General features: G+C 69.3%; 61 protein-coding genes, 1 tRNA gene and 2 pseudogenes (2 of these 64 running past the window's edge). 30 read left to right on the forward strand and 34 right to left on the reverse strand.

What is annotated here, in order from left to right; all coding sequences use genetic code 11:
• On the forward strand, positions 1-851 hold the 3' portion of the coding sequence (locus ABZ340_RS15025) for a Yip1 family protein (protein WP_358782204.1). Its footprint begins 214 nt before the window's first position; only the last 851 of its 1065 coding nucleotides appear in the window; the start codon falls outside the window, past its left edge; it ends in the stop codon at positions 849-851.
• Between the two features lie 101 nt (positions 852-952).
• Here ABZ340_RS15025 and ABZ340_RS15030 read toward each other — a convergent pair whose 3' ends face one another.
• Positions 953-1450 (reverse strand): phosphoribosyltransferase, encoded by a 498-nt coding sequence (locus tag ABZ340_RS15030; RefSeq protein ID WP_358782205.1) that lies wholly within the window; start codon positions 1448-1450, stop codon positions 953-955.
• A 58-nt stretch (positions 1451-1508) separates the two neighbouring features.
• Entirely contained in the window at positions 1509-2084 is a 576-nt protein-coding gene (dcd, locus tag ABZ340_RS15035; protein WP_358782206.1) for a dCTP deaminase, read from the reverse strand.
• A 577-nt stretch (positions 2085-2661) separates the two neighbouring features.
• Here dcd and ABZ340_RS15040 point away from each other — a divergent pair.
• A tRNA-Gly gene (locus tag ABZ340_RS15040) sits at positions 2662-2735 on the forward strand.
• Between the two features lie 49 nt (positions 2736-2784).
• Here the strand turns inward: ABZ340_RS15040 and ABZ340_RS15045 are convergent.
• The 13 genes from ABZ340_RS15045 to ABZ340_RS15105 form a co-directional block, all read right to left on the reverse strand.
• Complete coding sequence (locus ABZ340_RS15045; RefSeq protein WP_358782207.1) at positions 2785-3954, reverse strand: tyrosine-type recombinase/integrase; 1170 nt, start codon at positions 3952-3954, stop codon at positions 2785-2787.
• Entirely contained in the window at positions 3954-4166 is a 213-nt protein-coding gene (locus tag ABZ340_RS15050) for a helix-turn-helix domain-containing protein (RefSeq protein ID WP_358782208.1), read from the reverse strand. The genes ABZ340_RS15045 and ABZ340_RS15050 overlap by 1 nt, the downstream gene beginning before the upstream one ends.
• Positions 4163-5512: a replication initiator gene (locus ABZ340_RS15055; RefSeq protein ID WP_358782209.1), complete on the reverse strand. Its 1350-nt coding sequence runs from the start codon at positions 5510-5512 to the stop codon at positions 4163-4165. The genes ABZ340_RS15050 and ABZ340_RS15055 overlap by 4 nt, the downstream gene beginning before the upstream one ends.
• Positions 5513-5595: 83 nt before the next feature.
• The gene (locus ABZ340_RS15060) at positions 5596-5853 is read right to left on the reverse strand and encodes a SpdD protein (protein WP_358782210.1); all 258 of its coding nucleotides are present in this window, start codon (positions 5851-5853) and stop codon (positions 5596-5598) included.
• Positions 5854-5879: 26 nt separating this feature from the next.
• Positions 5880-6074 carry a hypothetical protein gene (locus ABZ340_RS15065; RefSeq protein WP_358782211.1) on the reverse strand — a complete coding sequence of 65 codons (195 nt, stop codon included), beginning with the start codon at positions 6072-6074 and terminating at the stop codon, positions 5880-5882.
• Between the two features lie 9 nt (positions 6075-6083).
• Complete coding sequence (locus ABZ340_RS15070) at positions 6084-6275, reverse strand: mobile element transfer protein (RefSeq protein WP_029381037.1); 192 nt, start codon at positions 6273-6275, stop codon at positions 6084-6086.
• Positions 6275-6466, reverse strand: coding sequence for a hypothetical protein (locus ABZ340_RS15075; protein WP_358782212.1), 192 nt, complete (start codon positions 6464-6466; stop codon positions 6275-6277). The genes ABZ340_RS15070 and ABZ340_RS15075 overlap by 1 nt, the downstream gene beginning before the upstream one ends.
• Positions 6467-6485: 19 nt before the next feature.
• Complete coding sequence (locus ABZ340_RS15080; protein ID WP_358782213.1) at positions 6486-7145, reverse strand: DUF2637 domain-containing protein; 660 nt, start codon at positions 7143-7145, stop codon at positions 6486-6488.
• Between the two features lie 79 nt (positions 7146-7224).
• The gene (locus tag ABZ340_RS15085; RefSeq protein WP_358782214.1) at positions 7225-8598 is read right to left on the reverse strand and encodes an FtsK/SpoIIIE domain-containing protein; all 1374 of its coding nucleotides are present in this window, start codon (positions 8596-8598) and stop codon (positions 7225-7227) included.
• Positions 8599-8603: 5 nt separating this feature from the next.
• On the reverse strand, positions 8604-8954 hold the full coding sequence (locus ABZ340_RS15090) for a hypothetical protein (protein ID WP_358782215.1): 351 nt from the start codon (positions 8952-8954) through the stop codon (positions 8604-8606).
• Between the two features lie 133 nt (positions 8955-9087).
• Positions 9088-9816: a GntR family transcriptional regulator gene (locus ABZ340_RS15095; RefSeq protein WP_358782216.1), complete on the reverse strand. Its 729-nt coding sequence runs from the start codon at positions 9814-9816 to the stop codon at positions 9088-9090.
• A gap of 92 nt (positions 9817-9908) precedes the next feature.
• Positions 9909-10346 carry an ATP-binding protein gene (locus ABZ340_RS15100; protein ID WP_029381032.1) on the reverse strand — a complete coding sequence of 146 codons (438 nt, stop codon included), beginning with the start codon at positions 10344-10346 and terminating at the stop codon, positions 9909-9911.
• Positions 10347-10622: 276 nt separating this feature from the next.
• Positions 10623-11363, reverse strand: coding sequence for a GntR family transcriptional regulator (locus tag ABZ340_RS15105; RefSeq protein WP_358782217.1), 741 nt, complete (start codon positions 11361-11363; stop codon positions 10623-10625).
• 99 nt (positions 11364-11462) lie between these two features.
• On the opposite strand from ABZ340_RS15105, the gene ABZ340_RS15110 reads away from it, so the two are divergent.
• From ABZ340_RS15110 to ABZ340_RS15185, 16 genes and pseudogenes are all read left to right on the forward strand, one after another.
• Entirely contained in the window at positions 11463-12560 is a 1098-nt protein-coding gene (locus ABZ340_RS15110; protein WP_358782218.1) for a DUF1152 domain-containing protein, read from the forward strand.
• A 430-nt stretch (positions 12561-12990) separates the two neighbouring features.
• Positions 12991-13740 carry a hypothetical protein gene (locus tag ABZ340_RS15115; protein ID WP_358782219.1) on the forward strand — a complete coding sequence of 250 codons (750 nt, stop codon included), beginning with the start codon at positions 12991-12993 and terminating at the stop codon, positions 13738-13740.
• Positions 13741-13776: 36 nt separating this feature from the next.
• Entirely contained in the window at positions 13777-14871 is a 1095-nt protein-coding gene (locus ABZ340_RS15120; protein ID WP_164390692.1) for an XRE family transcriptional regulator, read from the forward strand.
• A gap of 324 nt (positions 14872-15195) precedes the next feature.
• Positions 15196-15357 (forward strand): hypothetical protein, encoded by a 162-nt coding sequence (locus ABZ340_RS15125; protein WP_164390694.1) that lies wholly within the window; start codon positions 15196-15198, stop codon positions 15355-15357.
• Between the two features lie 1098 nt (positions 15358-16455).
• Entirely contained in the window at positions 16456-17124 is a 669-nt protein-coding gene (locus ABZ340_RS15130; protein WP_358782220.1) for an HAD-IA family hydrolase, read from the forward strand.
• Between the two features lie 154 nt (positions 17125-17278).
• Positions 17279-17350 (forward strand): annotated as a pseudogene (locus ABZ340_RS15135) (helix-turn-helix transcriptional regulator); the annotation flags it as partial.
• Between the two features lie 730 nt (positions 17351-18080).
• Positions 18081-18425: a hypothetical protein gene (locus tag ABZ340_RS15140; protein ID WP_358782277.1), complete on the forward strand. Its 345-nt coding sequence runs from the start codon at positions 18081-18083 to the stop codon at positions 18423-18425.
• Positions 18426-18612: 187 nt separating this feature from the next.
• Positions 18613-19056 (forward strand): hypothetical protein, encoded by a 444-nt coding sequence (locus tag ABZ340_RS15145; protein ID WP_358782221.1) that lies wholly within the window; start codon positions 18613-18615, stop codon positions 19054-19056.
• Complete coding sequence (locus ABZ340_RS15150; RefSeq protein ID WP_358782222.1) at positions 19053-19259, forward strand: hypothetical protein; 207 nt, start codon at positions 19053-19055, stop codon at positions 19257-19259. The genes ABZ340_RS15145 and ABZ340_RS15150 overlap by 4 nt, the downstream gene beginning before the upstream one ends.
• A complete protein-coding gene (locus ABZ340_RS15155) occupies positions 19259-19459 on the forward strand; it encodes a hypothetical protein (protein WP_358782223.1) in 201 nt (66 codons plus the stop codon). Before ABZ340_RS15150 ends, ABZ340_RS15155 begins: the two co-directional genes overlap by 1 nt.
• Positions 19460-19565: 106 nt before the next feature.
• On the forward strand, positions 19566-20453 hold the full coding sequence (locus tag ABZ340_RS15160) for a glycosyltransferase (RefSeq protein ID WP_358782224.1): 888 nt from the start codon (positions 19566-19568) through the stop codon (positions 20451-20453).
• Complete coding sequence (locus ABZ340_RS15165; protein ID WP_358782225.1) at positions 20450-21331, forward strand: aminoglycoside phosphotransferase family protein; 882 nt, start codon at positions 20450-20452, stop codon at positions 21329-21331. The genes ABZ340_RS15160 and ABZ340_RS15165 overlap by 4 nt, the downstream gene beginning before the upstream one ends.
• Positions 21328-22059: a glycosyltransferase gene (locus ABZ340_RS15170; RefSeq protein ID WP_358782226.1), complete on the forward strand. Its 732-nt coding sequence runs from the start codon at positions 21328-21330 to the stop codon at positions 22057-22059. Before ABZ340_RS15165 ends, ABZ340_RS15170 begins: the two co-directional genes overlap by 4 nt.
• The gene (locus ABZ340_RS15175) at positions 22056-22952 is read left to right on the forward strand and encodes a PIG-L family deacetylase (RefSeq protein WP_358782227.1); all 897 of its coding nucleotides are present in this window, start codon (positions 22056-22058) and stop codon (positions 22950-22952) included. The genes ABZ340_RS15170 and ABZ340_RS15175 overlap by 4 nt, the downstream gene beginning before the upstream one ends.
• Complete coding sequence (locus ABZ340_RS15180; RefSeq protein WP_358782228.1) at positions 22949-23563, forward strand: hypothetical protein; 615 nt, start codon at positions 22949-22951, stop codon at positions 23561-23563. The genes ABZ340_RS15175 and ABZ340_RS15180 overlap by 4 nt, the downstream gene beginning before the upstream one ends.
• Before the next feature lie 7 nt (positions 23564-23570).
• Complete coding sequence (locus ABZ340_RS15185; RefSeq protein WP_358782229.1) at positions 23571-24632, forward strand: glycosyltransferase; 1062 nt, start codon at positions 23571-23573, stop codon at positions 24630-24632.
• On the opposite strand, the gene ABZ340_RS15190 is transcribed toward ABZ340_RS15185, so the two are convergent.
• Positions 24602-25645, reverse strand: coding sequence for a phosphotransferase (locus tag ABZ340_RS15190; RefSeq protein ID WP_358782230.1), 1044 nt, complete (start codon positions 25643-25645; stop codon positions 24602-24604). The genes ABZ340_RS15185 and ABZ340_RS15190 overlap by 31 nt on opposite strands.
• A gap of 396 nt (positions 25646-26041) precedes the next feature.
• On the opposite strand from ABZ340_RS15190, the gene ABZ340_RS15195 reads away from it, so the two are divergent.
• Positions 26042-28021, forward strand: coding sequence for a hypothetical protein (locus tag ABZ340_RS15195; protein WP_358782231.1), 1980 nt, complete (start codon positions 26042-26044; stop codon positions 28019-28021).
• The gene (locus ABZ340_RS15200; protein WP_358782232.1) at positions 28018-28416 is read left to right on the forward strand and encodes a hypothetical protein; all 399 of its coding nucleotides are present in this window, start codon (positions 28018-28020) and stop codon (positions 28414-28416) included. The genes ABZ340_RS15195 and ABZ340_RS15200 overlap by 4 nt, the downstream gene beginning before the upstream one ends.
• 155 nt (positions 28417-28571) lie before the next feature.
• Here the strand turns inward: ABZ340_RS15200 and ABZ340_RS15205 are convergent, their stop codons facing one another.
• The 4 genes from ABZ340_RS15205 to ABZ340_RS15220 form a co-directional block, all read right to left on the reverse strand.
• Positions 28572-28961, reverse strand: coding sequence for a hypothetical protein (locus ABZ340_RS15205; RefSeq protein WP_358782233.1), 390 nt, complete (start codon positions 28959-28961; stop codon positions 28572-28574).
• A gap of 224 nt (positions 28962-29185) precedes the next feature.
• On the reverse strand, positions 29186-29656 hold the full coding sequence (locus ABZ340_RS15210) for a hypothetical protein (RefSeq protein ID WP_358782234.1): 471 nt from the start codon (positions 29654-29656) through the stop codon (positions 29186-29188).
• Complete coding sequence (locus ABZ340_RS15215; protein WP_358782235.1) at positions 29653-29979, reverse strand: hypothetical protein; 327 nt, start codon at positions 29977-29979, stop codon at positions 29653-29655. Before ABZ340_RS15215 ends, ABZ340_RS15210 begins: the two co-directional genes overlap by 4 nt.
• Positions 29976-30329, reverse strand: coding sequence for a hypothetical protein (locus tag ABZ340_RS15220; protein WP_358782236.1), 354 nt, complete (start codon positions 30327-30329; stop codon positions 29976-29978). Before ABZ340_RS15220 ends, ABZ340_RS15215 begins: the two co-directional genes overlap by 4 nt.
• 316 nt (positions 30330-30645) lie before the next feature.
• Between ABZ340_RS15220 and ABZ340_RS15225 the strand changes: the two genes are divergently transcribed.
• The gene (locus ABZ340_RS15225) at positions 30646-30909 is read left to right on the forward strand and encodes a hypothetical protein (RefSeq protein WP_358782237.1); all 264 of its coding nucleotides are present in this window, start codon (positions 30646-30648) and stop codon (positions 30907-30909) included.
• Between the two features lie 596 nt (positions 30910-31505).
• On the opposite strand, the gene ABZ340_RS15230 is transcribed toward ABZ340_RS15225, so the two are convergent.
• The 7 genes from ABZ340_RS15230 to ABZ340_RS15260 all read right to left on the reverse strand — a co-directional run bounded on the left by ABZ340_RS15230 (position 31506) and on the right by ABZ340_RS15260 (position 39423).
• Positions 31506-32201, reverse strand: coding sequence for an ImmA/IrrE family metallo-endopeptidase (locus ABZ340_RS15230; protein ID WP_358782238.1), 696 nt, complete (start codon positions 32199-32201; stop codon positions 31506-31508).
• A 109-nt stretch (positions 32202-32310) separates the two neighbouring features.
• Positions 32311-33675, reverse strand: a complete 1365-nt coding sequence (locus ABZ340_RS15235) for a hypothetical protein (protein WP_358782239.1) — start codon at positions 33673-33675, stop codon at positions 32311-32313.
• Positions 33672-34679, reverse strand: coding sequence for a glutathione synthase (locus tag ABZ340_RS15240; protein WP_358782240.1), 1008 nt, complete (start codon positions 34677-34679; stop codon positions 33672-33674). Before ABZ340_RS15240 ends, ABZ340_RS15235 begins: the two co-directional genes overlap by 4 nt.
• 39 nt (positions 34680-34718) lie before the next feature.
• A complete protein-coding gene (locus ABZ340_RS15245; RefSeq protein WP_358782241.1) occupies positions 34719-35918 on the reverse strand; it encodes an ATP-grasp domain-containing protein in 1200 nt (399 codons plus the stop codon).
• Positions 35911-37107, reverse strand: coding sequence for an MFS transporter (locus tag ABZ340_RS15250; RefSeq protein ID WP_358782242.1), 1197 nt, complete (start codon positions 37105-37107; stop codon positions 35911-35913). Before ABZ340_RS15250 ends, ABZ340_RS15245 begins: the two co-directional genes overlap by 8 nt.
• The gene (locus tag ABZ340_RS15255; RefSeq protein WP_358782243.1) at positions 37104-38339 is read right to left on the reverse strand and encodes a hypothetical protein; all 1236 of its coding nucleotides are present in this window, start codon (positions 38337-38339) and stop codon (positions 37104-37106) included. The genes ABZ340_RS15250 and ABZ340_RS15255 overlap by 4 nt, the downstream gene beginning before the upstream one ends.
• Before the next feature lie 43 nt (positions 38340-38382).
• Positions 38383-39423, reverse strand: a complete 1041-nt coding sequence (locus ABZ340_RS15260) for a pyridoxal-phosphate dependent enzyme (RefSeq protein WP_358782244.1) — start codon at positions 39421-39423, stop codon at positions 38383-38385.
• A gap of 173 nt (positions 39424-39596) precedes the next feature.
• On the opposite strand from ABZ340_RS15260, the gene ABZ340_RS15265 reads away from it, so the two are divergent.
• Genes ABZ340_RS15265 through ABZ340_RS15285 form a run of 5 tightly spaced genes read left to right on the forward strand, consistent with a single transcriptional unit; the run spans position 39597 to position 43928 of the window.
• Positions 39597-41357, forward strand: a complete 1761-nt coding sequence (locus ABZ340_RS15265) for a non-ribosomal peptide synthetase (RefSeq protein ID WP_358782245.1) — start codon at positions 39597-39599, stop codon at positions 41355-41357.
• Positions 41354-42112, forward strand: coding sequence for an alpha/beta fold hydrolase (locus ABZ340_RS15270; protein ID WP_358782246.1), 759 nt, complete (start codon positions 41354-41356; stop codon positions 42110-42112). Before ABZ340_RS15265 ends, ABZ340_RS15270 begins: the two co-directional genes overlap by 4 nt.
• On the forward strand, positions 42109-43350 hold the full coding sequence (locus ABZ340_RS15275) for a cytochrome P450 (RefSeq protein ID WP_358782247.1): 1242 nt from the start codon (positions 42109-42111) through the stop codon (positions 43348-43350). The genes ABZ340_RS15270 and ABZ340_RS15275 overlap by 4 nt, the downstream gene beginning before the upstream one ends.
• Before the next feature lie 55 nt (positions 43351-43405).
• Complete coding sequence (locus ABZ340_RS15280) at positions 43406-43708, forward strand: hypothetical protein (protein ID WP_358782248.1); 303 nt, start codon at positions 43406-43408, stop codon at positions 43706-43708.
• Positions 43650-43928 carry an NAD(P)-dependent oxidoreductase gene (locus ABZ340_RS15285; protein WP_358782249.1) on the forward strand — a complete coding sequence of 93 codons (279 nt, stop codon included), beginning with the start codon at positions 43650-43652 and terminating at the stop codon, positions 43926-43928. Before ABZ340_RS15280 ends, ABZ340_RS15285 begins: the two co-directional genes overlap by 59 nt.
• 293 nt (positions 43929-44221) lie before the next feature.
• Here the strand turns inward: ABZ340_RS15285 and ABZ340_RS15290 are convergent, their stop codons facing one another.
• From ABZ340_RS15290 to ABZ340_RS15300, 3 genes are all read right to left on the reverse strand, one after another.
• Complete coding sequence (locus ABZ340_RS15290; RefSeq protein WP_358782250.1) at positions 44222-47251, reverse strand: BTAD domain-containing putative transcriptional regulator; 3030 nt, start codon at positions 47249-47251, stop codon at positions 44222-44224.
• A 567-nt stretch (positions 47252-47818) separates the two neighbouring features.
• On the reverse strand, positions 47819-48928 hold the full coding sequence (locus ABZ340_RS15295) for an SPFH domain-containing protein (protein WP_358782251.1): 1110 nt from the start codon (positions 48926-48928) through the stop codon (positions 47819-47821).
• Positions 48929-48957: 29 nt separating this feature from the next.
• Positions 48958-49395, reverse strand: coding sequence for an NfeD family protein (locus tag ABZ340_RS15300; RefSeq protein ID WP_358782252.1), 438 nt, complete (start codon positions 49393-49395; stop codon positions 48958-48960).
• A gap of 351 nt (positions 49396-49746) precedes the next feature.
• Here ABZ340_RS15300 and ABZ340_RS15305 point away from each other — a divergent pair, with 351 nt between their 5' ends.
• Entirely contained in the window at positions 49747-51465 is a 1719-nt protein-coding gene (locus tag ABZ340_RS15305) for a SpoIIE family protein phosphatase (protein ID WP_358782253.1), read from the forward strand.
• A 33-nt stretch (positions 51466-51498) separates the two neighbouring features.
• Here the strand turns inward: ABZ340_RS15305 and ABZ340_RS15310 are convergent, their stop codons facing one another.
• From ABZ340_RS15310 to ABZ340_RS15320, 3 genes are all read right to left on the reverse strand, one after another.
• On the reverse strand, positions 51499-51885 hold the full coding sequence (locus ABZ340_RS15310; RefSeq protein WP_358782254.1) for a hypothetical protein: 387 nt from the start codon (positions 51883-51885) through the stop codon (positions 51499-51501).
• Between the two features lie 1060 nt (positions 51886-52945).
• Positions 52946-53161, reverse strand: coding sequence for a hypothetical protein (locus tag ABZ340_RS15315; protein ID WP_358782255.1), 216 nt, complete (start codon positions 53159-53161; stop codon positions 52946-52948).
• Positions 53158-53409: a hypothetical protein gene (locus ABZ340_RS15320; protein WP_358782256.1), complete on the reverse strand. Its 252-nt coding sequence runs from the start codon at positions 53407-53409 to the stop codon at positions 53158-53160. Before ABZ340_RS15320 ends, ABZ340_RS15315 begins: the two co-directional genes overlap by 4 nt.
• Positions 53410-53641: 232 nt before the next feature.
• On the opposite strand from ABZ340_RS15320, the gene ABZ340_RS15325 reads away from it, so the two are divergent.
• The 3 genes and pseudogenes from ABZ340_RS15325 to ABZ340_RS15335 all read left to right on the forward strand — a co-directional run.
• On the forward strand, positions 53642-54400 hold the full coding sequence (locus ABZ340_RS15325; protein ID WP_358782257.1) for a GntR family transcriptional regulator: 759 nt from the start codon (positions 53642-53644) through the stop codon (positions 54398-54400).
• Between the two features lie 9 nt (positions 54401-54409).
• Entirely contained in the window at positions 54410-54892 is a 483-nt protein-coding gene (locus ABZ340_RS15330) for an ATP-binding protein (protein WP_358782258.1), read from the forward strand.
• Positions 54835-55131 (forward strand): annotated as a pseudogene (locus ABZ340_RS15335) (hypothetical protein); the annotation flags it as partial. The gene ABZ340_RS15330 and the pseudogene ABZ340_RS15335, both read left to right, overlap by 58 nt.
• A gap of 194 nt (positions 55132-55325) precedes the next feature.
• Here the strand turns inward: ABZ340_RS15335 and ABZ340_RS15340 are convergent.
• Positions 55326-55852, reverse strand: the 3' portion of a protein-coding gene (locus ABZ340_RS15340) for a LysR family transcriptional regulator (protein WP_358782276.1). It continues 433 nt past the right edge of the window; the window shows 527 of its 960 coding nt (coding positions 434-960); the start codon falls outside the window, past its right edge; it ends in the stop codon at positions 55326-55328.

Consider the following 55852-nt stretch of genomic DNA (forward strand, 5'->3'; position numbering starts at 1 on the left):
AGCAGCAACCGCCGTCCTACGGCGGCCCCGGGGCCCCGGGCGCTCCCGGCAGCCCCTGGCCGCAGGCGAACGGCGGCGGCTACGGCGCCGGCCGCCAGGAGGAGCCGGAGTACTTCGGCGACGGCGACGCCTACCCGCCGGGCCCGGCCAGCCCCCACAGCCCGCACGGCGCCGCCCCGGCCGCCGCGCAGGCCCCGTACGCCGCCAACAACCCGGGCCACACCCAGGCGTTCTCGATCGGCGAGGACCCCTACACCCAGGGCGAGACCTACCGCGCGGGCTCCGCGGCCCCGCCGCCCGGCCCGACCGGCCCGCGCCTGCACTGGAAGGAGCTGCTGAAGGGCATCGTCACCGCCCCCGACCAGACCTTCCTGCGCATGCGGGACTACACGATGTGGGGCCCCGCCCTCGTCGTCACCTTCCTCTACGGCCTGCTGGCGGTCTTCGGCTTCGACGGCGCCCGCGAGGACGCGATCAACGCGACCCTGTCGAACGCCATCCCGATCGTCCTGACGACGTCCGTCGCGATGGTCCTGAGCGCCCTCGTCCTGGGCGTGGTCACGCACACCCTGGCCCGCCAGCTCGGCGGCGACGGCGCCTGGCAGCCCACGGTGGGCCTGTCCATGCTGATCATGTCCCTCACGGACGCGCCCCGCCTGATCGTGGCGATGTTCCTCGGCGGCGACGCGCCCTTCGTCCAGATCCTCGGCTGGGCCACCTGGGTCGCGGGCGGCGTCCTGCTGACCCTCATGGTCCGCCGCTCCCACGACCTGCCCTGGCCCAAGGCGCTCGGCGCCTGCGCGATCCAGCTCATCGCCCTGCTGTCGATCGTGAAACTGGGTACGTTCTAGCCCGACGGCCATGTGAAAAGGCCCACCCGGCGCACGACGCGCCGGGTGGGCCTTTCCTCTGCCTCGCTGCCTGGCTGCTCCACGTCCTCGGACGTCAGGCGTCAGGCGTCGAGCACCTGCCCGGAACGCTTGACGACGGGCGGCTGGACGGACCACGGGAAGTTGATCCAGTCGTCGGTGCGCTTCCAGACGTACTCGCACTTCACCAGCGAGTGGGACTTCTCATAGATCACCGCGCTGCGCACCTCGGCCACGGTGTCGAGGCAGAACTCGCGCACCAGCTTCAGCGTCTTGCCGGTGTCGGCGACGTCGTCGGCGATCAGGACCTTCTTGTCGGAGAAGTCGATGGCGTTGGGCACCGGCGCCAGCATGACCGGCATCTCCAGCGTCGTACCGACACCCGTGTAGAACTCCACGTTCACCAGGTGGATGTTCTTGCAGTCCAGGGCGTAGGCGAGCCCGCCGGCGACGAAGACGCCGCCCCGGGCGATGGAGAGCACGATGTCGGGCTCGTACCCGTCGTCGGCGACGGCCTGCGCGAGCTCCCGGACGGCGACGCCGAACTGCTCGTAACTCAGATTCTCCCGTACGTCACTCATTACCTGCGTCCTGCCTGCGTCGTCGCTGCGTCCAGGCTGCTCGTACGGCTCACGCCGCTCACACCTGGGTCCGGTGGAAGTTGATGAAGGACCGGGAGGCGGTCGGCCCCCGCTGCCCCTGATAACGCGACCCGTACCGCTCGCTTCCGTACGGGTGCGCGGCCGGCGAACTGAGCCGGAACATGCACAGCTGGCCGATCTTCATGCCCGGCCACAGCTTGATCGGCAGGGTGGCGAGATTGGACAGCTCCAGGGTCACGTGCCCGGAGAACCCGGGGTCGATGAACCCGGCGGTGGAGTGGGTGACGAGCCCGAGCCGCCCGAGGGAGCTCTTCCCCTCCAGCCGCGAGGCGAGATCGTCGGGCAGCGTGATGACCTCGTACGTACTGGCCAGCACGAACTCACCGGGGTGCAGGATGAACGGTTCATCCCCCTCCGGCTCGACGAGCCGCGTGAGGTCCGCCTGCTCGACGGACGGGTCGATGTGCGGGTACCGGTGGTTCTCGAACACCCGGAAGTAACGGTCCAGGCGCACGTCGATGCTGGACGGCTGCACCATGGAGTCGTCATAGGGATCGATCCGTACCCGCCCGGCATCGATCTCGGCCCGGATGTCCTTGTCTGAGAGAAGCACGCCCCGAGGATACGCAAGGCGCGCGGAGCAGCCACAATCGTGACCTCTCCACGCGCCCGGACGATCCCGCGATCGCGCTCCCGCTAGTGCTTCTGCATCTCCGAACTCACGGGCACGGCACTGCGCAGCCGCGCACAGCGCGGACACCGGACGAGCCGCCCGGGTCCGAGCCGCTCGGCCTGCTGCATCGGAAACGAAGCGGTGCTGAACACGTGCCCATCGGCACAGCGGACGACGGTGCGCTCCATCAAGTCCTGAAGTCCCTTCCCCAAGAGCCGCGTCTGGCTTGCTGCCCTGACGACAAAAGCCACACTACGGGATCAAAGGAACGACTCTCCAGGCGGCACTCCGCCCCTCACCGGACCCTCACCGGACCCCTTTCCGGGCGCCTCCCGAGACCCCCGCCGGGCCCTCTCCGGCTTCCCCGGATCCCTCCACCGTACGCCCCAACTCCGTGCTCCCGCAGCCGGATCCCCCTGCCCGAAAACGCACTCAGGCCCCACGGTGCAACCACCGGGAGCCTGGGATGTTGTACAGTAGGCGAGCGTCCGGACACCGGTTCCGACCGGCGTCTTACGCGGGTGTAGTTTAATGGTAGAACATCAGCTTCCCAAGCTGAGAGCGCGAGTTCGATTCTCGTCACCCGCTCCATGAAGAAGGCCCAGGTCAGAGACCTGGGCCTTCTTGTTGTGCTCGGTGATCACCCGCCGCGTGCCAGATCCGTGCCAGGACGTCTCTCGGCGGCCTTCCGTGCAGCTGCGGCCCGAGCCTTCCGGACGGTCGCGTCGAGGCCGGCGGCGACCTCTTCCTGACGCTCCTCGTCGGAGTGCTGGTAGATGAGCGCCGCCTTCTCCGAGGACTGCCCGGCGCGGACCATCGTGTCCTTGAGGGTGGCGCCGGACCGGGTGGAGAGCGTGTGCCCGGTGTGCCGGAGGTCGTAGAAGCGGAAGCCTTCCGGCATGCCGACGATCTCACGTGCCTTACGCCACTTCCGCCCGAAGGTGCTGCGGCGGAAGGGGGCGCCCTTCTCACCGACGAAGAGGAGCCCGTCCGGTCCCGGCTCGGCGTAGCTCTCCAGGTGCCAGCGGAGCTCTCGGCGGAGGAATGCGGGAAGGATCACAGTCCGGGTTCCGGCCTCGCTCTTGGTGCTGCCCTGGACCCGTCGCCCGTCCATCCGTTCCGGCTCGGCGCGGCGAACGTGGATGCGCAAGGTGTCGACATCCACGTCCCGGCGGCGGAGGCCGGCCAGCTCCTCCGGCCGCATCGGGCCATAAGCACCGAGATACACCATCAGCCTCCACCTCATCCCCACGGCGTCGGCGAGCGCGTCGACCTGGGCGACGGTGGCGATGCGCCGTTCGGCCGCCTTCTCCTTGCCGGCACCTTTGATCCGGCACGGGTTGCGACTGATCAGCTCATCGTCCACGGCCGTCTCCATGATGGCCTTGAGGAGGCGGTACGCCTTGGCCGTCATCGTCTTGGCACCCGTGGTCCGCAGCCGCTCGGCCCGCCATTCGCGTACGCGAGGTGCGGTGATCTCGTCCAGGTCCAGGCTCGTGAAGGCGGTCAGGTGCTTGTCGAGCAGGTAGCGATAGAGGTCCCGCGTCAGCGGCGCCAACTCCCGCTCCTCCACCCACTTGTCGGCATAGGCCCGGAAACTTACGGCCCCGGCCTCGGGGTCCCTCCACTCCCCCCGGCGGATCTCTGTCTGCTTCTCGGCGAGCCAGTCGTCCGCTTCGGCGGTCGTCTCGAAGGTGAAGGGAGCCGGGCGCATCACACCGTCGGGCCCCGGATAACGCGCTTGGTAGCGTCCGGAAGGAAGACGGCGGATCGCACCGAAGCGGCGACGCCTGCCCTTGCTGTTGGCCATCAGGCCGCCCTCCTGTAGCGGGTGCGGGGACGCCTCAGCGGCTCCACCATGCGGGACGCGATGAACTCCTCCAGCGCGCTCGCGGGGATACGGACGTGGCGGCCGACCTTCACGTAGCGGATGCGCCGCTCCTCGACGAGCCGCCGGGGGAAGCGCACGGAGGTGCCGAGCAGTTCGGCGACCTGGTCGACGGACAGGTAGCGGTCGGTCATGTGGTGGGCTCTCCTTCCGTTCCGGGGGCGGGTTCGAGGGACGCGGCAAGCCAGGCTTCGGCACGGGAGAGGCCGGTACCGGCGAAGACCCAGTGGGCGAGGACGAGCGTGGTCTCGTCGTCCTGCGGGACGGGCGGGGCCGCTTGGGCCCGGCGCCACTCGGCGCGAGCGTCGCGGAGGGCGCCGAGGGTGGTGGAGTAGTGGCGGGACTTGGTGGAGAAGTGGCCGCGGAAGCCGAGCATGTGGGCCCAGGCCCGCAGGCGCAGGTCCGCCAGCTCGGGACGGGCACCCAGGGTCCAGGCGGTGCGGATCATGCGCCGGGCGTGGTCGGTGATCCGGGCCTGGGCCAGCTCGGCGAGGAAGCGGATCGGCCGGTCCAGGGTGCCGGTCGCCGTCTCGGCGCCCTTGGTGGCGTACTTGGCGATGTAGGCGGCCACGGCCCGTTCGGTCAGCTCCCGGCCGCCGTCGAAGTCGGCGGAGCGGATCGGGCGGACGTCGAGCTGGCGGCCGAAGGTGAAGGTGTGCGGCCGGCCGTCGATCTCCGGGCCGTCGACGCGGGCGGCGGTGGCCGCGGCGCGTATGGCGTCGGTCAGCAGCTCGGCCGACGCCCAGGCCGGGGGCGGGGTGTCGCCGCCGCCGGGGCCGTCGAGGCGGATGACGGCGTGGAAGTGGACGGCGCCGCGCTTCTGGTACTCGGCGACCTTGGCGAAGGAGATGCGGGCGTGGTCGCGGAAGGTGCGTTGGGTGAGTCCGGCCCGCTTGGCGACCTCCCGGCGCAGGTAGATCGAGAAGCGCCGCCACAGGGCGCCGGCGTGCGCGTTCCACAGCACGGCCGCTTCGTAGTCGTAGGTGTCGGGGTCGAGGGGCGTGCCCAGGGCGGCGTCGCCCTCGTCGTGCCGGGTGCCGCAGCGGCAGGCACGGCCGCCGGTGGGGCGGTTGTGGACCGGGCCGAAGCCGGGGGCGGTGAAGGTGGCGAAGACGCGCGAATGGGTGGCGACCCGCTCCGGGGTGCCCTTGCCGCCGCGGAGTCCGGCGGTGATCAGGTGGTAGGTGTCGCGCCGGTAGGTCTCGGCGCAGGCCGGGCAGCGGGTGGCGCGGCGGTTGTTGCAGCGGACGAGGAGCTGACCGGCGGGGAGAGCGGCGGAGTCGACATGGTGCAGGACGCGGCCGATCTCGCCGGTGGCCCGGTTCACCGCGTATTCGGTGCGGTGGCCGTCGAGGCGTACGGGGCGGGTGCAGCCGCCCAGGGTGGAGAGCTGACGGGCCAACTCGGGCAGTGTGCCGAGGGAGGCCAGCGTGGAGAGTTCCGCCAGCGGGGGCGGAGTCTGCCGGGTGATGATGGGCATTCCTTTCGGCTGTTTCGGCGGTCGGGAGGGATGGCCCCGGGGCGGCGGGATGCTTGGCGGCTTGTTGCCGCCCCGGTGGCCGGTCAGCGCTGGTGCGCGCCGTTGAGGAGGGAGCGCAGGACCACGGCGGCGACGGCCACGGAGACGGCCGAGACGGCGACGGCCGCCAGGAGCGCGGTCAGCACGGCGCCGACGACGACCACGGCGGCGACCGCGCCGGCACCGGCCCCCACGAGCGGGGCGACCGGGCGGCCGGCGGAGGGGACCGGGGCGTGGTCCTGCGGGATGTGGGTGGTGATGCTCGGGACGTGCGGGGTGTCGGGCAGTTTGGGACGGAACATCGCGGGGCTCCTTGTGCCGGTCGGGGTCAGTCGTGGGTGCCGTTGACGACGTCGACTCCGGAGCGGGTGCCGGATTCGATGGCGGGGGCGAGGAAGGTGTGCGAGAGCCAGAAGCCGAACAGGGCGATCACGACGGCGACCCAGAGGCGGACGCCGAGGAACTTGATCGCGGCCCAGGCGATGACGCCCAGGACGAGGACGAGCGGCAGTGAGACGGTCACGGGATCTCCTCAGCGGACGGCGCAGCGGTGGGTGCGGGCGGCCAGCTCGGCGGCGGCGCGGCTGTCGTAGTCGGCGGAGAAGCCGCAGCGCGGGGCCGTGCAGACGGCGGTGTGCTTCTCGCGGCCCCGGCCGTCGTAGGAGGTGCCGACCTGGACGGGGCCGATGCGGACGACGCGGCGGAAGCGGCGGTTGGCGGGCATCAGGGGGTCTCCTTCTCGGATTCGCCGGTGAAGTCGGTGACGTGGTCGGCGAGCCAGCGGCGGATCTCGTCGCCCTCGACGGGGTCGGCGGCGAGGATCACCGGTTCGGCGATCAGCACGGCTTCGGTGAAGCGGTTCTGTCGGGACAGCTCGGCGGCACGCTTCAGCGCGCGGAGCGTGGACGGGCGCAAGGGAGAAAGTCCTCCGGGGTCAGGTGAGGTGGGCGGTGATGGCTTCGGCGAGCGGCATCGGGACGCCGAGCCGGGCGCGAAGCGTCGGGGTGTCGATGGGGGTTCCGGTCCGGGCGCGGTGGTCGTCGGCGACCTTCCGGGCGAGAGCGACGAGGGCGGGCGGTACCGGGGAAGGGAAGGCTGGCGCCGACTCCGTTTCGGTGGCCGGTAGTTCGGCTTCTGTGGCGGTGGGCGGTTCGGCTTCCGGGGCGGTGGGTTCCGGTGTCGTGCCCGTCGAGGGTGGTTCGGGTGCCGTCTCCGGAGCCTCGGTCGGCTTCGGTGCTCCGTGGGCCAGCAGGGTGCCGCCCAGGAAGGCGACCGCGGGCCAGCCGGCGACGAGGATGCGCAGCCAGGCCGGTACGTCGTCGAGGTCGAGGAGTCCGGCGGTGGCGACGTTGGCGCCGAGGGACGCGGCCAGCGCGACGAGGAACCAGCACCACCCGGCCGCTTTCGCCGCACCCGAGCGCAGCCGCCGCCAGGCCGCCACCAGCAGCAGGTCGACGGAGACCGGATAGGCCCACGCCTTCCAGCCGTCCTGTCCGGCGGCCAGCGCCAGGTCGTGCAGATGGGCGAAGGACAGCGCGGCGGCGATCAGCGCCTGGACGAGTACGGCGTCCACGCGGAGGGGCAGGGCACGCACGGCAATTCCTTCCGGTTCCGGGCATGGGTGGGTAGGGACGTGGCGCGGGACGGCCGCGCCGGCCGTGGAGGCGGGTGGGTTACTCGGTGACCGGCCGAGGAGCGGCCATGGGGCCGGACTCCTTCACCGGTACGGGCGGGACGTACGGCCGGAACGGTGAGAGCGCCGGGACGTCCGGGGCGAGGTGTGCCGTCTCGCGGCAGGTGGCCGCGGCGTCGGCGAGGGACAGGTACGGGGTGCGGATGCGGGACCAGCCGCCGGACGTGTCGCCGACGACGGCGAGGCCGGGCAGCTCGGGAGCGATGGCGCAGGCAGCCGTGACCGCCTCGGGGGCGATGTCGCCGAGCGCCATCTTGGCAGAGGCTTCGTCGTTGACGCGGTGGCAGACGCGGCCGGTCAACTGGGCCCGCAGCATGGTCGCCCCCTTGCCCAGTTCGGCGCCGAAGCGCTGCCCGCACACCTCCAGATAGATGCCGGCCGCGCGGCCGAGCTGGGCGAGGCGGATGAGCTGGGTGACCATCTCGTCCCGCCGTTCCTCCTCCTTCCTCGTCGCGACGAGGAAGAGTTCGGCCACCTCGTCGACGAACAACACGACGGGAGCCGGGCGTTCACCCTCCGGTAGTCCCCAGACGTCGGAGGTGATCAGCTCATCCGGGGTGCCGGGTGCGATGCCCTGCCGGGCCTTGATCAGGTCGTATCGGTCCTCCATTTCCTTGACGAGCACGGGCAGCAGCTCGGCTGCCTGGTCCGGGTCGGTCGCCAGCGCGGAGAGCCGAGGGGCGAACGGCGCCAGCTCCACCCCGCGCTTGCAGTCGATGCCGACCAGGACCACCGGTTGGGCGGCCAGCCCGGCGAGCAGGTTCCGCAGGTACATGGACTTGCCGGACAGCGTGGCGCCGAGCACGAGTTCGTGCGGTACGGCCCGGTAGTCCCGTACGAAGGCGGTCGCGTCCTCCCGCAGGGCCACCGGCACGCGCAGCGGACCGGCGCCGGTCCGGCGGGGCATCCGCACCTTCCGCAGGACGTCGAAGCCGACGAGCCGCAGCTCCACGACACCGGGCCTGACGTCCCGCACGTACACGGCGTGGACACCCCAGGCGTGCCGCAGCCGTTCGGCCGAGGCCGCCACGTCCGCCGGTTCCTGCCCCGGAGCCAGCCGCAACCGGAGCCGCAGACCGGTCGAGGTGGGCCGGATCATGCCCCGCCGAGGGGGCACCGGCCGGACCTCCCGGCGAGTGGCCGCCCTGACGGCCAGGGCCCGCCACCGGGACGGCTCGACCGTCAGGCCGCAGGCGTCCATGGTCGAGGAGTACGAGGCCAACAGCCGGACCACCGAGACGGGCAGCCCGACCGTGGACCAGTACGCCGCCGGGTGGGCGTGCCGGGCGTAGGCCGCGCCGCCTATCGCGGCGAGCGAACCACCCAGCTCGGCCCACGTCATCAGGTCGGTCACGTCGATCAGCCCGCCTGGTCCACCGGGAAGGCGCCGGGCGTGACGGCGGTGGCCCGGTAGGCGATGCCGTGCCGCTGCTGGCCGTTGAAGATGCTCTGCCAGGGCCGGGCGACGAGGCCGGGCAGGGAGACCGGGGCGCCGACGGTCAGGCCCTCCGTCACACCGCTTTCGGGAACGGTGACCTGGATCAGCGACGACTCGCCCTCGTCGATGTAGACGACGCCGACGGTCATCAGCGCCTCACCGCTCACGGGGTCCTTGGCGATCTCACCGGTCTGCCGGTCGCGCACCTTCGGCGCCGGCGCTTCGGTGAGCAGGATCGTGGCGGTCGAGGCGTCAACGCGGATCACACGCACAGATTTCTCCTTCGAGTCGATCAACTCGCCACCTGACAAGTTGACTTAGCAAGTTCGAAGCTAGGGATGCCAAGTTGACTTGTCAAGCGAGAACCGGAGGGGGATTGGGAGATGAACTGGCCGCGGAACGACCTCAGTTCAGCCGGTAGGTGTCTTCCAGTTCCTGCCGGTCGGCCGGGAGCAGGACGTCGGAGACTTGCAGCGCTTGTCCGGAGGCGTCGCACGCGACGACCAGGACGCTGAGGACGGGAACGCCGTCCGGGAGGTCGAGGAGTTCGGCTTCGGCGCGTTCGGGCAGCCGGGCCGAGACCCGTTCCGTCACATGGTCGAAGCGGACCTTCTTCCGCGCCTCCAGGTGGGCGCGGGTGCTGCCGCTCAGCGCTTCGGCGCTCTCCAGCTCGGTGCCCTCGACCAGGCCGGCGGGGAAGTACGACGAGACCAGTTCGGCCGGTTCGCCGTCCTCCTCGACCAGGAAGCGGCGCATCAGGAGTTCGGCCCGCTTGGGCACCCCGAGCACGGAGGCGACGCGCGCCGGGGCGGGGACGCGGCCGACCTCGACCAACCGCCCCGGAGTCTGCGACTCGTCGCGCGTGAGCGCCTGCCGTCCCCGGCGGTCCTGGTTCTCGACGACCGCCGGACGCCCCCGCACGATCGTGCCGTACCCCTGCCGGGACTCCAGCCAGCCGTCGCGCTTCAGCAGCTCCAGCGCCCGGACGACGGTCGGCCGGGACATCCCGAAGGCCTGCACCAGCTGGTTCTCGCTGGGCACGCGGGTGCCGGGCGCGTACGTGCCGTCCTCGATGCGACGCTGGATGGTCTGAGCGAGGCGAACGTACTTCGGTGCCTCCACTTCATACGCCATGAATGCCGCCGCCCGTCGAGATTGGCCAAGTCAACTGGTCAACCAGACTAACGACGATTCCGCCCCCGCAGTACCGACGGGGCGTATTCCGCTCATGCCGGCCAGGCATCGGCCATCTCGAAGGAGACCACCGTTCCGCCGAAGCGGCTGGGCCCGGCGTACCACGACGCGGCGATGGAGTCGACCAGGAGCAGCCCACGCCCGTGCGCGTCGTCGGCACCGGGGCGCCGCAACCGCACGTCCGCCGGGAAGCCAGGATTGTGCACCTCGACCCGGAGCGAGGACCCTTCCCGGAACCACTCCACCCGCACGAGCCACGTGTCATCCGACCGGCCGTGGAGGATGGCGTTGGTCACCAGCTCCGAGATCATCAGCGCGCAGTCGTCGACCGAGCAGGCCGGCGCGTACGGAGTGATGAACCTACGGAACCAGCGCCGGGCCCGGGGTACGGACTCCGCGACGGGGTGCAAGGTCATCGCGCCGAGCCGCGGCGAGTCCTCGCAGGGATAGCGGTCGATCATGTAGGCCATCCGTACTCACTCCCTGCCGCTGCCGTCGCAGTCGAGGCAGCGTCGCTTCGATGTGGCACGGGTGCGGTCAGCGGCGGTGGCAAGCGCCAGAGTCGTACGTGAACCGACACGCTTCCAGCCGCGGCCCCGGCAACTCCGACAAGGTAAGCGCGTGCCCTGATGCGGCCGCTGACTCGTCACACCATGCCTCCTTCCGACAAAGTGGCCTTAGCCACTTTGTGGATAGTGGCATTGGCCACTTGGAGATGCAAGCGGTTCGCCACAACCGCCCGGCCGTCAGGTGAGTGGATAGCCCTGCTCGAACGCCCAGCGGTGCGGCGGATAGGTGGCCTCGGCGAACTCCAGCGGCCGGTCCTGGAGGTCGTAGACGACGTGGTGCACGATCAAGACGGCCGAGCCGGGGGCGAGCTGGAGGGCGGCCGCCTCCTCGTCCGTCGCCGTCCGGGCGCACATCCGGTCCTCGGCGTAGCTCCCCTGACGCCCCGTCATCTTCTCGACGTACAGCAGGGTCCCTTCCTGGATCCGCTCGGGTTCCATCAGCTTCGGCGCCCACTGCCCGACGTCCGGCGCGAACCACGAGGTGGACAGGGTGATGGGCCCGTCCTGGTTGTTGGTGACCCGCCGCCGGTGAACGGCCCGGCGGTCCTTCACCAGGCCCAGCGCCTCAACCACGTAGTCCGGAGCCTCCAGCCAGCCGGCCGAGGTGATGACCGCGTACTCGCCGGGTGTGTAGATCTTGCCGGTCTGCCGGGCGCGGCCGTACAACTCGCGCGCACGCCGGTTCACTTCCAGGCTCCGGACGTACGTGCCCGACCCTTGCCGCTTCTCGACGAGCCCCTGGTGGCTCAGCGCCTCCAGCGACCGGGCCGCCGTCGGCCGGGACACTCCCCAGTCCGCCGCCAACTGCCGCTCCGAGGGGACTTCGTCCCCCGGCTTGAGGTCCCCTCGAAGGATCTGATCGCGGATGTAGTGCGCGATCTGGAGATACTTCGGCTGGGCCTCCTCGATCTTGGGCATGCCGCCCTCCTCGTCTGGTGCCGCGCGGGCGGCAAGTGGCTATGGCCGTTAGCCACTATAGGGTGAGTGGTCAAGTCCCGACCCCGTACGCTTGGCCCCATGACGCGGTTGATCGTCGCAGCGGGAGGGGGTGGCGACGCAGTCGCCGCCGCAATGCTTGACGCCGCCCTGTACGGCGACGACAACGGCCGGGCGGTGATCCTCACGTACGCGTGGGACCGCTTGCTGATCGACCCGGTACCGGGCCCCCGAGGACCCGAGAACTTCACCGGCCTCGAACCGCTCACCCCGGCCGTCTGGAAAGTGCCGGCGCAGGCACGCCCCATCGCCCCGGCAGGCTCCACCCTCCCCCGGCTCGCGGCGGAACTCCCGCACACGTTCGCGCTGATCGACCCGGGACACGGCGTCGAAGGCGTCACACGCCAACTCGAAGAGCTGATCAGCCACTTGGAGCCCGAGTCGATCGACCTCCTGGACGTGGGTGGCGACCTGCTGGCACGAGGCGACGAGCCGACACTGAGAAGCCCGCTCGCGGACGCCCTCACCCTGGCAGCGTGCGGCCAGGTGAACGCACCCATCCGGCTGCTGATCGCGGGACCGGGCCTGGACGGTGAACTGCCGGCCGACGACCTGCGCGGCGTACTCGGCCCACTCGCCCACACCCTCACGGCCAGGGACGTGGAACCGGTCGGCTCGGTCCTGGAGTGGCACCCCTCCGAGGCCACCGGAATGCTCGCGGCGATGGCGCGCGGAGTACGCGGCACCTGCGAGGTCCGGGACGCGGGACTCCCCATCCCCCTCACCGACGAGGGCCCGACGATCCATGAAGTCGACCTGGACGAAGCCCTGAGCCGCAACCAGCTGGCCCGCGCGATCATGACGACGGCCACCCTGGACGAAGTCGAGGCCCTCAGCCGCGAAGTGTGCGGCTTCTCGGAGATCGACTACGAGCGCAACAAGGCGCTGTGGCTCAAGGAGCAGCCGGCGGTGAAACTGGACGCCGAAGCTGTGCTGCCCCGACTCGACCAGTTCGAGGCCGACGCCCGAAGCCGCGGCATCACGCATACGACGTTCCGCCGGCTCACAGAGGCACTGAGCCTAAGCGGCACTCAGCGCGAGGCCCTACGCCAACTGCTCATCAACAGCCGACCGGAGCAGTACACCGCTCCACTGTGGCGCATCCCAGCCGAAGCCTGAGTAACAACTTTCTTCACGGGTTCAAGGCGGCTCGCTCCGCTCCCCGCGCGCGGCCCGGCCCCCGGCCGGGCCTGCGCTCCAGCCTCCGTCCCGCTCCAGCCCGGCCGGCGCCCGTGCCGCGCGCACAGCGAGCCGAAGATCACGCTTCGTGTGCCACCGGAGAGGCCCCCACGGTCAGAACGATGCCTCCGGCGGGGGATCGGCCAGCACCGGGATGGAGGGGGCGCCGTCGCCGACTGCGGGTCCGTTGTGGCGTGCGTGAGGAGCTCCCATCCCGTACGCCGTCGACCCAGGCAGAGCCGAGCAGACGCGGCCCCTGGCGTCCAGGTCGTTCGTACAGTGGCGCGCTCCACCTGGACGCCAGGAACCACGCCCGCTCCACGGTGTGTGGGTCGACGGCGTACGGGATGGGAGCTGGGGAGGTTGATGGGTGGAGGTCTTCGGCAGTGACAGAATCGAACTGACATGCGATGATGACCTAGGTTTCAAAAATGGCACCTCGGATGAGGTATGGTTTTTGAAACCACGGTTGTCTGGAGGGGCTGTGCAGAACCTGGATCCTGAGTGGTACGAAGAGCGGCTGACGCAGCTCGACTTCTCGGTTGATCTCTTCTACGGCGCGCTTGACCTGGCCGCCGCAGATGTCCGTACTTGCACTGATTTTGATGCGCCGGCCATGCGTGGCTTCATGTTCTGGAGCCGCACCAACCGGTACATCGCTGAAGGTCTCGACCCGGAAGGCTGGCAGCGCACCTCCAGGGATAGCATCCTCCGGATGATCCACCCCAGCATGAGTCACGCTGTGACGGCTATCAGCGCCAAGGGGGGCGTGGGGGACCTCAACGCCAAGGTTCGGTCTAAGAACCCGAAGGGTGCAGCAATGGCCCGCATGGTTGAGAAGAACGGGCAGTTCGCTCTGCTCAGCCACGACGAGGTTCTCTACGGTCGCGAACTCGACCAGATCCCGACCTGGTGCCTGCTGTACGAGTGGGACAAGGGAGTGATCTCTGCCGAGCTGTCCCTGCCGATCAAGATGAACGGGAAGTTCGTCGATGAGTGGCAGGAGCGCATCCCGCTGCGGTTGCCCGATCTGGGTGACCCGGGCGCGGACATCGCGCTTCTGGACGACCCGGGCGATGGCAGCGGCCCGGAAGTTGTCGTGGAGCTGCTGGGGGGCTAAACGGTATGTAGAGTGCGGACGTGGGAGCTGAGGAAAGTGTTCACCCCAGAACGACTGGTCGTTGCCCGCAAACGACGGCGAATGACTCTAGCAGAGTTGGCTCAACGGTCTGGAGTATCGGCGCAGAGCATCACTGCGTTTGAGAATCACCGTAAGGTGCCCTCACCGGAGACGATTTCCTCTCTTGCGTCCGCACTCCATTATCCCGTCAGCTTCTTTGGGGCACCCGCGCCGGCGCAGTTGCAGCTGGACGCCGTTAGCTTCCGTGCCCCATCAAAAATGACTGCCGCAGAACGTGATAGCGCCCTGAGTTCGGGAACAGTAGCCGTTGCTCTGAATGAGTGGATGGAAGGCTTGTTCAAGCTTCCATCCGTTAACGTGCCAACATACCCGCACTTGACGCCCGAGGCTGCGGCAGAGCAGGTCCGTGCCGCGTGGGGACTCGGAGAAGCACCGGTACCAAACGCCCTACATTTGATTGAATCAAATGGGGTCCGCGTATTCTCGCTGCCATCCGACTGCCTCGACATCGACGCCTTTTCTACCATCAAATGCGGCACGCCGTACGTATTCTTGAACACACGGAAGACAGGCGAGCGGGGGCGATTCGATGTCGCCCACGAGCTCGGCCACCTTGTGTTGCACTGTGAGCACCGCATCCCCCACGGCCGCGACTCGGAGGGCGAAGCGAATGACTTCGCGTCGGCCTTCCTTATGCCCCGTGCAGGCGTCGTTGCTCAACGGCTACACAATGCGTCTATCGACCGGATACTGAGCGCGAAGCGCAAGTGGGGAGTGTCGGCCATGGCACTCACCTACAGGTTGCGCAAATTGGGCCTACTTTCTGAATGGCGCTACAATCAAACCGTAAAGGAACTGGCGCGTCGAGGCTATCGCCGTGCAGAACCTGATTCCTCACTGGTTCGCGAGAGCAGCCAACTATTGGTGAAGGTATTTGGCGCCCTCCGGAAGCCGCTAAATATGACGTTCTCGGAGCTCGCAGAGGAGCTCAATATCTATCCTGACGAGCTAAACGAGTACGTCTTCGGGTTGGCACCTATCGGAATCCAGAGCGGTGGAGAACCATCAGCACCGGCACGACCGAAGCTGAAACTCGTTAGCGGGGGGTAGCGAATAGGGATGGGCGACACAACCGCAAACCATCCAGTAGCTATCACTGTCTGTTGAATTATGAGATCGAGGGGGACACACGTGTTCGGTAGTCAACGGAGCTTGAATAGCTTCAAGGTCGGAGACGAAGTGACAGTCTCACTGCCGAGCGACAGGCCCATATACCACCAGGGCTCACACGGGACCGTTGTCTCGATAGGCACCAAGCGGGTGCACGTAAGGATGGACGTAGCCGCGTTCGAGGGGCACGACGGGGAGGTTGCGAACTTCCTCCCTGGTGACCTAGAGCCGGGACACGTCGGGACGCCCCGTAGCTCGGACCGTATGAAAGAAGCCGTCAACGCCATGCAACTTGGCGTCGCATCGGACGTCGTGTCGGTGGCGTTGGAGGCCGGCGTCATCACGGCTGACCAAGGAGACCAGATCAAGGCCGCGTGGGCTAACCACTTGCGGAGCAACAACGACGGCCGGATGCGCCGTTCATGAGCCTCTAGCGGGGCTCCTGGAGCTACGAATTAATCAAACTGGCCCGTGCCCTACCCGTGCCCGATCGTGCGGTGAACCGCAGGGATTCACGGGCAAGGCCGATAGCCCGATGTGAGAACGGCCCCTGACCAGGTGCCAAGGTCAGGGGCTGTTCTCTCTGTTGAGCCAGCGGAGGCGGTGGGGGTCGAACCCACGACGACGTTGCCACCGCAACGGCTTTCGAGACTGTCCTGATCGGATGTCCCCGCGGCTAGCCGTCCGCGTACGGGGCGATATGGTGGGAGAAGCGGAGGGGCGCCGCTTGAGCGACACCCCTCCCTGTTTGGACTTCAAGAGGTCACTTCTTGCCGGAACGCCTCTTCGGAGTCTCTACCACCGTGGTACGCGGGTGAGCTTTCGCATAGCTCTTGGTCACGTACCGGCCGGTTACGGCGCTCCGGGCCTTACTCCCGGAGCTGCCACCGCTTCCCTTCTTGGCCATCATTCACCTCCTTCACATCAGGCCCATGACGGTCAACTCCGATTGTATGAGGGCCCACTGACAACAGCGGGTCGGAAACGGGAAGCACAGACAGCTAAGTTGACTCGTAGGGTCCAGGCGACCAAGCCGAGCAACAGGAGATCACCCGCCCCGGCGTGCCAGAACCGTGCCAGGTCAGGCGGGAAACCACGGGGAACAGCGGTGACCCGGCCGCCAGTGAGCCAGGATCGGTAGCCGCTTCGCCGCAGGTCAGCCCAGTAATCGGCCGTAAGAGACCCAAGCTTCCCAAGCTGAGAGCGCGAGTTCGATTCTCGTCACCCGCTCCATGAGAAACCCCAGGTCAGCGGCCTGGGGTTTGTTTGTTGTCTAGTCCAGTAAAACGCCAGAGCTGAGTCAGCGTGCTTCGGTCGTGGCCGCACGGGGCCCTGCTGCACGGCCAGCCGATAGGACCACGCAGCGGGGCGACCACGCCGGACTCCGGCAGTGCTGAGTGTGCCCTTCTGCACGCCACCCGAAGCGGGGCCCGCGCGCCGTACAAGCCCTGCGACTTGTGCAGCATCCGTGCGCTCGTCGCGCGGTAGCGTCTTCATGAGGCCGAGCGAGAGGGAGCACGCAGCATGCCGCAACCCCTGGAGACCGTGGACCGCCAAGCCAAGCAAGGGCTCATCCTGGACTTCGCCGGGGTGCTGACCGCCGACCCGCTCGCCGTGCACCGCGCCTGGTGCGAGTCGGAAGGGCTTCCCCCGGAAGCATGGCGCGCCACCCTCAACGACAACCCTGAAGGCCGGCGGCTTTACGCGGCACTGGAGATCGGTGAGATCGGCCAGGAGGAGTGGAACAGGCGCACCGCAGCTCTTCTCGGTACGCATGTCGCACCGGACAACCTGATGGGTCGCGCCTGGGCCGCGGTGCCCCCGGCTCGGCGCATGGCCGCGCTCGCACGCGCTGCCAAGAGCGCGGGGTACCGTCTCGCTCTCCTGTCGAACAGCTTCGGCACGGACCCCTTCAACCCCTATGAGCGCACCGGGATTTGGGATCTGTTCGACGTGTGCGTCATCTCCGAGCAGGTCCGCATGGCGAAACCCGACCCTGCCATCTATGAGCTGACGTTGGAGCGTCTCGGGCTTCCTGCGCAGGCATGCGTGTTCGTCGACGACCACCCTCGCAACCTGCCACCTGCCGAGGCCCTGGGTATCACTACCGTTCTGGCGACGGATGAGGCCGCCACGGTGGCCGAGCTTGAGGCATTGCTCGGGGTGAGCGCCGCGCTTTCCGTCCAGCGGTGACTTCCAGCCAACTCACTGTGCCGGTGGTGCCCATGGGTGTTGCCGCTCGTAAAGCAGTGGGTACGGTCCGTGCCTGGCCGGTCGGGGAGGAGTTGCTGCCATGCAGTGGTCCGAGTACAGCACCGCTGAACGGCTCAAGACGCTGCGCGGTGCCATGACGCAGGAGCAGTTGGCCGAAGCGGCCGGCGTCTCTGTGGGCGTTGTGCGGAAGCTGGAACGGGGCGGTACCGCTTCCCTTCCTTCGCTTCTGTCCATCGCCTCTGCGCTTGGGACCGACATCGCCGTGCTCCTCGGCCAGCAGGCGCCTCGTCGCTCCATGGACCGTGACGAACGTGCGGCACTGCGCGCGCTGTCCGCTGCCACGCACGATGCCGCGATCGGCATCCCCGCCGACACTGAGCCGGGCACTGTCGAAGAGCTCCGCGATGTCGTTCGGCGTGCTGACGCGGCCTACTGGGCGGGCCACTACACCGAACTCGGCGCGCTGCTCGGCGCCTTGCTTCCCGAAGCTCGCGCCCGGTACGACGCGGCGGAAGCCTGCGAGCGGGAGGCCGCGGCCGGCGTCCTGGCCGATGTCTTCCAGACTGCCGGGATGGCCGCGAACGTGTGGGGTGCGCGAGACCTGGCCTATGCGGCGCTCACCTACGGCCGGCAGATCGCCGTGCAGGCCGGTGACGATCTACGGGATGCCCACCTGGCCGCCACCACGGCGTGGGTGAATCTCCGGGACGGGCGGACCGCGCAGGGCTTCGCGCTCGCTGCGGCCCAGGCCGACCGGATCGAGCCGAAGATGTCCGAGCACGATCCGGACCGGCTGTCGGTGTACGGGCAGCTCGTCACGAACGCAGCCGTGGCCGCGTCCCGGGGTGGCGCCGCACCGGACACCGCGCGGGAGTACCTCTCGCAGGCGCATGCCGTCGGCGCCCGCCTCGGGGCAGAGCACGCTCGTGGTCGGCATGCCCAACCCTTCGGGCCGCTACGCCGCCACGCAGGCGATGAGCATCGCTGTTGCCCTCGGCGACACCGGCGGTGCGCTCCGGCTCATGGACACCATCCGGCTGGACGACACGGTGCCCCTGGCCACTCGGGCCCGCTACGGCCTCGACGTGGCGTTGACGCACGTGGAGTGCCGTCGGTGGGACCAGGCTGCCGACACCCTGGAAAAGGTCTGCGGCATGGCGCCGGGGTGGGTACGGCACCAAATGCTGCCCGGAGTGATCATCTCTCGTCTCGCGGGCGTGTCCGTCGCGCGGCTCCGTGCGCTCGCCCACGCGGCCGGGGTGCCCCTCGCCGTCCGCTGACGGACACCGCCACGCGCCATAGCAGCTCCCGCAGCCGCCACCAGCCTGACTGCCATGCCCCGTTGCAGTCCTGCGGGAGGACGAACGTGTAGCAGCACGGGACGTGGCAGTCCGTCGCGTCATGACTTCGTGGCGCCGCCACGAGCCGTATCTGTCCCGAGTGCATCGCCGACAGCACGCTGACCGCATGCCGAAATTTCCACCCGGCGGCATCGGACACGTGCCGGTTGCCGTCTACTGCTGTGCGGCCGAGGCGGCCGCTGTCCGCGAAGCCGAGCGCCGCGCACGCCACTACGCCGACGCCCGGCACTGGCACGTGGCCGGCACCTGGTCCGACGACGATCCGGGGGTGCCCCTGGATGCCCGCCCGGCTTGGGCGGCTGTCACGAGCGCGCTGTCCTCGGGGCTGGTCCGTGGGATCGTCGTCGCGAGGATCTCTCACCTGGCTGAAGACGCCGGTCAGTTCGCCGCGCTTGGTGTCCTCATCCGTGACCGGGGCGGCTTCCTCGCCGAGGCGACGTCGCCGCCGGCCCGCCAGACCCCGGGGCAGTACGAACGCCGCCGCATCTTGCTCGAAGCCTCCTCGGGCTGGTGGCGGTGGGGCGACCTCGTGCCGGGAGCCGCCTCGTGACCCGGGCACGGGCGGAGGTTGGCGACCTGGTCGAGGACGCCGACGGACATCGCACCATCGTCACCGACATCAAGCAGGGCACCACCTGGGTCCTGCGCCCGGCATCGGGCGGCACCACGCCCCGGTGGGAGACGGACGACCCCGACGCGCTGCACGTACTCGAGACACGTGCAGACCGCCTGAACCGTGAGAAGAGCGCCTGATGCACAGCCGCCACAAACTCCGCGGTGGCACTGATGCGGTCGAGCGCTTCTGCGTCGGGGTGTGGTTCACCGGCCACCTCGCTGCCGTATTCACGCTCGGTGCCCTGATCACCGACGACGATCAGGACCTCATCGCCAGCCACCGGTCGTCTGACAGCCAGCCGGATGCCGGTCCGGAGGCTGCCGACCACACGGTCTAGCCCTCCGTTGTCGGCTCTACTCAGCCCGCACGGTGCGCTGACCTCGATGACTGACAGCTCCTCGCCAGATCACTTCCCTCCATCACGCCCAGAAGGCGGACTCGCCGTGTACGCATTCGGCATCTGCATCGACCGGCACTACCTGACCTCCGGCCTCACCACGATCGCCTCGCTGGCGGACAGTCTCAGCCCTCGTACCCGCAAGGCCGCGGCGCTGCGGTTCCTCAGCTTCGACCTCGGAGCGCCTCAGGCACTGCTCTTGGCCGACCTCGCCAAGCGGGTCGGCTTCGGCTCGTTCGCGCTGGCCCGTCGTGCCCCGCTCCGCTCCGCACGGATGGCGGACACCTCGTACATCACCGTCACCACCTATCTGCGATTCGAGTTCACTCCTGCGTTCGTCCGCCGCCCGTACCTGATCTACGTGGACGCCGACGTCCTGGTCCGCGGCGACCTGACCACCCCACTCGACGCTCTCCGCCCCGGTGAGGTCGGCGCCGTACGCGACGAGTTCAACCCGGCGGTCGGCAGCTGTCCCGCCCTGCCGGGCGCCGCGGAACGCTGGCCGCATCTGAGGGATCGGCCCTACTACAACGCCGGTCTCCTGTGGGCTCACACCGCTGATCTGCCGCGTATCCGCCACGGCGTCGAGCAGGCGCTGAGCAGGCACCGCCGGCACATCCTCCACAACGACCAGGACGCCCTGAACCTGTGGCTCCTCCACACCGGCCGCGTGCGGGCGGTCGACGCCGCATACAACCGGTTCGAGGTGGGCCGGTACCTCGAACGCGGTGACTGGGTACGCCGCGTCGTCACCCGGCCCCTGCGGCCGGACCCGGCCGCGCGTTTGATCCACTTCGTGGGTCCCGAGAAACCCTGGCAGACGGACTGTCCGGGCACGGAAGACGTACGGGAGTACCGCACTGCCCTGAAGCGGATCCTGCGGCACGTCCGCGCGCTGGGCGCCGCCCATCCCGAGCCGGCGGGGCTTCCATGACCAAGCCGCCGGCCATGGTCTCCCGAGCATGCAGCACCCTGCTCGGAACGCCGGCCCAAACCGCGGAGCGCTTGTCGGCGGGCTCCCGGACGGCCGTGTTCCGGGTCGGCCTCCGCGACGGCCGCGGCGTGATCGTGAAGCTGTACGACCGTACCGCCCGCCGCAACGCGCTGACCGAGGCCGCCGCCATCCGCGCGGCCCGCGTCGCTGTGCCTGTTCCGCACGTGCTGGCCTGCGGCACCATCTCTGACCAGGGGGCCACCGCTCTCATCACGTCTGACCTCGGCACGCTCACGCTGGGTGCTGCCATTCGCTCCGGCGACATCCCGCATGCTCAAGCCCTCAAGGATCTCGGCGGCCTTCTCGCTCGCCTGCACCAAGCACCGGTCGAGCAGGCGGTGCCCCGCCGCCCGTTCTTCGACTCCGTCTCGTCCCTGGCCCGCCGGTGCCCACCCGATCTGCTGCACCGGATCGGCCCTGCCCTGGCCGTCATCACCAGCGCGCCGGACAGAGCACCCAGCGTGTGGTGCCACGGCGACATCCACTTCGACAACGTGGTCGTCTCCGGCCCGCGCGGCACGTGCTACCTGGTCGACTTCACCGATGCCGCGCCGGGCCGGCGGGAGGCGGACGTCGCCCATGCCCTCGTCATGACCGCGGCCCACACTCCGTGGGACCGCGGCACCCTGCTCGACGCCTACACGGCGCCCCTGGACGAATCCCGGCTTTCGGCGTGGTTGGTCCTCCACACAGCGCGCTGCTGGGTCCACGCCACGTCAGGCACCAGCCGCCGCTTGTGGTCGGACCGCCTGGCCGACCTGAGCCGTCAGACACCGCACCTCTTCCGTACAACCCGAAGGGAAGGGACACCCCGATGACCAGCCCTGGACTGACGGTGGTCATTCCAGCCCACAACGAAGCCGCCTATCTGCCCCGATACCTCCCCACCGTCCTCGCCTCCCTCGAACGGTGGCAGGAGACGAGCGACGACCGAGGGGAGGTGATCGTGGTGGACAACGCCTCCACCGACGCCACCGCCGACATGGCCGCCTCCTTCGGCGTCCGAGTGATCAGCGAGTCCGTCCGCAACATCGGGCGGGTCCGCAACGCCGGCGCGGCTGCCGCCGAAGGCCGCAGGCTGTTCTTCACGGACGCCGACGTCGCCCTGCCCATGGAGGCGATCAGCGCCGCGGTCACCGCGATGGACAACGGCGCCGTCGGCGGTGCCATCCCGCCGCTCTACACACCCAAACGGCTCGGCGCGCGGCTGCTCTGTGCCTACTGGGACCACTACCGGGAAGCGCAAGGCGGCGCGCAAGGTGTCGCCCAGTTCGCCACGGCCCCCGCATTCCACGCGGTCGGCGGGTACCGCGACGACCTGTTCATGAGCGAGGACGTCGAGTTCTTCCACCGCCTGACGACCTACGGCCGCCGCATGAACGCACCGGTCGCGATCCTCGACGAGCTGCGCGTACGCCCCTCCACCCGCCGCTACGACCAGTGGTCCAGCCTCCGGATGCTGTGGTGGCAGAACCCCGTCACCGCACGGTTGCGGCTCGGCTCCCCCCGCATGTGGCGCCACTGGTACCAGAGCACCGTCCGATGACTCCGGAGTCCACCATGACCGTGCCGCCGCCCGTGCCGGACGCGGAAGGGATCTACACCTTCCCCGACAACCTCATGCACGCCCACCAACGGTGGACCGAGCGCCTGGCCGAACGCCACCGCGCCCACGACCACCGGGTCATCGAGCTCAAGGCCCCGCACAGCGGGCAGCGCTACCTCATCGAGATGCGCCGCCCGGCCGGCCGCCCCGTGCTGGCCATCGAACCGCACCACGACGACTTCGCCCTGTCCGCCTCCGGCACCTTCCTCGCCCACCCCCGGCCGCTCACCGTGACCACGGTGTTCACCCGCTCCACCAGCGTCCATCCGACCCTGGAAGACGCTTACGGCACCGAGTCCGCCGTATCCGACCTGCGCAACCGGGAAGGCGCCGCCGCCCTGGCACCTTTGGCGGCCGACCAGGTCCTCCTCGGCCACAGAGACGCCGAACCTCCGTACCGCCCCTTCGACCAGGACCGTCTGGACCAGATCACGGACGAGCTCCGCGAGATCGCCGAAGCCCACCCCGACGCCGAACTCCTCGCCCCGGCCGCCGTCACCCGCCACCCCGACCACCTCCTCGTACACGCGGCGGCAGTACGCATCGGATGCCGCTGGTTCTGGGAAGACCTCGCCTTCTGGCCGACCTACGCCCTGGCCGGCTGCGACCAGCACCTCTTCCGAGCGCGCACCGGCCACACCCTCGTACCCGAGCTGGTCGACATCTCCGACGTCGTGCTCGACAAGGTCACGGTGCTGCACATGCACGGCTCGCAGATGCACCCCGCTCGGAAGATGTACCGGCCGATCCGGCACGCCTGGACCGCGGCGGCCGACCTCCTGAGCGGCACGGGAACCTTCGCCGAACGCTTCTACCGGACGGAGTCGCTGTGAAGATCATCGCGCTCGAAGGGCCCTCGTACGCCGGGAAGTCCACCGTGATTCGCCACCTGCGCACGCGCGGCATCGAGGAGCGGGCCTTCGTGTCGGACTGCTACGTCCAGCACATCGCCCGTCGCACCGACATCCCGCCCGCTCGAACCGCGTCCGCAGCCGACCAGCTCGCCGCGTTCGAGACCTTCATGGGCGTCGAAGGCAGTCGCGTGCGCCGGGCACTCACCGGCTCCAAGCCCGTCGTCCTCCTCGACCGTTCGGTGGACACCCTCCTGGCCCACGCCCACGCACTGGACGCCCTGTTCGGCTACGACGTCCACCACCGCCTGCGCGACCGCCTCCAGGAGCTGCCGTTCCTGCGCCCCCACCACACCCTCTACCTGGACGTGCCGACCGAAGAACTGGCCCTGCGCCGCAAGGCCGCCGGGCACACGGCGGCGGAGTCCGGATACTTCCTCCACGAGCCGGCGTTCCTCGGCCACACACGGGACTACTTCGTCTCCGCCGCGCAGCCACCGGTCTCGCGTGAAGTGACCGTCATCCCCGCCGACACCAGCCCGGACGCGGTCGCGCACGCGGTGGAAGCCCTCGTCACGTACTGGACCAGGTGACCGGCCCATGCCGACAGCCCTCTTCGCATGGCGACGCACCCCACCACCGCTCCTTATCGGCGGAGCCGAGGTCACCCAGCAACTCCTCGCCGAGGAACTCGCGGCAGCCGGATGGCGCACCGTCTACCTCGGCTCCCACCAAGCACCCTGGGACCAGACCCCGCAGATCACCGCTGTGCGGACCTTCCTCGACGAGCACGCCACCACGTACGAGGAGTCCCAGGAGGAGCTGCACTACAGGTGGAACGGAGTGAACTGCATCGCGGTACCGCAGCAGCGGATCACGTCAGCTCTGCGGAGCATGCTGTCCCGGGTGCGGCCGGACGTGGTGTTCACCTCACAGGAAGGTGCGGCCGACATCGCCGCCCAGGCCCGGCCCACTGCCCTCGTCGCAGGCATCCTGCACTCGGTGTCCAGGACGGGGCTGGGCGTCCTGGACGGCCGGCCACATCATGGACTGGCCGTCTCCGAGTTCGTTCTCAGACGTGCGCCCCGGACCGAGGGCACCCGGCTGTCCGTCCTGTACCCGCCCTTCACACCGCCGGGGCCTGGGCAGCACTGGCGTGAGCGGACCGGGGCCGTGCTCATGGTCAACCCGATCCCAGCGAAAGGCGCCGACCTCCTGCACCAGCTCATCCGACGCCTGCCCGAGCAGCGCTTCACGCTCGTGGAAGGCTGGTGGAACACCGCCGAGCAGTTCGCCGGCTACCCCAATGTGACCTACGTGCCGCGCGTCTACGACATGAGTCCCCTCTACCGCAGCCATCGCCTCCTGCTGGTGCCGTCCACGGTGGAGGACGCCTTCCCCCGCGTGATCATCGAAGCAGCGCTGCACGGGACCCCAAGCATCGGCAGCGCCCGCGGCGGCATCCCCGAAGCCATAGGCAACGCAGGCATCGTGCTCTCCGCCGAGGCCGGCGCGGAAGAGTGGGCGGACGCCATCCGCGCCGCCGACCACCACACCCTGGGGGAGCAGGCTCGGCAACGAGCGACGGCCTTCACCAGCCCCCGCCTGCCGGACCTCGAACGCCTCGGGATCTACCCTGCCGCGAACGCGTCCTCGACCTGATCCAGCCGGGCCGTCCACCAGTGCAGCAGCGCCTCGTCCGCGGTGAACAGCTCGTCGAAGGAGAAGTCACCTCGGTCGTAGTGGAACTCCAGCTGCCAGAAGTCCGTCATCCGCTTCCACCACAGCCGCCGAGCACCATCCACCAGCGCAGACGGCTCCAGCGGCACCACGGATCGATATCCCTCGACGAACGCCGACACCCGCCCAAGGTCGAACACCCCGCCCACCCCGAACTGCACCTGAGCCGTCCGCACGACCTCCTCCGCGTACGGGCGCACCGCGATCCGGTCCCAGTCCAGGATGGCGGCGAGTTCCCCGCTTTCCCACAGCAGATTCCTGTGCTGAAGGTCACCATGAGTCCACCCGTGGTCACCCTCAGGCGTCACAGATCGCGGACGGTGATCGGCGTACTTGAGGACGAGGGCCCGCCGGTGATCCAAGGCGGTAGCGGCTGCTTGATCAAAGTCGCTGTCTGTCCCTTTGTCGCGTACGGCCGCGGACAGCCGCTCGGCCTTCTCCACCGCCCGCTCCGGCGACGTGTCGTCCGTGGTGATCGTCTTTGGCACCCCGGGTAGCAGCCCCCGACCGCAAGCCCTGCCCAGGCTCGCGTGCAGACGACCCAGGTGTGCGCCCAGTGCCCTCACCTGGGACAAGGTGAGATCGACGCCCCGAACATGGGCGCCGGCCACCCACGGGAACAGGCACCAGGCGCCACCGCCGACCTGGGCCACCAGCGACCCCGAGACCGTGGGGACGGGGGCAGCCACCGGGACGCCCTCAGCACCGAGGGCGTCCAGCACGCCGAGATTGCGCTGCAACCGCCCCATCGAGACATCCGTGACCCGCTTCAAAGCGAACTGCCCGGCCAGGGTGTCCAGCCTCCAGTTCGCGTTCATCAGCCCGCCAGCGAGATAACAGCGCTCTTGCACATCTCCAAGGGCGAAGACCTCGCTCAGCTCTGCGAGCGCACTGTCGGCGATGTCGCTCCGGGGAGCCACGGTCGCATCAATCACCTCACAGACGATACGCGAGCAGCCCCCGCCCCAGCATGGCGATCACCCGAACGCGGCCTGATTCCGGCATCCCGCTCTCTGCTCCTGCCCAAAGGTCCGTATCTGGCTCCACTACGACTTCACCAGGATCGGAATGCGGATCTCACCTCTTCAGCACCGGCACCCCGGACAGAAAGCCTGTGCCTGTACAGATCAGGCCAACATCGTTGAGCGCCGGACGCAGCACCCCCATCGTTGATCCCGCTTCTCACCTGGGCGATCAAGGATTCGGCCGCTGGGCGCAACCCGCCAAGGTGCGGCCGAACGGGTTTCACTCTCGCCAGGAGACCTGGTTATCGCCGTGCTCCGTGGGCAGGATGTGCCCGCTCAAGGGCGGGGTTCCGGGGGAGGTGGCGTATGTACCTGCTGCCTTGGCGCGTTTCACTGCCGGGCGGTTCGTCCCGCAACGGCGGGAAGAAGTCCGGCTCTCCGGACTCCTTCCCGGGCGTCCCTGTGCAGACGGACCCGGGCGGGCAAAGCAGTACCGGTGGTCACTGGACGTGGCGGACCGCCTACGCCGAGCGCGATGATGTCCACCGTGCGAACACGGTGACCCGCCAGCTGGCCGGCGTCATGCACGCTCGCGTCGACCGCATCGGACAGGCGCGAGATCTGATCGGACGCTGGCAGGACCGCGCGCTGGGACGACAGCAGCGGGAGATTCGGCAACTGCCGGACACAGCAGGAGAGAAACTCGCCCAGTGGGCGTTGGACAACGTACTCAATACACGTAAGCGACCAGCACCTTCATTCGGCTTCGGCCTGGCCCCGGTCCTCACCCACAGCGTCGCGGCCCGACGCCAGAGGCGGATGCGTGGCCTGCTCCTCGCAGCGGTCGTCGCCCTGATCGCCGTACGCCATCCATGGGGGACGGGAGCACTGGTCGTGGCGGCACTCCTGTACCAGTTCTTCATCTCCGCCGGACTCTTCAGCTCCTTGCTCCGCTGGGGTCTCAGTTCCCTGGTGCCCATGGCCGTCCTGGTCGTTGGCAGCATCGTGACCTGGGCGCAACTACGGTCCCACTCGGTCGTGCTCAAGTTCGCCGTACAGGACGCCGTCTCGGCCGGAGTCTGGCTGACCCTTCTCCTGATAGCCGTCTATACGGTGGACGGCTGGGTAGCACTGGGCTACATGGCCTCCCTGAGGCCGTCACGCAAGCGCATCGCATCACGCCCGCGCTTCGCCCCGCGGGCGGCCGGCCGCATTGCCGAATGTCAGGCGGCCGAGCTGTGGCAGAGCACTCCGTACCGTAAGGAAGGGAACGGCGTACATCGCTTTGTGGGCGCCGGCCACGACGCCTGGCGTTCGGGCGGGCCGCGCATCCAGCTCACACCCGCTCGCCGCGCGGTCGACGACGAAGCAGGCAGGGGAGACAGCCCACAGCCGAGCCGAAGCACAGACGGCGAACTTTCCGGAGACAGTGACCAGAGCGGTATCCGCAAGTTCGAGGCCGATGAACTGCTGGACAAGGTGCGCGACGAACTGAAGGGCCTCAGCGGTGTCCTCGTCGAGACCCATGCCCTGCCCCACTGCAACGTCTTCGAGACCCTCGCCGTGCCGCAGTCCCGATGGAAGAGCCTCACGCGCGTACCGGACCGCCCCAGGAAGGAGGCGGAGGCGGTCAGCTCCGGGCAGACGCAACATGCGCCCTGGCCTGAAGCGCGGGAGATGATCGCCGAAGGAAGGCAGGCACCCTCTGGGCACCTCTCACGCCGCTACCTCGCTGCGCAAGTCGTCGACTGGGAAGGGCAGATCGTCGTCACTGTCTTCGCTCACGCGGCGCTGGAGGGCAAGACACTTCACTTCGTGACACGCCCCCACGTCCTGGCCCCGCTCAGGCCGGAAGTCCGCGTCGTACCCGCCAGCGGCAAGGCGCTGGCGGGCAAGATCCTGCTCGCACCGGTCCATGCCCTCGGTGACACGGTTGCCCTGGCGCACAGGTCATACGGAGTCCTCATCCGCGCCCTGAGCAGCCTCATGCCCGGCGCGCTCGGACGTGTCATGCGCCGGCAGGTGACCATGGCTCTGGGCAAGAGAGCCGAGGTCGACGACAAACCGGTCAGCCTGCGCGAGCACTGCGCGCTCGTCGAGCCGGAGGACATGCACGAGATCGAGGACGCCCAACGCCATGTCTCCATCCTCCAGTCCCGCATGTTCAGCACGGTCAGCGCCTTCCTTGACGACCACGGGGTGTTCACCGGCGAGTTCCGGCGGCAGGCGGCGGATTTCGTCACGCAGGTCTTCATCACCGGCGACCACAACCAGGTCAACACCGGCACCGTGCACGGCGGCCAGACTCAGACGGCCCCGACCAACGACGCTACGGCGAAAGGATGACGATGGGCATCTGGCAAGGACGACGCGGCACGAGTGACGGAGGCGTGCACATCACAGGCAGCGGCAACCAGATCAACACTGGGCGGATCGGCGGAGACCAGCGGCAGGTCCACATCAGCGGATCTGCCCCCGAAGCCGCCCAGCTCCTGGCCACCGCGCAGGCGAAGCTGGACGAACTGACCGCCGCCCTGGAAGAACACGCACCGGAACTGAGCAACCCGGACCTCGCCCGCCGCACAGCCGCCCGTATCGGTGAAGAACTGGACAGTCCGAGCCCTGACCAGCGCCGTCTGAGGGAGAACCTCGAGGACCTCGGTCTGGCCGTCGGGGCAGTGGCGTCCGTGGTGACCATCCTGCAGGCACTTACCACCGCAGTAGTGGCGCTGCACGGATGAGGGCCGCACCGGAACAGCGGTGTCGGAGCCATCCGGGAGGCAGAGGCCGGGATTCAAATCCCGCCACCATGATGCCGTAATACCAGGTCAGGGCCCTGATCCGCGAGAGTGGACCGGCTCCTGTCTCGGACGACTCACGTGGTCAGCCGCCTTGATCAGGCCAGCGTCGTGACAACGTCGACCGGGTCGACGGGGGCGTCGCGGATCGACGAGCGGTTCTCGACGAGCGTGACGAGTTCTTCGAGCTGCTCTCGGAGGGGGCCGGGGCGTCGATGTCGAGGTGGAAGCGGACCATTTGCAGGCCGAGCGGACGGTGGGAGTGACGCCGAGGAAGCCACGGACGCGGTCGGGGAACGCGGCGCGGATGATCCACTCGACTCGCCAGATCCCGGCGACGGCACCGGGGTCGATGACGGTGACGGGGTGCCGCGTCCGAGAGCGGCCTGTACGGTCCAGCGGCCGGTGCTCTTCCAGCCTGCAGCGTCGGCGCCGATGCCGCCCGGCTTGAGGAGCGGGGTGTACTCGTCGATGACGACGTCGGTCACGCACCCTGATCATCAGGCGGCGTGGGCGTTCAAGGTCGGCCATCAACTCCTCCAGGGTCCCGGCCGGCACGAAGGTGCCTTCGTGGCCGTACTCCTCGACGAGTGCGCGGGTGCGGACCGGGGTGCAGTGGTGGGCGATGACGGTGTGGCCGTGGCGGGCGAAGTTGTGGAGCGGCCATTCAGCGTGGTCACGGATATCAACGGCGACCTTGGCAGTCGTCACGTCACGACCGGCCCTCGTGGTCAGCGAAGACACGATCAGCCATCTCATCAACCTGATCCAACAGGTTCCTCAGCTCGGTCGTCTTCGCACGGACGGAGGCAGCATCCGCGAATTCCTCGTCGCGGATGTAGATGATCGGATGCATGTCCTCGCCGGAGAGGGAAACCATGCCGGCCTCCAGAACCGGGCCGTCACTGCCCGCTACTTTCAGATTGTGGCGGCTGTGGTCGACGTGGAGTCCGGTCTCAGTGCAGTCGCGGTAGAGCGCACAGGCGAGTTGCTTGTGACGTTCGCGGGAGATGAGCTGAGCGATGGCGCCGAGGGTGGCCACAGGGTCCGGGGAGTCAGTGACGATATCGATGATCGTCTCGTGCCAGGCGTCCAAAGCCGGGCTGCCGAGCCCGACCGCATCGGCAGCGACGTGGTTGGCCTTGAGCTGGGCAATGACATGCGCGGCGGGTGATGACGTCATGCTGGTGTCACCTCTGCTTCGACTCCGCACCTTTCGGCAAGGAGGTGGAAGACAGCGCTAATCATGGCCAACGGGTCGGTGCCCGGCGCCATCGGCGCGCAGATGATTACACCGTTGATGAAGTCCTCTATGTGCTCGTCGAGACGTCCGGCTTCCCGCATGTGGTTACGGAAGCCTTCCATGATCTCGCTGACGGCATCGGTGCGATCGGTGATGTCGGCGCACGAAGCGCACAGCCCGTACTGGTTGCCGGTCTTGCCGGTGCGGACCGTAACGGCGGGGCCACCCTCATAGACGCACACGGAGATGTCCTGGAGTGTCATATCGGTGTCACCTCCTGGTACGCGAGGTGGACTCTGAGGGCTGAAAGGCGGGTACGCGGGTCCTGGCCGATGGGGACGACGAAGACCCGCTCGCCTTTCAGCTCCAGGTAATGGGCGACGTAACCTTCGCGAAGCTCAGGCTCCAGGATGGATATGTCCCACTCCATCACGCGGAGGCCGTATTTGACGGTGAGGGCCTCGAAGTCCGTCACCGGGTCGGATTTGATGTCGGGCGAGCGGTTCGGGTTGCCGTTGTCCGGCGTGAGAACTCCGCCGACTGCCTGGTGCTCTTGCGCGCCTTGGGACTCCATTCGACTGACGTCGTCGGTGGTTGCTGCCGTCTGCGGCACCCTGCGCCTCCTCGAATCGAGCAAAGGGTTGTGGTCTCGCGGCGGAGATATGACCAGCCGCTGAGCTCCTCTCTTGATAGACGTTCCGGCAGGTACGATCGATATGTACGCCTCGTTCGAGGGCCCCCTTCCGGGAAGTCACTAACTCTCGACGGAAAGCGCGTACAATGCGCCGCTTCAATGCCTCCGCTTCTAACTTTCCAGTCACCAAACGATCGAATCACGCCCAAGAACGACCATCGGTCGTACCTTCCGTCGCCGCTCAGCCATCCTGGCAACCGGGACTTACAACTGATCAGAGTTGGCAGGAGAGGTAGTGGGAGAAGAACGTCAAGATGTGGACGGATACGTAACCGACCCGCCGGTAATCAAGCAGCTGATGATGATCAGCGACCTGAAGGAAGCTTACGATCTCGCCCAATCAGCAGCTCACCTCGGTTTCGGCGTTCGGATCAGCAACGTGATGAACACGCTCCCGGACCGGACAGCCCCCGGCAAGGAAGCCCACCTGCAGGAAACGTGGACGGTGGAGATCCTCGATGACGTGCCGCTGGACCCCGACGAGCTGAAGAGGACTTGACACCGACGGAGAAGGCACAGTACCGGCATTCTTGGTGCCGAGCAGAGCGCACCTTCCCGGCAGCGGCTCATGCTGCAGGCTCCCGGGCCGGACATGTGCTGCCGCAACACCGCATCACGGCGCACACCTCAGAAGTGCCCTCCCCGCATGCCTGCCGGGGCTACAGGGCAGGCCAGGGATCCCCTTGGAGCTTCGTGCCCATAGCGTGCCCTTAAGAGGGGAAAGCAGCGGTCAACAGCGACGCAAACTGGTCCGCACGACCATCCAAGGAAATGACATATGTCCAGGTCAGAGGCATAGCACCCGCCCAAGCGCCGTCGCTTCCCAAGCTGAGAGCGCGAGTTCGATTCTCGTCACCCGCTCCACCACGAACCCCCAGGTCATCGACCCGGGGGTTGCTTGTTGTCCAGTCCGATTCGGGGCCGATGCGCCCTCCGCGCGCCCTGACCGCAGGCCCACGCCTCCCTTCGGGGCTTTTTGCGCGCCGATCCAGCCGACCCATATCGCCTCGTCTCGAATACCGAGACGCGGTTCACGTGGCCTGCGCCACTCCTATTGCCCGCAGACGGGAAGTCGCTCACGCAAAGCAATGGTGCTCACGGCCACAGCGGCTGCCACACGTCGGGCCCTCTTCCGAGGCCGGCGGTCGGAATCGCGGCAGCATCGGCGCGGTGCCGGAGGCCCTCCCACATCACCCTGGCCGAGCCTCCGCCCGCGCGATTCGCCGAACAAGGGCCAGGCGGATCGACCGGCCTTGCCGGTACGGTGTCGCCCCCTCCCGCCCACGTGGTGACGACCAGGCCGTAAACACCTTGCCCAGCAGCTGGGAGGTCTCGCGGATCACGCCACTGCGGGGCTCGGGCCTGGGGGAGCCGCGGCGTCCGAGTTCCACGCAACGAGTTCGGTACTGCCGGTCGGCGGTCAGGCCGAGCTCGTGCAGCCGATGGGCCAGAGCCATGGCAGCGGCCTTCCAGCGGCGCTCGGCCTGAAGGATCCCGTCGGTGCTCGCACGGGGCGTGGGCGAGGACGTCCGCCCGTGGCATCAAGAGCGCTGCCGCGAACCGATGGGCCTCGGCTTCAGCCTGCGGACCGGGCGGCAGCTGCTCTTCGCCGTGGAGAACCAGGTGTCCGGGTTCGTGGGCTGCGCCGAAACGCCCGCCTTCCGCTGTCTTCTCGGTACTCGACGGCACGAACGGGATCCCGCGGACCCGGAAGGAGAACGCGCCGGCCTCGGGACGGTCGCGGAACACTTCGAGGGCCCTGCACACGTCCTCCCCGGTGGCATGCCACACCTCGGTGACCGGGTGCCGCGACCGACTCGCGCAGCATCTCCGCGCACGTTCGCGCCTGCGGCGGGTGCGGGAACAGCTCGGGCCCCTCGATGGCCGGACACGGCGGTGGTCAGGCCCTTTCCGCGGAGACGGTCAGCACACCCGCGGTCTCCGCCCCGTTCGAGGCGTTGACCGCAGACTCCGCCCTGGGAAGCGCCTGACGCAGAAAAGTGCCGGCGAATCGTCCGCCGAACACCAGGGGCGCCAGGACGACCTCGCGGGTCGGCGGGTTCGCCCCCGGCAGGTCCACCAGGGCCGGCGGGACCCGGTACTGCAGGACATAGCGCTCACCCGGCTCCCGCAGGTACCCGGTGAGCATGGCACGCCACGCCGTGTCGTCCAGGGTGAAGCCGTAGGTCATGTCCTTGCCGCCGTATGCCGACGCGGGCTTGCACAGGATCTGCTCGCGGGCGGCGACCGCCCGGTCCAGGGTCTCCTCGCGCAGCCGGAACGTCTCGGGCACGTGCAGCTCGACCAGGGCACGCTCCTCGTCGTCGAGCAGGTGCCTGTACGCCTCGTCGAAGAGCAGCGCCAGGTTGGCCTTGTTGTCGTACAGGGCCGCGGCGGGGGCACCGATGAAGTCGACCTTCCGCGCGGTATCGAGCTCCATCAGACGGCGGGTGAGCGTCGGGGGCACGTGGCGCCGGGTTTCGTGCCAGGTGTACGCGGTGAACACGGCGTCGATCCGCCGGCCCTCGAAGAACACGCCGCTGTCGGTGAGTTCGAGGTCGTGCACCAGGCCGCAGCTGACCTCGTGTCCGGCCGAGCGCACCATGTCGACGAAGAAGCGCCGGCCCGAGTCGAGGTCCGCGGGGTTCGCGGTTGCCTCGAAGACGTGCAGCGGACCATCGGAATGCCGCTCCGTCAGGCCGCCGAACACCTCCAGCCACAGGCGTGACGTGTCAGGCGCCTCCACCCGCAAACCCCTGGCTGCGAGGAAGCGGGCGTACGCCGAGACCAGTGTGGCCTTCGTGTACGGCGCGCAGGTGCTGAGGCCACCCAGGGAGGTGGCCACGTTCAGCTCGACCAGCTTGAGGCCCTCGTCGGTGACCACCAGATCCGGACGCATGAACGCCTTGGCCACCCGGGCCAGACGAGGGCTCGCGAGCGCCTCGCACATCAGGGCCGCGTCCTCGGCGGGCACACCCAGGTATGCCACCCAGGCGCCGAGGTCGTCGCCGAACACCCGGTTCGGGAACCCGGAGATCAGCTCGGAAAGCCGCACGCCGACCGTGGCGACCTCTTCGGCTGCCTCGGGGGAGAGGAACTGCGGTGGATACGCGTGCGACCAGCCCGCACGGTGAATGCTCTCGGTGAACTCTTCGCGATCGGTCTCGGCTTCGCGGGTGGCCTCGAAATCCGTCCACGCGGTGACCGCGCGACGGTCGAGTGCGGACCACACGTCCGCAGCGCCCGGCTGCACCCCGGCACTCACTTCAGCTTCCCTGCGGTACGCAGCGCGGCGAGGACGGCGTTGACGGCCTCGGACGACTTGTCCTCGCCAGTGGCGCGCCGGTGGTAGCTCAGGCCTCCCGGGTTCACCATGTTGACCTCGATGACGTAGGGGAACGCGAGGTCGATACCCGAGTAGAAGATGCCGAGGTCCATCATCCGCTTGCCGAGCTCCCTTACGAGCGCGTCTTCCTCGGTGGTCAGTTCGAGGGCAGCGAAGCGGGCACCGAGGGTGGCGTTGGAGCGGTGGTCGTTTTCCGGGTGGAAGCGCAGGAAGCCGGAGACCGGCTGGTCGCCCGCGATGATCACGCGTTTCTCGTTGGTGCGGACGTTGGGGATGTACTCCTGGACGGCGGTGTGCCGTTTGGCCATGCCGATGATGTCGCGGCCGTAGCGGCCGATACGGGACATGGCGTTGCCGGTGGCGGAGGCGAGAATCGCCGAGCGGTTGCGGTCCCGCTTGTTGACCACGTACACATCCGCGCCGCAACCGTCGCTGGTGGGCTTGACGACCCAGGAGCGGTCGCCGTCGGACTCGACGAGGTTGTTCAGGAAGTCGAAGTCGTTGGTGACATAGGAGACCGGAAGGTTCCCGGTGGGCACGATCGCGCCCAGACTGGACTTGGTGTTGAGGTAGAAGAGCGCACCGGCGTCGTTGACGAACGGCACGCGCTGGTTCAGCAGCCACAGGAGCTGGAAGGAGTCGTTGCCGGCCTCGGGGTGGGTGCCCGCGAGGACCCACACGAGGTCGAAGTCCTCAGCGGATGCGTAGGACTCGCGCAGCGCCGGAAAGTCGCCGCCGGCCACGAACTCCTCGGACAGCTTGACCCGGTCGCAGACCACGACCGACTCGTGCACGCACAGGGTGTCGATGTCGCCGATGTGGACGTCGTGGCCTTCGCGGTACAGGGCGCTCGGGATGATCGAGTGGTTGTTCAGCTCGAACTTCGAGGCCTCGGATACCAGGATCAGGATCTTGTACGGCAAGGGGGTACCTCTCGAGAGGAGAAGGAAAGGGGGAGTCGCTCAGGTGCCTGCGGTCAGTGTCCGGACCGCCACGGCGAGGTGGTTTTCCAGCTCGCCGCGGGTGTCGGCGACGGCCAGTACGAAGCCGTGCCGGTCGCCTGACGCGGCTACGGCGGCCGGCTGCCGGCCGGCCGACGCGGTGATCCGGACCTCTTCGACGCCGGGCAGTGAGGCCACGAGTGAGGTCGAGAGGGCTTGGGTCAAGACAGGCCGGTCGAAGGTGACGTAGCGAATGCCCGCTACCCGGTTGCGGCTCGGTGCGTCCTGGACCGGCAACCCGAAGACGGCCGCCATCGACTGCGCGAAGACGTCCTCTCCGAGCGCCAGATTCAGCATGTCGCTGATCCGGTCGCCGCCGGGACGGCCGTGCGACTCGATGAGACGGGGGCCCGCCGGGGTCACCATGACCTCGGTGTGCGAGGTGCCATAGCAGTGGCCGGCTGCGTCCAGGGTCGCGCCGACCAGATCGGAGATCGCCGCTTCGGTCTCGGTCGCCAGGCGGACGGGGAGGGTGTGCCCGGACTCGACGAAGTGAGGCATACCCGTGGTGATCTTCTCGGTGATGGCCAGGATCCGGTGGCCCGACGCCGAGCTCATGGCCTCGACGCTGTACTCGGCACCGGACAGGAACTCTTCGACGAGCAGGGGTCCTTGCCAGTTCAGGCGCGCGGCGTACTGTTCGGCCTCGGCCAGGTCGGCGATGTACTGCACGCCCGAGCTGCCCGTACCGTCGACGGGCTTGGCGATGCACGGAAAGCCGACCTTCACCATCGCAGGCAGCAGTTCGCCGGGCGTGGCTGCCAGGGCGTAGGCGACGGGCACACCGGCCTTGTCTCCGACCAGGGCCCGCAGTTCGGCTTTGTTCTTGAGTGCGGCCGGTGCGTACGGCGGATTGCCGGGCCAGCCGAGCTCCCCGTTGACGACTGCGGCGACCGAGGCGCCGATCTCGCCGAAGCCGAAGCAGCTGACCGGGCCGGGGAAGGCGGACTCCCGCAGCCTGGCGACCAGGTCAGCGCTGTCGCGTGTCCAGGCGACCTCGATCTCGGGAGCGCCGGTGGCCGGCGGCCTCGGCTGACCGGGGTCGACGACAACGACCAAGGCGAGGCCCAGCTTCTCGGCCGCGGCGATGACGGTGTCACGGGGGTTGAGCAGTACGGCCGTCGGCCGTCGGGTCCGAGTGCGGTGGGGAGCGTCAGGCATGCTGCGGACTGCCTTTCGGGAGGAGGAAGCAGAAGGCGGCGGCCACCAGCGACAGGCAGCTGATCAGCAGCCACAAGTCGGTGCCGCCCTTGAGGGTTTGCAGGAGGTAGCCACCGAGTCCGGAGCCGAGAAGGCTGCCGAACGCGCCCGCCGTGCTCATCGTGCCGAGCGCAAGCCCGGTACGGTGCAGCGAGCCGGCCTTGACGGCCTGTTCGTCGAGGCTCGGCGAGACCAGCATCTCGGCCAACGTGATCGGCAGTACGAAGGCGAGCAGAGCGCCCCAGCCGCTGAACACGATCAACAGCGCGTAGCCGCTGCCGAAGGCAAGGAAGCCGAGCATCAGGAGGCTGCGGGTACCGGCTTTGTGGAGTACGCGGCGCAGCAGGCTGTACTGGAACAGCACCACGAGCGCGCCGTTGAGCGCGAACACGACCGAGACGGCGGCAGCGCTGCCGGTCAGCTGTTTGGCGGCGATGGGCACGACGACGTTCAGCTGGCTGTAGATCGCCCAGTACGCGATACCGACCAGAACCAGCGGACCCCACTGCCAGGGCGCCCATGGCCCACTCTGCCCGGCGGGTTCCGGCAGCTTGCCGGCCTCGGGCCGTCGTGGGTGAGCGGCCGGTGCCGGCGGCCGCACCGCCAGCGCCAGCCCGAGCGCGAGATGCGAGGTCACACACGCGGCGAGTACGTAACCGAACCCGAACGGACAGACCAGTGCCCCCAGTGGGGGGCCGACGATCACGCCGACGTTCACGAACGTCGAGCGCAGTGCCAGCATCTCCCGCGAGGGCACGCTGTCCTCGCGTACGAGCAGCGTCTTGATCGACAGACCGAGCAGCGAACCGCCCACACCGACGGCGATGATCCCGGCGACCAGCGGCACCGGGTGCGTGTCGCCGGCCATGCCGAGTCCGAGCAGCAGGTAGCCGGTGATGCGCAGCGTGAACCCGGCCGAGAGCACGAATCTGGTACCGAACCGGTCCACGACCAGGCCGCTGAGCAGGGAGAAACCCTGGCCGCAGAAGGCGAGCAGACCTACCAGGAAGCCCGCGCGGCTTGCCGGAATCCCCTGCTCGGTGAGCTGGAGGGCGAGCAAGGGCAGAAACATGAACGTGGTCAGGCCGGTGAGCAGGACCGCGAGGAGGAGGACCCGCCCCGTGGGCGAGGTCCTGCGCCAGGTGTTCATGACGCGGGCGTCTCGCCGGCGAAGCCGCCCGACTGCGGGCCTGCTGCCTTGGCCGCGTCCTCGACCTGCTCCATCAGCCAAGCCTCGACCTCGTACAACCGCGCCTCGACCTCGCCGGAGTCGGCACCCTCGACGATCGCGAAGCACAGGTGTGACGTGCTGTTCTGCGCGACGGCGTCCGGGGCGAGATCCGGGTTCACCTCGTACTCCCGCACCCAGGCGAAAGGCGGGCGGGCAGGCGCCTTCACCGGCCGGCCCTGCGGCAGGATCGAGACCGATCCGTGCACCTTGTCCGGCGCCGCGGTGGGGGCGGGCGGGACGGGCAGGCCGCACGACTGGCGCAGCCAGCCGGCGTGCAGATCGACGCCGTACGTCGCCTTCGTCAGTGCCGGAATGCGGTTGCCGCCGACCCGCGAGGCGATCTCGCACAGCACGAGCTCGTCATCCGGGGTGTGGAACACCTCCAGGTGATACGCGCTGGTCTCAGGCGTCTCGAAGGCCTCCAGGACGCGGTCGAAGAACTCCTCCAGCCGTTGCGCGAACTTGTCGTCCGGGCGCAGCTGCACCGATCCGTTGTTCTGCCCGGAGAAGACGCCGAGGCAGCTGCGCAGATAGCGGGACGAGGCGACGAAGCGGTAGCCGGGGGCGAGCACCGCGTCCACGTGGTACATCCGTCCGTCGACGAACTCCTCGGCCAGCAGGTCCTCACGCCACTGCCGACGGCTGAACTCCACGAGGTCCTCGTCGGTGCGCAGCACGCTGATGTCTCGTGAACCGCCCTGCTTCACCGGCTTGATCACCACCGGGAAGCCGACCGCATCGATGAAGTCCGTGAGATCGACGATCGTCTCCAGGCGGGTGAAACGCGCAGTGCGCACGGTGCGGCTCGCGTCCTCCTTCATGACCGCCTTGTCACGGAAGGACCGTGCGCTCGCGGCGGACTGGCCCGGGATACCGAGGTCCGCGCGGATCCGGGCGGCCCGCTCCAGGTCGTACTCGTTGTCCGTGATGAGATGCGTGAACGGCGTCTCACGAGCCGCGCGGCGGATCATCAGTTCGGCGTAGGGTACGAACTCGCAGTCAGGAACGTACTCGTAGTGCGCGTACCCCTGCGTGTTCCGCAGGTCGTTGTGGGTGTAGACCCGGAGCGAGCCGGCCAGCTCGGGGAGCATCGCGGCGTAGTCGTTCCTGGGGCCGTAATTGATGACGGCGACATGGGGCGTGGGGCTCATGGGCGAGGGCCTCGCAGACGGGGAAGAGGGGAACGGGGGCGGGTCAGGACGCGGGGGCGTACACCGGCAGGTCGTCCTCGACACTGAACGGGCGGCGGTCCCAGTGCATGGCGCTCCAGGGCCCGGTCATGTCCGCGAGGTCGGTGATGATCCGCGGAGTGAATTCCGGGTCCTGCTCGATGGGGCCATCCGGTGGGAAGACCCGCTCGACATAGCGGTGGCCGGGGTCGGCGGCGAGGAACACGATCGGTCCGCCACCGGGAGCGTTCGCCCGCAGATGGCGTGAAACCTGCCAGCCGGCTCCCGTCGAGAGGCCCGCGAAGACGCCCGTGGTGGACAGCAGGTTGCGGCACCCCGCCGCCGACACGTCGAAGTCGAGCCAGTGGATCTCGTCGTACGCGCTGTAGTCGATGTTCTCGAAACGGATACCGCTGCCGATGCCCGCGATGATGAACCCGTCGAGCGGTATGGCCTCGGAGCCGAAGGAACGGCTGCCGAACGGCTGGATGCCGACGACTCGCACATCGGGCGACTGGGCGCGCAGATAACGGCTCATCGCGCTGGTCGAGGCACCGGTACCGACGCCGCCGACCACGGTGACACCGGACGAGCCGAGCTCCTTCACGACTGCGTCCGCGACGCTCTCGTAGCCGATGTAGTGCACGTCGTCGTGGTACTGCTGCATCCAGTACGCGTCCGGGTGCTCCTTCATGTACTCGTGCACCAGGCGGACCCGGGTCTCCTGATCGTGCTGGAGGCCGTCGTCACCGGAGGACGGCACCTGGGTGTAGGTGGCGCCCAGGTACTTGAGCTGGGTTCTGATCGCCGCATCGACCGCCACTGAGGCGAAGACGTGACACTTGAGCCCGAGGCCTCGGCAGACCAGTGCGAGCGCATGGCCGTAGATGCCGCTGGAGCTGTCCACCAGCGTCTGCCCGGGGCGGATCACCCCGCGGGCCAAGAGGTCCTTGACCGCCGCGTACACCGAGGTGACCTTCATGACCTCGAAGCGCATGACGTAGATGCCGTCACCCAGGTCGATGAGGTCCGGTACGGACAGTTTCTCGGCAAATGACTTGTACACCGCGTGCCTTCCGACGAGTTCGGTGTCGTGGATGCGGAGCGTGTCCGCTGATGAGTGCGGTGTCGTCCGCCGACTTCCGAAGTTCTAGGCGGCGGGGGTACCGACGGGTTCCCGTTCGGTTCCCGGAACAAGCCAGGAGCCCGTCGGGAACGGGGTCCCCAGGATCAGGACCCATGACGACTTCCCATCCCACCGGTGTCTTCGCCGGCCCGCCGCTGCCCATGCCCACGCAGCGGGTCTGCGACCTCGTACTCGACCGGGCCCGCTGCCGTCCTGACCGGACCGCGGTCGTGTGCGGCGACGAAGTCCTCAGCTACCGGGAACTCGCCGAGCGGGCCGCCGCCGTCGCCCGCTGCCTGGCGGACGCGGACGCACGGCGCATCGGTATCACCGCGCACCGGACGGCCGGCGCGGTCGTGCACGCCCTCGGTGTCGCGCTGAGCGGCCGGTCGTTCGTGTTCCTCAACCCTTCAGGACCTGACAGCGCGCTGGCGCACATCCGGGCCACAGCCGGCGTGACGACGGTGCTCGACCCGCGGGCCGCACCGAGCGTGCAGGGTGCTGCCCCGGCAGCAGCCGCCGACGCGTCGGTCGCCGTTCCCACCGGCCCCGACGACGAGGCCTACGTCCTCTACACCTCGGGCAGCAGTGGCAGGCCCAAGGGCGTCTCGGTCACGCACGCCAACCTGGCGAGCTCCACACAGGCCAGGCTCGCCGTGTACGAGCCCTACGGCACCCCCGTCTTCCTGCTCCTGTCCCCCTTCCACTTCGACTCGTCCGTGGCCGGCGTCTGGGGCACCCTCGCCGCCGGCGGCACCCTCGTCGTGGCCCGTGAGGACGAGCGGCGCGACCCGGCGGCGCTGCTCGGGCTGATCTCCCGCCACCAGGTCAGCCATCTGCTCACCGTGCCGAGCTTCTACTCCGAACTGCTGCCCGTCCTCGGCGCCGGCCAGGCCGCCTCCGGCTCGCTGCGGGTGAGCGTCTGCGCGGGCGAGTCCCTGCCGCAGAGCGTCATCGACCAGCACTTCGCGCAGCTGCCCGAAGTCGCGCTCGGCAACGAGTACGGCCCCACCGAGTGCACCGTCTGGTCCACCTGCCGCCTCTACGACGGGCCCGCCCGCTCCACTGTCGGCTTCCCGATCCCAGGCACCACCGTTCACCTTCTGGACGACCAGTTGCGTCCGGTGCCCACCGGCGAGGAGGGCCAGATCGCGCTGTCCGGTCCCGGTGTCGCCGCCGGGTACGTGGCCGACCCGCAGCGCACGGCCGCGAAATTCGTCGGCCTGACGGACGCGACGGGTGCGGCAGTCCGGACGTATCTGACCGGTGACCTCGGGCGCTGGTCGGAACGGGACGGGCTGGAGTTCTCCGGCCGCCTCGACAACGAAATCAAGATCCGTGGCGTACGCGTCACGGTCGAGGCCGTCGAAGAGGCGATCACCGCGCACTCCGGAGTGCGTGCCGCGGCCGTCGCGTACGACGACGCGAGCTCGACCTGCTTCGCCTTCGTCACCATGCAGCCGGGTGCCGCCGCCGAGACGGCCGCTGTCCGCGCCCGGGTGGCGGACGCCCTGGGGCCCGCGGTCGTGCCGGACCGCGTTCTCTTCCTGGATGTCCTGCCGCGTACCGCGCACGACAAGATCGACCGAGCCGCGCTGTTGGCCGATGCGCTGCGCCACCAGGCGGCTCCGCCGGCAGAGGAACCGTCGGACGGCGACCTGGCCACCCGGATCGCCGCGGTCTGGTCGGAGCTCCTCGGCGTATCCGTGCCGACCGCCGGCAGCGCCACGTTCTTCGAACTCGGCGGCAACTCCCTGACCGTCCTACGCCTGGCCCGCGCGCTCGGGAAGATCGCCGGTCGGCCCGTCGGTGTCAAGGACGTGTACCGCCGGGCCACGGTCGCGGGGCAGGTCGAACTGCTCGCGGCCACGTGAACGGCACACCACCCGCCGAGACCGCCGTCTCCCTGCGGCGGCTCGCCCCGGACTCAGCCGAAGGGCCCGCCGTGCTGTGCTTTCCGCACGCAGGTGGTTGCGCCTCCTTCTTCCGTTCCTGGTCGTCCCTGCTGCCCGCCGCAGTGCACGCGGTGCAGTACCCGGGCCGTGAGGACCGCATCGCCGAGGACGCCCCCGAGAACCTCGTCTCCCTCGCCGAGGCCGTCGCCGAGGAGATCCTGCGCAGCAGACAGCGCTACTCCGTGATGTTCGGACACAGCATGGGCGCTTATGTGGCCTTCGAAGTCGCCCACCACTTGGAACGGGCCGGTGCCCCCGTACCGGCCTTGGTCGTCTCGTCCTCGGCCGCTCCCGCCGAACGACCCGCCGTCCCCTTCGAGGACACGGCAGACGTCCTGGCGTATCTGGAGCAGTACGAGCCGGTCAGCCCCGAGATCCGCGCCGAGCCCGAACTGCTCGATCTGATCCTCGACTACATCAAAGGCGACCTGCGGCTCGTCGCCCAGTACACCGAGCACCCCGGCAAGAAGCTCGCCGCCCGTATCGTCGCCATCGTCGGCGAACACGACGTCCCGGGTATCCGGGAGCACTTCACGCACTGGCAGGAGCACACCGACGGGGAATTCACCCCCTTTGTCGTGCCGGGTGGCCACTTCTATCTGCGTACGGACCCACCGATCGTGCTCCTGTGCGCGGAACTCGACCGCCACCACCTCGGAAGGACAGGCCAGTGAGCTCCGACCTGCTCGCGCAGCCGAGCCACGGCGCGCTCGCGCGCCCCGATCTCAGCGCACTCGTCGACGGCGCGACCTACCGCGCCGGCAACCCTTTCGCGCTGTGGCGGTGGATGCGGGACAACGAGCCCGTCGTCCGTCATGAACCGGACGTCTTCCCCGGGTTCTGGTCCCTGACCCGGTACGACGAGATCAAGGAGGTGCTCCGGGACGCCGACACCTTCAGCTCGTCCTCCGGCATCCTGCTCCGCCCGCTCGCCCAGGGTGACGACCCGGGCAGCAACCGCACCCTCGCCCTGTCCGACGCTCCCCGGCACACCGCGCTGCGCGGAGCGATCGCGGGCTGGTTCGCACCGCGCAATCTGCGGATGCTCACCGAATCCCTGGACAAGACGGCGTACGAGACGGTCCGCGCCGCTGTGGCGGCGGGCCGCACCGAGTTCGTCACGGAGATAGCCGCCCGGCTGCCCTTGGACGTCGTCTGCACCTTCCTCGGTATCCCGGACGAGGACCGGCCGCGGATCACCGAGTGGTCCACGGACGCGTTCTGCGCCGGGACCGCCGAGGAGCGCAGCCTCGCGCACCTCGAAATCCTCGACTACTTCGGCGCCCTGGCCGAAGAGCGCCGCGCACGGCCCGGCGACGACTTGGTGAGCGTGCTTGCCGGTGTGCGGCACGAGGGCGAGCTGTTGCCCCTGGAGGACGTCGTCCTCAACTGCGACAACCTCTTGGTCGGCGGCACCGAGAACGTCCGCCTCGCCATGTCCGGTGGCATGCTGGCATTGCTCGAACACCCGAGCCAATGGGCGCTGCTCCGGGACGACTTCGATACCAGAGTGAACACTGCCATCGAAGAGATGCTGCGCTGGACGTCAAGCGCCACGCACATCATGCGGCGTGCCACGGACGACGTACGGCTCGGCGGCCGGCACATCCGTCGCGGCGATCTGGTGGTGTGCTGGCTGACCTCCGCCAACCGCGACCCCGCGCACTTCACCGATCCCGATGTCTTCGACGTCCGCCGCTCCCCGAACCGCCATCTCGCCCTCGGTGCAGGGTCCCACTACTGCGTCGGTACGCAGCTCGCCAAGCTCGAGATCAGGGCAGTGCTCAGGGAGTTCATGACTCAGGTCGGTGAAGTGACACTCGACGGGACACCCGAGCACCTCGACTCGATCGTGGTGAACGGCCTGCGTTCACTGCCGCTGCGACTGACCCCGGCGGACCGCCGTGTCTGACCGGCATCCTTCGATCCCTGCCCTCTCTTCCTTCCCTCCGGAGAGCACACACCCCATGTCCCGGCCCACCGTCGTCGTCACCGACGCGCTGCCGCCTCAGGTACTCGCCGGTCTCAGCGCTCAGTTCGCGGTACACCGATGTGACGGCGCCGACCGACCGGCGTTGCTCGCGGCCGTGGCCGGCGCCGATGCGCTGATCATCCGCAGTGCCACCCGGGTCGACCGCGAGGTTCTCGCGGCGGCACCCCAGTTGAAGATCATCTCCCGCGCCGGGGGCCGGTCTCGACGATGTCGATGCGGTGGCTGCCGAAGAAGCCGGCATCCTGGTCGACACGGCACGGGGCGGCATCGTCGATGAGGAAGCCGTCGGCCAGGCCCTGGCCGAAGGTCGGATCACCGGCGCTTGCCTCGATGTCTTCGCGACGGAACCGGCCGTGCACCACGGGCTGCTCGCTCTGCCCTCGGTCCTGCCCACCCCGCACATCGGGGCGGGCACTGCGGAGGCCCGGCTCAGGGCGGGCGAGGACGCGGTGTCCGCGGTACGAGACGCGCTGTCGGCCGTGCTGCGGTCGGCCTGAGCCGACCGGTACGGGTCCGGGAAGCGTTCGGGAACGGGCAGGACGAAGGTGTCGGTGTGCCGGTCAAGTCGGGCCGGCACACCGACACCGGTCAGCAAAGGACGATGACATGCGAAGCAAAGCGGGCGTAATCGGCGGGGCTCTGGCATTGGCGCTGACGATAGCCCTGGGCGGAATGACTGCCGGGGCGAGTGCCCCGGCGACGGAGCGGGTCGTGGCGTCGGACACCGGACCTCAGAGCCCGGCCCCGCGGTCCGCTTGACCCAAGGGGGGTGCGTCCTGGCGTCTCGGCTTCAGCTGCGCAGGACAGGGGCCGACTGGCCCGGCGGAACCGTCATGCCGGCGACGAGGGCTTCGGCCCGGGTGCGATGCGTCCGAGCACCGTCCTCGTCGCCGAGTGCGGCCAGCGCCGCGGCGATCCCCGCGCATGCCTGGGCCGACTCGATGGGGTAACCGATCGTCTGTGCGTGTGCGTAGGCGCTGCGGTGCAGCGCGAGCGCTTGTCGATGATCGCCTTCGCTGCCGCGGAGCCGACCGAGGATGTTCTCCACCATCGCCTGCCGAAGGGGCGTCCCCTTCGAGCGCGCCAGCTCGAGAGATCGCTTGGCACACGCATCGGACCTCGCCCATGCGCCCAGTCGGGCGAGGACTTCACTGGCCACGGCAAGTGCCAGCGCAAGGTCCTCCGGCACGCGGTTCTCGTCGCCGGTCTCCAGAGCCTGTACGGCGGCTGAGCGCGCCGCCTCCAGATCGCCCAGGTCCAGCTGGGCGATGGCGAGGTCGTTGAGGGCTGCGATCTCCTCGCCGGGCGCGCCGTGCAGCCGGCTGAGCCGTACGGCCTGCTCGGCTGTCTTCACGGCATCGGCGGATCGGCCCAGCCAGGTGTACACCGTGCTCAGGTTGCAGTAGGCGTAGGCCGCTTGGCGGCTCGGAGGCAGCCCTGCATACAACTCCACCGAGCGCTCCAGGAGGCGCAGGGCCGCAGCGAGGTCTCCCAGACAGCCGTGGAACAGCCCGAGAGTGTCCAGGCAGGAGGCTTCTCCGGCCAGGTTCCCCAGCCGCCTGGCGATCTCCAGCGCTTCGGACTCGGCAGCGATCCCGTCGTCGAACCGGCCGAGCTTCCACAGTCCGGACGCCAGGTTGGAGAGGCTGCGGCAGAGTTCGGCCCGGTCGCCGCAGCGACGCGCGGCAGTGACAGCCAGGCGGGCGGCCTCCTCGTACTCCTGAAGAAGGCTGCGCGAGTTGAAGTGGAACAAAAGATTGCGGGCCAGGCGCGCGACCTGGAGGTCGAACCCTTCGTCCGCTGCCCGCCGCACCACCGCGAGCAGAGTTCCGCGCTCCCGGTCGAAGAACCCCGCTGCCTGCTCGGGTGTCGTGATCACCGGCGGCTCGGCGAACCGTGGGCTCCGCTGCGGATCTGTCCCGCGCGAGGGGAACAGTATGCGGCAGGCCTCGTCCGTCGTGGCCAGGTAATGGTCGAGCAGCCGCTCGAACGCAGCCGTCTCGCCCTCCTCCTGCGGCAGCCGGCGGACGAACCTGCGGACCAGGTCGTGGAAGGAGCACCGGCCCATCTCGTGCTGTTCGAGGAGGTGCACGTCGAGGAAGTGCTCCAGCACGTCTTCCGCTTCCGGACGTGGCAGAGCGAGCAGCGCCGCAGCCGCGGGAACGTCGAAGTCCACGCCGGGGTGCAGCCCGAGCAGTCGCAGTGCCGTGCGGTGCTCGGCGTCCATGGCTTGGCGGGAGAGCCGCAGGGTGGCCTCCACGCTGCGGTCTCCGGAGCGCAGCTCGTCAAGCCTGCGGGCCTCGTCGCGCAGTCGGACCACCAGGTACTGGACCGTCCAGCGCGGCCGGCTGCGCAGCCGGGCGGCAGCGACCCGCAGCGCGAGGGGAAGGTACCCGCACAGCTCGGCGAGCGCTGCCGTCGCCGCCGGCTCCGCCCCGGCGCGTTCTTCCCCGAGTGCCGCAGTGAGCAGGGCGAGCGAGTCGCTCGCAGACAGCACGTCCAGGGTCACGGACTCCGTGCCGTCGAGACCGCTCATCCGGATACGGCTGGTGATCAGGGCGAGGCAGCCCGCCGAGGCAGGAAGAAGCGGCCTGACCTGAGAGGCGTCCGCAGCGTTGTCGAGGACGAGAAGGACGCGCCGACCGGACAGGGTGGCCCGCCACAGAGCGGTGCGGCCATCGATGTCCTCGGGGATCCGCTCGCCGGGGACGCCCAGGGTGCGAAGCAGCGCGGCGATCACCGTGCCCGGGTCACGGGGCTCCTGACCTGGGGAGAAACCGCGCAAATCGGTGTGGAGCCGCCCGTCCGGATAGTGCTCCGCCAGGCGGTGCGCGGCCCGTACCGCGAGTGCTGTCTTGCCGCTGCCGCCCATGCCGTCGATGGCGACGATGCGCGGGCCTGTGCTGTCGCCCTCTGCCAGAAGGGCAGCCAGCTCCCGTTCGCGGCCCGTGAAGTCGGTCAGGTCATGCGGCAACGTGCAGGGCGCAGCGGGCTCTTCGAGCACGGCCGCTTCCTGCTCCGGTGCCTCGAGCCGCGGAACCTCCTCCTTGGGCGCGCGCTCCGGGGCGAGCAGTTCCGGTCCTCCGCGCAGGATCGCCTCGTACAGACCACCGAGCTGCCTGCCCGGGTAGACGCCGAGTTCCTCCATGAGAAGTTCGCGCAGCGTGGCGTACTCGCCGAGTGCCTCGGCCTGTCGGCCCGAGCGGTACAGGGCGAGCATGAGCTGTCCCCTGAAGTCCTCCCGCAGCGGATGCTGTGCCGTCAGCTCCCGGAGGTCACCGACCAATTCCTCGTGCTCGCCGAGCCCGAGCCGCAGATCGACGAGCTGCCCGACCGCGACGAGCCGGCGCTCGTTCAGTACGGCGAATCCGGCCGCGATCAGCGAACCGCTGCTCGCGTCGGGCGCCGGACCACGCCACAGTGCGAGTGCCGCGCGCAACTGCTCGGCGGCGTCGGCGGTCCGCCCGCCGACCGCGGCCTCGCGCGCCTGCTGCAGCCGGCCGGAGAACTGGCTCAGGTCCAGTTGGTCAGGTGCGACCTCGATGCGGTAGCCGGGGCCGTCCGTGATGATCAGCGTGGAGCCTTCCGGGATCCGCTGCCGTAGATCACTGACCGTTTTGCGTACCTGATGCGCGGCCGTGGCCGGTGGATCCTCGTCCCAGGCCGCCTCGACGAGCCGGGACACCGGCAGCATCTGGCCAGGACTGAGCAAGAGCGTCGTCAAGATCCGCGTGGGCACGGTTCCGCCGAGTCTCAGCCGGCGCTCACCGGCCCGGACCTCCAACGGCCCAAGCACACCGAAACTCACTCGCTCGGACACTTCACCCCCTCCCCCACCTCCAGGCCCGGATCGTTCCCCACCGAAAAGATGATCTTACCTATGGTGTTCTGATGGAAGCAGCGGAGGATTCGTGATATCGGAGGTAGGCCGACTGGCAGGCTGGTACCGGCATCTCCCTGCTGTGGCGCCCTCTCGGCCACGACCGCGTTGACGGCCGCGCCGCGCCTGTGCCCCGTGCCCGCCCGGGGCGGCAACGGCGGTCCGGAACCGGACACCCCACCCGCTGTCCTGGACCTCTATGCCTTCAGCGGCTCCTCGCCCTCACCCAAGAGCCACGTACAGGAGCCACGTACAGGAGTCAGGGGGAAGCTGGAGCGCGGTCCGACCGTGCCGGCGACCACATGGGCCAGAACCTCGCTCATCATCCGTGCGGCCTCGGCAGAGGCGGGCCGGGGCAGGGGCCCATCCCATGTTCACGGGCGCCAGCGCTCCGGTCCACGTCGGTGGACCGCGACCGTCCGGCGCTGGGAAGGGGAGCGGTGTCCGGGATGCCGTCGCCGACGAGCGCGGCGTGGACGCCGAGGTCGTGGTCGGGTCGGGTGGGACTCAGTTACCGGACGTCCGCCCTCGGCGCGGCACCTGGGGAGACTTCGCGGCCTCGGCCTCCGCCTTGGCGTCGCTCACCGCGGCGGCGGCCTGCTTCTCGGCCTCGTCGGCAGCCGTGGCGGCGTCGAGGGAAACCGTCGAGCCCACGTCGAGCTGCGGGATCCGGACGTCGTCCGACGCGTCGCCGACGTCGGCGGTGGCGTCCTCCTCGGCCGGTACCGGCTTGGCAGGGCCTGCCGTCGAGTCGTCACCGAACGCACGGGTGACGGTCCGCACCGCCTCGGTCAGCTCGCCCGGGATCACCCAGAACGTGTTGTTGTCGCTGCCGGCCAAGTGCGGCAGTGTCTCCAGGTACTTGTAGGCCAGGACCTTCGGGTCGGCATTGTTGCGATGGACGGCCTGGAAGACGAGTTCCACCGCCTTGGCCTCGCCGTCCGCCCGAAGGATCATGGCCTGTTGCGTGCCCTGGGCCTCCAGGATGTCCTTCTGCCTCGTGCCCTCCGCGGTAAGGATCTTGGCTTGCCGCTCCCCTTCGGCGTGCAGGATGGCCGCGCGCTTGTCACGCTCGGCCCGCATCTGCTTCTCCATCGCCTCCTTGATGGTGTGCGGTGGATCGATGGCCTTGATCTCGACCCGGTTGACCCGGATGCCCCACTTGCCGGTGGCGTCGTCGAGTACGGCGCGGAGCCGGGAGTTGATCTCCTCACGCGAGGTGAGCGTCTCCTCCAGATCCATGCTGCCGATGACGTTGCGCAGCGTGGTCACGGTGAGCTGGTCGATCGCCTGGAGGTAGTCGGCGACCTCGTAGGCCGCCGCCCGCGGGTCCGTGATCTGGTAGTAGAGCACGGTGTCGATGTTCACCACGAGGTTGTCCTCGGTGATCACCGGCCTGGGGTCGGACGAATAGACCTGCTCGCGCACGTCGAGCTTGGTGTTGATCCGGTCCGCCACGGGCACGACGAGGTTCAGGCCGGGCTGCAGCGTCCGGCGATAGCGGCCGAACCGCTCGATGTTGTAGCGCCGCGCCTGCGGGACGATCCGCACGGTGGAGGCCACGAGGAAGACGACGACGAGGGCCGCCACGAGAATGGTGATGACCACAGGGTCCACAGTGCCTCCGTTGCTGTCTGTTCAGCCGTTCACGGAAGGAGCTCGCGGGGGTAGACGACGGCCTTGGCACCGTCGATCTCCATGACATCCACCACCGCGCCCACCGGGATCACCAGGCTCTCGTCGAGGGCGCGGGCGGACCATTCTTCGCCGGAGAGCTTGATCAGGCCACGCGTCGCGGTGACCTCCTGCATGACCTCCGCCCGCTTGCCGATCAGCGCATCGCTGCCCTCGCGGACGAGGGGCTGCTCCGCCATGTGCCGCAGCGCGACGGGACGGACGATGAGGAGCCCCGCCGCCGCCGCTGCTCCGAGGGCCACGAGCTGTCCGAGAATGCCGATACCGAAACCAGCGACCACGGCGGCGACCAGCGCGGCGCCCGCCAGCAAGCCGAAGACCAGTGTCAGAGTGAAGAACTCCGCGGCACCCAGCGCCGCGGCGGTGAGCAGCCATACGAACCACGGCATGGAACCGCCCTCCTTCGGGGGGGCCTTCTCCACCACGCTACCTCCCGGAACGCTTGCCGGACAGACAGGGCATCCGGGTTCTCGCGCGGTGAGGCGTCCGCCCTGATCGGCGGAGAACACCCGGACCTGCCGCTGCGGTGTCGAGACGGACCGGTGCACCGGCTGCCCCCACCTGCCCGTCACGGCCGCCTTCGCGCCGGGGGAACGCCGTTCCCCGCCTCTCGGACACACACCCGAGCAGGGCGTACACCGCATCGGTGGTCACATCGGGGGACCATCGATCCACTGGTGTGTCGGCCTGCCGACGCGCCCGCGGTCTTCGGCGAGGGTTTGCACGACTGGAGAGACGGCATGGTGGAGGACGTGGGAGATGAGGGGCGTTGGCGGTCGGCGGCCGAGCCCGGTTTCTGGCGGCAGGTCGTCGGACGGCTGGGCACGGCCCTGATGGTGGTGGACCCCGCCGGACGGATCCTCGCGGTCAACCCGGCCGCCGAGCGCCTGCTGGGCCGTGCCGCCGCCGCGATGCTCGGGGAGGACGCACACGACCTGCTGCACCGGGACGCGGCCGGCGGCCTGATCCCCCGGGAGCAGTGCCCGCTGCTGCGGTCCCTGGCCGAGAAGGCCGAGGCACGGGGGGAGGGCGACCTCTGTCTGCGCGGTGACGGCCACCTGACCGCGATCTCCTGGTCCGCTTCCCCCCTGACGGACGACGGCACCTTCAAGGGCATGGCCGTGCTGTTGACCGACGCCGCCGACGACCGCAGCACGCGTCGGGAGCGTGCGGCCTATACGCGTGCTCTGGAGGACCTCACCGAGCGGCTGACGCTGGTCGCGGAGATCACCGACGTGCTCGGTCAGACGCTGGAGACCGACGAGGCCCTCGCCCGACTGGGCCGCCTGCTGGTTCCCCGCCTCGCCGACTGGGCGGCGGTGGACCTGCGCGGCGGTTCCGGACAGGTCCACCGTGTGGCGGTGACGGGCCCCGGGGGCCGGGACGCCGTGCAGGAGGGCTGGCGCGAGCGCCTGCCCGAGGCAGCCGAGGCGGTCCGCTCACCTCTGGTCCAGGCGCTGAACGGCGGTGATCCCGTCCTGCAGCGCGAGGCGGACATGGCCGCACCGGCCGGCTCCGGCCTGGCCGCCGTCCACAGCGGCTTCCTGCGGGCGGTGGGCGCGACATCCGCCATCACGGTGCCGCTGGGCTCCGCTCGTCAGGTCACCGGCGCCCTGACGCTGGTGCGCACCGACCCGGCGTCCCCCTTCGACGCCGGCGACCTGAAAGTGGTGGGGGACATCGGCCGCCGGGTCGGCCTGGTCATCGACAACGCCCGCCGGTTCGGCCGCCAGCGTGCCGTCGCCGAGGCCATGCAGCGCAACCTGCTCGCCCCGCTGCCCCGGCACGGCCGCCTGCGGCTGGCCGCCCGCTACCAGCCCGCCCCGGCCGGCTCCCAGGTCGGCGGCGACTGGTACGACGCCTTCGAGCTGAAGGACGGCACGCTCGCGCTGGTCATCGGCGACGTCGTGGGTCACGACCTCACGGCCGCGGCCGGCATGGCACAGCTGCACGGCATCCTGCGGTCACTGGCCTGGGACCACACCGGCCCGCCCGGTGCCGTCGTCGACCGCCTCGACGACGCCCTGCCCGCCATCACCACCGTCCCCATGGCCACCCTCGTCCTCGCCCTGCTCGAAGGCAGCCCGCACACCGGCCCGTGGACGCTGCGGTGGACCAGCGCCGGGCACCCGCCGCCCCTTCTGCTGACCCAGGACGGACAGGCGCAGTACCTCGAAGCCGGGCAGGGACTCCTCCTCGGCGCCGGTCCGGGCGCCGGTGGCGGCCGGCCGAACGCCGCGCGGTCCCTGCCACCGGGTTCCACCTTGCTGCTCTACACCGACGGCCTGATCGAAATCCCCGGCAGCGACCTCGACACCGGCCTCACCCGTCTGCGCCACCACGCCCTCGCGCTCGCCCGCGAACCGCTCGACACGCTGTGCGACCAACTGCTCGACCGCATGCCGCCCGGCAGCACCGACGACGTGGCCCTGCTCGCCCTGCGGCTGCCGTCGCCGTGAGAGCCGCACCGGCGCCGGCACGGGACGTGGCGCTCAGGTCTCGAGAACCAGGACGCGGAACGGACCGAGCGGGGCCGTCCGAGGTGTGCCGCCGTCGACGTAACGCCACCCCCAGGACCGCAGCGCCTCGACGGTCCTGTGGTCGGAGCGGTTCACCAGCGTGACGGCGACGGCGGCACCGTGGTCGGTGAGCAGCCGTTTCTGCAGTCGCCGGGCGAGGTTCCAGGCACGGTCCTGGTTCTGCCCGCGTACGCGGGACGGAACGTGGATGCCGGAGATCATGAAGAGGCGTCCGGAGGCGGCGAGCCGGCGCAGCCTCCCCGGAAGGTACCCGTCGAAGCCCTCCCACCCGGGACCGTCGCAGCGTACGGGGAACCCGTACGCACAGCCGGTCAGCGCGGTGGTCTCCGCGATCAGCAACTCGAATCCCGGTCGCCGTACGTCTGCCGCCCGAGGACAGGAATCGCGACATGACCCCGCCCGCCGGCACAGGCCCACCGTCCGGGGCCGCTGACCGCGCCCCGGCACGCCCGGAACGCACCTCCCGGGCCCGGAACGCACCTCCCGGGCCCTGTCCGGCTCGCCCTGCGCCCGCCGACGGGTTCCACCGAACGATCCGATCCTCCAGATGCGCATGAGCGAAGGCCCACGCGGCCGGCTCGTACGTTGTCGGCGCGCGAACGGAGAGGAGCGGTTCTCCGCGGCCCTGGAACACGTCTGTCGGAAGTCGTGCCCTTGGCGTGCCCGTAAGAACGGAGAACCACGGTCAACCACGGTGTGCCCCAGGCTGGAGGCATAGGGCTTGAAATCGCATAAAAGCAGGTCAGGCACCATGCACCCACGCAGCGCCGTCGCTTCCTGAGCTGAGAGCGCGAGTTCGATTCTCGTCACCCGCTCCATGCGAAACCCTCAGGTCATAGACCCGGGGGTTCTTTGTGTCTGGGTCACTGTGCGATCCTCGCACCACATCCGCACCATGAGGGCGCGGCTAGCTGCCGGTGGGCTTCTCCTTGAGAAGGCGGTAGGCCTTGGCGACAGTGCTCTCTTGGCTCTGGCGGTGCGGGACCGTTCTGCCCGCCGCTCACGGACGCGCGGGGCGGTGATTTCGTCCAGGTCGAGTTCCGCTTAGGAGCCCGACCGAACTTCCAGGCTAGGGGCTGCGGCCCGCCTCTGACGGGGGTGGTGACGGGCCGCGGTCCGTCACCGGCTCGGCCGGCGCGAGCCGGTGACGGGTCTGGTGCGGGCGGCCGTCTGGGTTCCCCAGCACACGACGGCCGCCCGGCCCACTGGCGCCGCGGTCACCTTTTCAGCGACGCCGGCGGGAGTTATCGCCCGGGCGGGCGCTCCGGGGCGGTCTGCCGCAGCGCCGAGGGGCGGCACGGCGTCGGGCAGACGTAGACGTCGGGCGCGGCCCCGGTCGGCGAGTCGACGACGATCCGCCGAGGGGTGCCCTGGATGGGTGCGTCGCAGCGTGCACAGATCACGGGTGACCTCCGGTCGGGGTGGGGAGCTTGGGACAGGTGGCGCCGCAGGTGTAGACGTCCACGTCCAGGACGTGCGCGCCGCTGCGGCCGCGGGCGCGGCCGGCGGGTACTCCACCGGCCCGCAGGAGAGAGGTGCCGCACCAGCAGCACGCCCAGCCAGTCCGCTGGTGGTACGTCAGGTCGGCGTACGGGGGCGGCTCGGGGAGGTTCATTTCGCCGGTCCGATCTGTGCCCACAGCCCGCACTCGTCGGTGGTGAGGCCGGTGCGGGCGGCGAGGCCGTTGACGATGGCCCAGCCGGGGCCGTGGCTGTAGAGCAGCGGCAGCGGGTCGGGGCCTTCCGCAGTGATGCGGATGCGGGTGTCAGCCGTGGAGAGGGTCATCTCGACGACGGGGGCGCCGGCGCCGAGCACGGCGACGTAGAGCTCGTGTGCGACGAGGGGGGCATCGGGGTGTGTCACGCGGCCGGCGGTCCACAGGCGGACGTGGCTGGCCTCGATGGGCTCGGCTTTGAAAGCCTTTCGCCATGTCTGTCCGGACTCGGGCATGGATATCCCCTGACGATGAGTGCTTATCTGTGTACAGATAGCGCTTATCTGTACGCAGATTGTCGCTGGGGTTGGTGCAGGTCAAGGGGAACGGGCCAGTATGTGTACTCAGATTGACGTGATCGCTCGACGGGGAGTCGCTGCCGTGGCACAGCCCGAGTACCTGCGCATCGCCGCCGACCTGCGCCACCGCATCGCCAGTGGCGAGTTCGGACCAGGCGACCAGATCCCGACGCTGCCCGACCTCTGCCGCGAGTACGGCGACGTCTCCCAGACCACGATCCGCAACGCGCTCGCCCTGCTGCGGAACGAAGGGCTGATCGAGACCCGGGCCCGCGCGGGCACCCGCGTCCGGCCCCGCCCTCCCACCCACCGGATGGCGGCCGACCGGTACCGCTCCACCCCGGGCGCCAAGACCACCCCCTACACACGGGATCAGGGCATCGGCTGGGCGGAGTACCGGCTCGACAAGAAATTCGAACGCGTCCAGGCGGACGCCGAGCTGGCCGCGCTCTTCGAGTGCGAGGCCGGCGAAAGGCTCCTCGCCCGGCACTTCGTCTTCTACGACAACGACCAGCCCACCCAGATGTCCACCAGCTATGTGCGCTGGTCCGACGTGGCCGGCACCCCGGTCGCCGACCCCATCAACGAGCCCTGGCCAGGCGGCACCCGCGCGCAGATGGCCAGCCTCGGCATCCGCATCACGCAGATCACCGAGAGCTTCACCGCAGCCATGCCGACCGAGGCGGAGGCAGCGACGCTGCGCATCGGCGCCGGCGTACCGGTGCTGCGGTACACACGTCGGCACATCGCCGACACCGGCCGCATCGTCGAGGTAGCCCACCCGATCGTGCGACGCGGCGACACCACCATCGTCGACTTCCGTATCGATCTGGACGACTGACTCCCCGGCATGACGAAGCCGCCCCCTGCACGCTCCACTGGGGCATGTGCAGGGGGCGTCCCGGGTTTTCCGGAAGGAGTGAGTCGGGCCCGCCGCTGGAGCCGGGACATCCTGCGCGACTCCCCTCTGGCCCAGGATGCCGAGCTGATCGTGAGCGAGCTGAGCACGAACGCGAACCACCACACGGCCAGCGGCTGGGAGCCCGGCAGCTTCCACCTGGCCGTCGCCCTCTCGGCTCAGGTGGTCGCGGTCTCGGTCACGGACGACGGCGGCGCAGCCACGGACCCCAAGGTCGAGCATCGGGACCAGGACACCGAACGCGGCCGGGGACCGGGCATGGCCAGCGCCCTCGCTCACCGGGTCGTCGTCCACGACACCGACCAGGGCCACACGACCCCCGCGGAGTTGTATGCCGACGTACGCCTGAGAGGCCGCCGGTACTGGTGGCATCATTCGACGCCTGCTCCGCTCCGCAGGCGGACCGTTGGGTAGCGGTCGCCCTTCGGACGATCTTCCTGGCACTGGACTCAGACGCCTCCGCCCAAGCATGAGAGTGGATGTACGACGGCCGCATCGACACCCGACGAGCCCTACTGCGGTCCGAACCATGCACGGTGTCATTGACGCACGTCAGCACCCGCATAACCTGGACGATCCGGCTGGTGTTCTTCCTGCCTCTCGCTCACCGTCAGGGCATCGAACTCCCGGCATGTGCGTACGACTTCACGCCAGGCTCGACGGAGTCAGTTACAACTTTCTCTACTGATTCAAGGGCGCTTCCGCCGCCCAAGGCGGCGTCGCGCGCCACTGAGGCCAAGGGCTTGATGGAATGGGCCCAGGCCGATCGGTCGGCTGACTGTCAGGGTGATCCGGCTGGAACACCTCGGGGCCCTGTCCGGCCCCGGTCCGGCCCGGACGAAACGCCCTAGCCGTAGACCACCGACCACGGGCGGGGGGAATCGTCCGGGGGACGCGGGCCTCCCTCGCGTCTCGGGGTCGCCGTGTGGTCGCGGGACAGGACGTCGGCCGCGAGTTCCGCGAAGCGGCGGGCGGCCGGGTGGGCTCCGCGGCCGGCGGGCCAGGCGCCGCCGATGCGCAGGGTGAGGGGACGGCCGGCCAGCGGCCGCCAGGCGACGCGGGGCTCCTTGCGGGCCACCGGCCCCTGGTCGAAGGCGACTCCGCGGCCCGCCGTCACGAGGGCCAGCAGGAACTCGGGGTTGGACGCGTGCCGCAGGCGGCCGGGTACGAAGCCTTCGGCGCGGCACACGTCGAGGATCCGGTCGTACCAGCCGGGTGCCTGCGCCCGGGGGAAGAGCACCAAGTCGTGGCCCGGCAGCTCGCCGAGCGACACCTCGGACAGCTGGACCAGCGGCGAGGTACGGGGCAGGACGACGCCCAGGGCCAGCGAGATCTCGGGGCCGAGCCGCAGGTCGGTGGCGTCGACGGGGTGGT

This window comes from Streptomyces sp. NPDC006134 (genome assembly GCF_040628835.1).
Taxonomy (GTDB): Bacteria; Actinomycetota; Actinomycetes; order Streptomycetales; family Streptomycetaceae; genus Streptomyces.

Excerpts from the sequence above, each read along its gene's own strand:
- ABZ340_RS15030 (WP_358782205.1), bottom strand. The coding sequence starts at position 1,450 with ATGAGTGACGTACGGGAGAATCTGAGTTACGAGCAGTTCGGCGTCGCC.
- ABZ340_RS15045 (WP_358782207.1), bottom strand. The coding sequence starts at position 3,954 with ATGGCCAACAGCAAGGGCAGGCGTCGCCGCTTCGGTGCGATCCGCCGT.
- ABZ340_RS15050 (WP_358782208.1), bottom strand. The coding sequence starts at position 4,166 with ATGACCGACCGCTACCTGTCCGTCGACCAGGTCGCCGAACTGCTCGGC.
- ABZ340_RS15055 (WP_358782209.1), bottom strand. The coding sequence starts at position 5,512 with ATGCCCATCATCACCCGGCAGACTCCGCCCCCGCTGGCGGAACTCTCC.
- ABZ340_RS15060 (WP_358782210.1), bottom strand. The coding sequence starts at position 5,853 with ATGTTCCGTCCCAAACTGCCCGACACCCCGCACGTCCCGAGCATCACC.
- ABZ340_RS15070 (WP_029381037.1), bottom strand. The coding sequence starts at position 6,275 with ATGCCCGCCAACCGCCGCTTCCGCCGCGTCGTCCGCATCGGCCCCGTC.
- ABZ340_RS15095 (WP_358782216.1), bottom strand. The coding sequence starts at position 9,816 with ATGGCGTATGAAGTGGAGGCACCGAAGTACGTTCGCCTCGCTCAGACC.
- ABZ340_RS15100 (WP_029381032.1), bottom strand. The coding sequence starts at position 10,346 with ATGGCCTACATGATCGACCGCTATCCCTGCGAGGACTCGCCGCGGCTC.
- ABZ340_RS15105 (WP_358782217.1), bottom strand. The coding sequence starts at position 11,363 with ATGCCCAAGATCGAGGAGGCCCAGCCGAAGTATCTCCAGATCGCGCAC.
- ABZ340_RS15110 (WP_358782218.1), top strand. The coding sequence starts at position 11,463 with ATGACGCGGTTGATCGTCGCAGCGGGAGGGGGTGGCGACGCAGTCGCC.
- ABZ340_RS15125 (WP_164390694.1), top strand. The coding sequence starts at position 15,196 with ATGAAAGAAGCCGTCAACGCCATGCAACTTGGCGTCGCATCGGACGTC.
- ABZ340_RS15130 (WP_358782220.1), top strand. The coding sequence starts at position 16,456 with ATGCCGCAACCCCTGGAGACCGTGGACCGCCAAGCCAAGCAAGGGCTC.
- ABZ340_RS15140 (WP_358782277.1), top strand. The coding sequence starts at position 18,081 with ATGCCCAACCCTTCGGGCCGCTACGCCGCCACGCAGGCGATGAGCATC.
- ABZ340_RS15145 (WP_358782221.1), top strand. The coding sequence starts at position 18,613 with ATGCCGAAATTTCCACCCGGCGGCATCGGACACGTGCCGGTTGCCGTC.
- ABZ340_RS15155 (WP_358782223.1), top strand. The coding sequence starts at position 19,259 with ATGCACAGCCGCCACAAACTCCGCGGTGGCACTGATGCGGTCGAGCGC.
- ABZ340_RS15165 (WP_358782225.1), top strand. The coding sequence starts at position 20,450 with ATGACCAAGCCGCCGGCCATGGTCTCCCGAGCATGCAGCACCCTGCTC.
- ABZ340_RS15170 (WP_358782226.1), top strand. The coding sequence starts at position 21,328 with ATGACCAGCCCTGGACTGACGGTGGTCATTCCAGCCCACAACGAAGCC.
- ABZ340_RS15175 (WP_358782227.1), top strand. The coding sequence starts at position 22,056 with ATGACTCCGGAGTCCACCATGACCGTGCCGCCGCCCGTGCCGGACGCG.
- ABZ340_RS15185 (WP_358782229.1), top strand. The coding sequence starts at position 23,571 with ATGCCGACAGCCCTCTTCGCATGGCGACGCACCCCACCACCGCTCCTT.
- ABZ340_RS15195 (WP_358782231.1), top strand. The coding sequence starts at position 26,042 with ATGTACCTGCTGCCTTGGCGCGTTTCACTGCCGGGCGGTTCGTCCCGC.
- ABZ340_RS15200 (WP_358782232.1), top strand. The coding sequence starts at position 28,018 with ATGACGATGGGCATCTGGCAAGGACGACGCGGCACGAGTGACGGAGGC.
- ABZ340_RS15210 (WP_358782234.1), bottom strand. The coding sequence starts at position 29,656 with ATGACGTCATCACCCGCCGCGCATGTCATTGCCCAGCTCAAGGCCAAC.
- ABZ340_RS15215 (WP_358782235.1), bottom strand. The coding sequence starts at position 29,979 with ATGACACTCCAGGACATCTCCGTGTGCGTCTATGAGGGTGGCCCCGCC.
- ABZ340_RS15245 (WP_358782241.1), bottom strand. The coding sequence starts at position 35,918 with ATGCCTGACGCTCCCCACCGCACTCGGACCCGACGGCCGACGGCCGTA.
- ABZ340_RS15250 (WP_358782242.1), bottom strand. The coding sequence starts at position 37,107 with ATGAACACCTGGCGCAGGACCTCGCCCACGGGGCGGGTCCTCCTCCTC.
- ABZ340_RS15255 (WP_358782243.1), bottom strand. The coding sequence starts at position 38,339 with ATGAGCCCCACGCCCCATGTCGCCGTCATCAATTACGGCCCCAGGAAC.
- ABZ340_RS15265 (WP_358782245.1), top strand. The coding sequence starts at position 39,597 with ATGACGACTTCCCATCCCACCGGTGTCTTCGCCGGCCCGCCGCTGCCC.
- ABZ340_RS15280 (WP_358782248.1), top strand. The coding sequence starts at position 43,406 with ATGTCCCGGCCCACCGTCGTCGTCACCGACGCGCTGCCGCCTCAGGTA.
- ABZ340_RS15300 (WP_358782252.1), bottom strand. The coding sequence starts at position 49,395 with ATGCCGTGGTTCGTATGGCTGCTCACCGCCGCGGCGCTGGGTGCCGCG.
- ABZ340_RS15305 (WP_358782253.1), top strand. The coding sequence starts at position 49,747 with ATGGTGGAGGACGTGGGAGATGAGGGGCGTTGGCGGTCGGCGGCCGAG.
- ABZ340_RS15315 (WP_358782255.1), bottom strand. The coding sequence starts at position 53,161 with ATGAACCTCCCCGAGCCGCCCCCGTACGCCGACCTGACGTACCACCAG.
- ABZ340_RS15330 (WP_358782258.1), top strand. The coding sequence starts at position 54,410 with ATGACGAAGCCGCCCCCTGCACGCTCCACTGGGGCATGTGCAGGGGGC.